Annotated in this window: 51 protein-coding genes and 1 pseudogene (2 of these 52 only partly in view); 23 read left to right on the top strand and 29 right to left on the bottom strand. The window is 61.2% G+C overall.

Annotated elements, in window-relative coordinates; translation table 11 throughout:
• From P0D52_RS07620 to P0D52_RS07605, 4 genes are all read right to left on the bottom strand, one after another.
• Positions 1–866 carry the 5' portion of a peptidylprolyl isomerase gene (locus P0D52_RS07620; RefSeq protein ID WP_394692071.1) on the bottom strand. It extends 409 nt beyond the left edge of the window, so only the first 866 of its 1275 coding nucleotides appear in the window; it begins with the start codon at positions 864–866; its stop codon lies off the left edge, out of view.
• A 40-nt stretch (positions 867–906) separates the two neighbouring features.
• Positions 907–3117 (bottom strand): LPS-assembly protein LptD, encoded by a 2211-nt coding sequence (locus P0D52_RS07615; protein WP_394692070.1) that lies wholly within the window; start codon positions 3115–3117, stop codon positions 907–909.
• A gap of 73 nt (positions 3118–3190) precedes the next feature.
• Entirely contained in the window at positions 3191–4294 is a 1104-nt protein-coding gene (locus tag P0D52_RS07610) for an LptF/LptG family permease (RefSeq protein ID WP_394692069.1), read from the bottom strand.
• Positions 4291–5412, bottom strand: coding sequence for an LptF/LptG family permease (locus P0D52_RS07605; RefSeq protein ID WP_394692068.1), 1122 nt, complete (start codon positions 5410–5412; stop codon positions 4291–4293). Before P0D52_RS07605 ends, P0D52_RS07610 begins: the two co-directional genes overlap by 4 nt.
• Before the next feature lie 119 nt (positions 5413–5531).
• Between P0D52_RS07605 and P0D52_RS07600 the strand changes: the two genes are divergently transcribed.
• From P0D52_RS07600 to P0D52_RS07580, 5 genes are all read left to right on the top strand, one after another.
• Entirely contained in the window at positions 5532–7004 is a 1473-nt protein-coding gene (locus tag P0D52_RS07600) for a leucyl aminopeptidase (protein ID WP_394692067.1), read from the top strand.
• Between the two features lie 4 nt (positions 7005–7008).
• Entirely contained in the window at positions 7009–7461 is a 453-nt protein-coding gene (locus P0D52_RS07595) for a DNA polymerase III subunit chi (RefSeq protein ID WP_394692066.1), read from the top strand.
• Positions 7462–7533: 72 nt separating this feature from the next.
• Positions 7534–8058, top strand: coding sequence for a hypothetical protein (locus tag P0D52_RS07590; protein ID WP_394692065.1), 525 nt, complete (start codon positions 7534–7536; stop codon positions 8056–8058).
• On the top strand, positions 8058–8345 hold the full coding sequence (locus P0D52_RS07585; protein ID WP_394692064.1) for an I78 family peptidase inhibitor: 288 nt from the start codon (positions 8058–8060) through the stop codon (positions 8343–8345). Before P0D52_RS07590 ends, P0D52_RS07585 begins: the two co-directional genes overlap by 1 nt.
• 74 nt (positions 8346–8419) lie before the next feature.
• Positions 8420–8743, top strand: a complete 324-nt coding sequence (locus P0D52_RS07580; protein ID WP_394692063.1) for a hypothetical protein — start codon at positions 8420–8422, stop codon at positions 8741–8743.
• A gap of 42 nt (positions 8744–8785) precedes the next feature.
• Here P0D52_RS07580 and P0D52_RS07575 read toward each other — a convergent pair whose 3' ends face one another.
• From P0D52_RS07575 to P0D52_RS07565, 3 genes are all read right to left on the bottom strand, one after another.
• Complete coding sequence (locus P0D52_RS07575) at positions 8786–9253, bottom strand: hypothetical protein (RefSeq protein ID WP_394692062.1); 468 nt, start codon at positions 9251–9253, stop codon at positions 8786–8788.
• Between the two features lie 39 nt (positions 9254–9292).
• Positions 9293–9751, bottom strand: coding sequence for a hypothetical protein (locus tag P0D52_RS07570; RefSeq protein WP_394692061.1), 459 nt, complete (start codon positions 9749–9751; stop codon positions 9293–9295).
• A 160-nt stretch (positions 9752–9911) separates the two neighbouring features.
• A complete protein-coding gene (locus tag P0D52_RS07565; protein WP_394692060.1) occupies positions 9912–11792 on the bottom strand; it encodes an ABC-F family ATP-binding cassette domain-containing protein in 1881 nt (626 codons plus the stop codon).
• A 98-nt stretch (positions 11793–11890) separates the two neighbouring features.
• Between P0D52_RS07565 and ndk the strand changes: the two genes are divergently transcribed.
• Positions 11891–12313, top strand: coding sequence for a nucleoside-diphosphate kinase (ndk, locus tag P0D52_RS07560; protein WP_394692059.1), 423 nt, complete (start codon positions 11891–11893; stop codon positions 12311–12313).
• 58 nt (positions 12314–12371) lie between these two features.
• Here the strand turns inward: ndk and P0D52_RS07555 are convergent, their stop codons facing one another.
• Positions 12372–12752 carry an endonuclease domain-containing protein gene (locus P0D52_RS07555; protein ID WP_394692058.1) on the bottom strand — a complete coding sequence of 127 codons (381 nt, stop codon included), beginning with the start codon at positions 12750–12752 and terminating at the stop codon, positions 12372–12374.
• Between the two features lie 84 nt (positions 12753–12836).
• Positions 12837–13256 (bottom strand): alternative ribosome rescue aminoacyl-tRNA hydrolase ArfB, encoded by a 420-nt coding sequence (arfB, locus tag P0D52_RS07550; protein ID WP_394692057.1) that lies wholly within the window; start codon positions 13254–13256, stop codon positions 12837–12839.
• An 81-nt stretch (positions 13257–13337) separates the two neighbouring features.
• On the opposite strand from arfB, the gene P0D52_RS07545 reads away from it, so the two are divergent.
• On the top strand, positions 13338–13634 hold the full coding sequence (locus tag P0D52_RS07545) for a YkvA family protein (RefSeq protein ID WP_394692056.1): 297 nt from the start codon (positions 13338–13340) through the stop codon (positions 13632–13634).
• A gap of 13 nt (positions 13635–13647) precedes the next feature.
• Here P0D52_RS07545 and purN read toward each other — a convergent pair whose 3' ends face one another.
• Entirely contained in the window at positions 13648–14175 is a 528-nt protein-coding gene (gene purN / locus P0D52_RS07540) for a phosphoribosylglycinamide formyltransferase (RefSeq protein ID WP_394694777.1), read from the bottom strand.
• 41 nt (positions 14176–14216) lie between these two features.
• Positions 14217–15245 carry a phosphoribosylformylglycinamidine cyclo-ligase gene (gene purM, locus P0D52_RS07535; protein WP_394692055.1) on the bottom strand — a complete coding sequence of 343 codons (1029 nt, stop codon included), beginning with the start codon at positions 15243–15245 and terminating at the stop codon, positions 14217–14219.
• A gap of 132 nt (positions 15246–15377) precedes the next feature.
• On the opposite strand from purM, the gene P0D52_RS07530 reads away from it, so the two are divergent.
• Genes P0D52_RS07530 through P0D52_RS07515 form a run of 4 tightly spaced genes read left to right on the top strand, consistent with a single transcriptional unit; the run spans position 15378 to position 20869 of the window.
• On the top strand, positions 15378–16451 hold the full coding sequence (locus P0D52_RS07530; protein ID WP_394692054.1) for a DUF2066 domain-containing protein: 1074 nt from the start codon (positions 15378–15380) through the stop codon (positions 16449–16451).
• Positions 16452–16464: 13 nt separating this feature from the next.
• Complete coding sequence (locus P0D52_RS07525; RefSeq protein WP_394692053.1) at positions 16465–17142, top strand: hypothetical protein; 678 nt, start codon at positions 16465–16467, stop codon at positions 17140–17142.
• Between the two features lie 44 nt (positions 17143–17186).
• Positions 17187–19355, top strand: coding sequence for an RNA degradosome polyphosphate kinase (locus P0D52_RS07520; RefSeq protein ID WP_394694776.1), 2169 nt, complete (start codon positions 17187–17189; stop codon positions 19353–19355).
• A complete protein-coding gene (locus tag P0D52_RS07515; RefSeq protein WP_394692052.1) occupies positions 19352–20869 on the top strand; it encodes a Ppx/GppA family phosphatase in 1518 nt (505 codons plus the stop codon). The genes P0D52_RS07520 and P0D52_RS07515 overlap by 4 nt, the downstream gene beginning before the upstream one ends.
• Here the strand turns inward: P0D52_RS07515 and rnd are convergent.
• The 4 genes from rnd to P0D52_RS07495 are packed head-to-tail and all read right to left on the bottom strand — an operon-like array spanning position 20866 to position 24737.
• Complete coding sequence (gene rnd, locus P0D52_RS07510; RefSeq protein WP_394692051.1) at positions 20866–22017, bottom strand: ribonuclease D; 1152 nt, start codon at positions 22015–22017, stop codon at positions 20866–20868. The two genes, P0D52_RS07515 and rnd, sit on opposite strands and share 4 nt — an antisense overlap.
• A 25-nt stretch (positions 22018–22042) precedes the next feature.
• Positions 22043–23359, bottom strand: a complete 1317-nt coding sequence (locus tag P0D52_RS07505) for an MFS transporter (protein WP_394692050.1) — start codon at positions 23357–23359, stop codon at positions 22043–22045.
• The gene (locus P0D52_RS07500) at positions 23356–24063 is read right to left on the bottom strand and encodes a lysophospholipid acyltransferase family protein (RefSeq protein WP_394692049.1); all 708 of its coding nucleotides are present in this window, start codon (positions 24061–24063) and stop codon (positions 23356–23358) included. Before P0D52_RS07500 ends, P0D52_RS07505 begins: the two co-directional genes overlap by 4 nt.
• Before the next feature lie 11 nt (positions 24064–24074).
• Positions 24075–24737 carry a TetR family transcriptional regulator gene (locus P0D52_RS07495; RefSeq protein WP_394692048.1) on the bottom strand — a complete coding sequence of 221 codons (663 nt, stop codon included), beginning with the start codon at positions 24735–24737 and terminating at the stop codon, positions 24075–24077.
• Positions 24738–24992: 255 nt separating this feature from the next.
• Between P0D52_RS07495 and P0D52_RS07490 the strand changes: the two genes are divergently transcribed.
• Both P0D52_RS07490 and aspS read left to right on the top strand, forming a co-directional pair.
• Complete coding sequence (locus P0D52_RS07490; protein WP_394692047.1) at positions 24993–25637, top strand: hypothetical protein; 645 nt, start codon at positions 24993–24995, stop codon at positions 25635–25637.
• Between the two features lie 150 nt (positions 25638–25787).
• Complete coding sequence (gene aspS, locus P0D52_RS07485) at positions 25788–27587, top strand: aspartate--tRNA ligase (RefSeq protein WP_394692046.1); 1800 nt, start codon at positions 25788–25790, stop codon at positions 27585–27587.
• On the opposite strand, the gene P0D52_RS07480 is transcribed toward aspS, so the two are convergent.
• Both P0D52_RS07480 and P0D52_RS07475 read right to left on the bottom strand, forming a co-directional pair.
• Positions 27588–28955 (bottom strand): pentapeptide repeat-containing protein, encoded by a 1368-nt coding sequence (locus P0D52_RS07480; RefSeq protein ID WP_394692045.1) that lies wholly within the window; start codon positions 28953–28955, stop codon positions 27588–27590.
• Positions 28956–29026: 71 nt separating this feature from the next.
• On the bottom strand, positions 29027–29512 hold the full coding sequence (locus tag P0D52_RS07475; protein WP_394692044.1) for a pentapeptide repeat-containing protein: 486 nt from the start codon (positions 29510–29512) through the stop codon (positions 29027–29029).
• A 216-nt stretch (positions 29513–29728) separates the two neighbouring features.
• Between P0D52_RS07475 and P0D52_RS07470 the strand changes: the two genes are divergently transcribed.
• Entirely contained in the window at positions 29729–31621 is a 1893-nt protein-coding gene (locus P0D52_RS07470) for a hypothetical protein (protein WP_394692043.1), read from the top strand.
• On the opposite strand, the gene P0D52_RS07465 is transcribed toward P0D52_RS07470, so the two are convergent.
• Positions 31618–33930, bottom strand: coding sequence for a hypothetical protein (locus P0D52_RS07465; protein WP_394692042.1), 2313 nt, complete (start codon positions 33928–33930; stop codon positions 31618–31620). The two genes, P0D52_RS07470 and P0D52_RS07465, sit on opposite strands and share 4 nt — an antisense overlap.
• A gap of 149 nt (positions 33931–34079) precedes the next feature.
• On the opposite strand from P0D52_RS07465, the gene P0D52_RS07460 reads away from it, so the two are divergent.
• Both P0D52_RS07460 and P0D52_RS07455 read left to right on the top strand, forming a co-directional pair.
• Positions 34080–34484, top strand: coding sequence for an NADH:ubiquinone oxidoreductase subunit NDUFA12 (locus P0D52_RS07460; protein WP_394692041.1), 405 nt, complete (start codon positions 34080–34082; stop codon positions 34482–34484).
• Between the two features lie 47 nt (positions 34485–34531).
• Positions 34532–34933 carry a DUF2155 domain-containing protein gene (locus P0D52_RS07455; protein WP_394692040.1) on the top strand — a complete coding sequence of 134 codons (402 nt, stop codon included), beginning with the start codon at positions 34532–34534 and terminating at the stop codon, positions 34931–34933.
• On the opposite strand, the gene aat is transcribed toward P0D52_RS07455, so the two are convergent.
• The 4 genes from aat to aroQ are packed head-to-tail and all read right to left on the bottom strand — an operon-like array spanning position 34900 to position 37885.
• The gene (gene aat / locus P0D52_RS07450) at positions 34900–35550 is read right to left on the bottom strand and encodes a leucyl/phenylalanyl-tRNA--protein transferase (RefSeq protein ID WP_394692039.1); all 651 of its coding nucleotides are present in this window, start codon (positions 35548–35550) and stop codon (positions 34900–34902) included. The two genes, P0D52_RS07455 and aat, sit on opposite strands and share 34 nt — an antisense overlap.
• 3 nt (positions 35551–35553) lie before the next feature.
• A complete protein-coding gene (gene accC, locus P0D52_RS07445) occupies positions 35554–36903 on the bottom strand; it encodes an acetyl-CoA carboxylase biotin carboxylase subunit (protein WP_394692038.1) in 1350 nt (449 codons plus the stop codon).
• A 13-nt stretch (positions 36904–36916) separates the two neighbouring features.
• On the bottom strand, positions 36917–37411 hold the full coding sequence (gene accB / locus P0D52_RS07440) for an acetyl-CoA carboxylase biotin carboxyl carrier protein (RefSeq protein ID WP_394692037.1): 495 nt from the start codon (positions 37409–37411) through the stop codon (positions 36917–36919).
• Positions 37412–37450: 39 nt separating this feature from the next.
• A complete protein-coding gene (gene aroQ, locus P0D52_RS07435; RefSeq protein ID WP_394692036.1) occupies positions 37451–37885 on the bottom strand; it encodes a type II 3-dehydroquinate dehydratase in 435 nt (144 codons plus the stop codon).
• Between the two features lie 80 nt (positions 37886–37965).
• Here aroQ and thiS point away from each other — a divergent pair, with 80 nt between their 5' ends.
• Positions 37966–38166 carry a sulfur carrier protein ThiS gene (thiS, locus tag P0D52_RS07430; RefSeq protein ID WP_394692035.1) on the top strand — a complete coding sequence of 67 codons (201 nt, stop codon included), beginning with the start codon at positions 37966–37968 and terminating at the stop codon, positions 38164–38166.
• Between the two features lie 2 nt (positions 38167–38168).
• On the top strand, positions 38169–38942 hold the full coding sequence (locus P0D52_RS07425; protein ID WP_394692034.1) for a thiazole synthase: 774 nt from the start codon (positions 38169–38171) through the stop codon (positions 38940–38942).
• On the opposite strand, the gene P0D52_RS07420 is transcribed toward P0D52_RS07425, so the two are convergent.
• The 3 genes and pseudogenes from P0D52_RS07420 to P0D52_RS07410 all read right to left on the bottom strand — a co-directional run bounded on the left by P0D52_RS07420 (position 38939) and on the right by P0D52_RS07410 (position 43497).
• A complete protein-coding gene (locus P0D52_RS07420; RefSeq protein ID WP_394692033.1) occupies positions 38939–39706 on the bottom strand; it encodes a DsbA family protein in 768 nt (255 codons plus the stop codon). The two genes, P0D52_RS07425 and P0D52_RS07420, sit on opposite strands and share 4 nt — an antisense overlap.
• Before the next feature lie 69 nt (positions 39707–39775).
• Positions 39776–41146 (bottom strand): M48 family metalloprotease, encoded by a 1371-nt coding sequence (locus P0D52_RS07415; protein WP_394692032.1) that lies wholly within the window; start codon positions 41144–41146, stop codon positions 39776–39778.
• 94 nt (positions 41147–41240) lie between these two features.
• Positions 41241–43497, bottom strand: a pseudogene (locus P0D52_RS07410) (ribonuclease E/G).
• Positions 43498–43890: 393 nt separating this feature from the next.
• Between P0D52_RS07410 and P0D52_RS07405 the strand changes: the two are divergent.
• The 3 genes from P0D52_RS07405 to prfB all read left to right on the top strand — a co-directional run bounded on the left by P0D52_RS07405 (position 43891) and on the right by prfB (position 49022).
• Positions 43891–45165 (top strand): N-acetylmuramoyl-L-alanine amidase, encoded by a 1275-nt coding sequence (locus tag P0D52_RS07405; RefSeq protein WP_394692031.1) that lies wholly within the window; start codon positions 43891–43893, stop codon positions 45163–45165.
• A gap of 119 nt (positions 45166–45284) precedes the next feature.
• Positions 45285–47801 carry a penicillin-binding protein 1A gene (locus P0D52_RS07400; RefSeq protein WP_394694775.1) on the top strand — a complete coding sequence of 839 codons (2517 nt, stop codon included), beginning with the start codon at positions 45285–45287 and terminating at the stop codon, positions 47799–47801.
• An 80-nt stretch (positions 47802–47881) separates the two neighbouring features.
• A protein-coding gene (gene prfB, locus P0D52_RS07395; protein ID WP_394692030.1) for a peptide chain release factor 2 occupies positions 47882–49022 on the top strand; the annotation gives its coding sequence in 2 pieces (ribosomal slippage) (positions 47882–47950 and positions 47952–49022; 1140 coding nt in all).
• Positions 49023–49058: 36 nt separating this feature from the next.
• Here the strand turns inward: prfB and P0D52_RS07390 are convergent.
• The 3 genes from P0D52_RS07390 to bcp form a co-directional block, all read right to left on the bottom strand.
• On the bottom strand, positions 49059–49565 hold the full coding sequence (locus P0D52_RS07390; protein WP_394692029.1) for a polymer-forming cytoskeletal protein: 507 nt from the start codon (positions 49563–49565) through the stop codon (positions 49059–49061).
• Positions 49566–49626: 61 nt separating this feature from the next.
• Entirely contained in the window at positions 49627–50865 is a 1239-nt protein-coding gene (locus P0D52_RS07385; RefSeq protein ID WP_394692028.1) for a M23 family metallopeptidase, read from the bottom strand.
• A 115-nt stretch (positions 50866–50980) separates the two neighbouring features.
• Positions 50981–51454, bottom strand: coding sequence for a thioredoxin-dependent thiol peroxidase (gene bcp / locus P0D52_RS07380; RefSeq protein WP_394692027.1), 474 nt, complete (start codon positions 51452–51454; stop codon positions 50981–50983).
• Between the two features lie 99 nt (positions 51455–51553).
• Between bcp and P0D52_RS07375 the strand changes: the two genes are divergently transcribed.
• Positions 51554–55138, top strand: coding sequence for an AsmA-like C-terminal region-containing protein (locus P0D52_RS07375; protein WP_394692026.1), 3585 nt, complete (start codon positions 51554–51556; stop codon positions 55136–55138).
• Here P0D52_RS07375 and tyrS read toward each other — a convergent pair.
• Entirely contained in the window at positions 55089–56339 is a 1251-nt protein-coding gene (gene tyrS / locus P0D52_RS07370) for a tyrosine--tRNA ligase (protein WP_394692025.1), read from the bottom strand. The two genes, P0D52_RS07375 and tyrS, sit on opposite strands and share 50 nt — an antisense overlap.
• A 68-nt stretch (positions 56340–56407) precedes the next feature.
• On the opposite strand from tyrS, the gene P0D52_RS07365 reads away from it, so the two are divergent.
• Positions 56408–57188, top strand: the 5' portion of a protein-coding gene (locus tag P0D52_RS07365) for an anhydro-N-acetylmuramic acid kinase (protein WP_394692024.1). The gene runs 326 nt beyond the window's last position; the window shows 781 of its 1107 coding nt (coding positions 1–781); the start codon lies at positions 56408–56410; its stop codon lies beyond the right edge, outside the window.

The following is a 57188-nucleotide window of genomic DNA, read 5'->3' as shown; positions in this document are numbered from 1 at the left end:
GACGTCGTGCCTTCGCGCTGATCAATGAGCGCAATGATCATCAGGCCGCCGGGAACCCGGAAAGGCCGGGATAGCTGGCCCGGCTGCAAGGCTTGCGCGACCTGTGCGACTTCCGGGCGCATCTGACCGGTCAGCATCCAGCCGATCTCGCCGCCATTGGCCGCTGAGGGTGCATCGGAAAATTGCTGGGCGACGGACTGAAACGGCGCGCCCTGGCTGAGCTGCGTCATCACGGCGACGGCGCGCTGCTGGGCTTCGGATTCGTCCGATGATACCGGGATTTCCAGGAAAATCTCGGCCAGCCGGTATTGCGGCTCGGACGCGGATTCGGCGACCCGCTCCAGAGTGGCCTCGATCTGCTGGGTCGAAATCCGGATGCGGTTGGAATAGCGGCCACCCACCAGAATCTGCCAGGCGATTTCCGCTTCCAGCTGACGGCGGAGCGTGGAAACGGCAATGCCGCTTTGCGCCAGATCGCGTTCGATCTGCGACGGGTCTGTATCGTTCTGGACGGCGATATTCTGGATGGCGGCATCGACTTCAGCCGGATCGACCGCGACTTCATACTCGCCAGCCGCTTGTAATTGCAGGGTTTCATCGACCAGTGACCGGATCGCCTGATCCTGGATCCGGGCCAGCGCTTCCGGCGTGGGCTGAACGCCGGCCGAGGCAATGATCAGGCGCATGCGGTTGCGCACATCCACCGTCGTGATGGGATAATCATTCACCAGAGCGGCGATGCCTTCAACTTGCTGGGCGTGAGCGCAGGCGCTGCCAAATGCGGAGAGCGCCAGGGCAAGTGAGGCGGTTAGAATTCGTTTCATCATCAAGGCCGATTGTTTCTGGTCCGGTTCGAAAATACTCATACGCGCGCGCGGCGCAACGATGCCACGCTGCTCATGGCAGTTATTCGGAGCCAATACCACCAAGCGTGAACAGCGTAACGCGGAATTGGATCGATTCCGATGGTCCCAGCGTGCCGATATTCAGGTTCTCGCGCTGATAGACGACTTCGAAGTCTGTACAGAAATCACGATAGCGGAAGCCGATCTCCTGACGCCGGTTGACGCCCTGATCCATGTCGCGCTGCAGATTGTAGACAAAGCTCCAGTCATCCGTCAGCCGGGTCTGGGAGACGAGCTGGATTTCCTCGCTCGTGCCGAAGCGGTTGAGAGAGTCATCAAAGCTGAAATAGCGGATCTGTCCGGATACCCGGTCGCCATAATAGGACGCCACCAGATCAATCCGGTTCAGCGTGCCATCATTCGCATCGACGCGCGTGCGGGCCATGATGCCAAAGGAACCCAGATCAATCTCACCGGCGACGATGATGTCGGACTCATCCTCGAACAGGCCGCTATTGGCGGCAAAGACAGGATCGCCGTCGATCCGGCGGCTCTGGCCGATAAAGCCGCGCAACTGGTTGCCATCGCCCCAGAAAGTGGTGGAACGCAGGCCATAGGTCAGCCGCGTGCCGCTTTCCCAGAGATCATATCCGGCTGCGCGGTTGTGATCGAAGAGCAGGGTTTCATCGAGCTCGGCAGTCTGGCTGTCCTCATTGATGATGCGCGCCGACTCGCTGTCATCGGACGCAACGAGGGCCTGCACCATGGGCTCCAGAATCGTATCCGTTGAACCGCTGCTATTGATCAGCGGCCAGCTCAGCTCGGCGCCGGCATAGCCCAGAAACCGGCCAAAGGAATCCTCGGTCACGGTATTGCCCGGCAGAACGCCCGGAACGTCCGAGAAGCTGTAATAATCCGCGCGGGCCGCGGCGAAAGGTTCAAACACCAGTCCGCCGGGCGAAATGAATTGCGCCTGCCAGTCTGCCGAGGCCGAGGCCCGTTGATAATCGACCCCGTCATTTCGTGTCAGGACGGCAGTGGACGCAATCGTGCGCAGACGGCCGAAATTCTCGCCCGTCGCGGTCGTCAGGCGTAATTCACCCAGGGGCGCCATGACCGGGAGCCGGTCATCGATTTCAAACTCCCGCAGGCTCTGGACGCCCGAGGCAATGATCTCGGCATAATAGGTGTCCGTCCGCCCGCTGACATAAAGCTGGTTCATCAAACGCCGCGGGGCCGGTTGGATAATCCCCGGATATTCCTCGTAGTTTTCGGAAATGTCATAGGTGCGCAGATGGAAGTCGTCCGAGGCCAGCTGAACGCCAAAACCCCAGATCCAGTTTTCGTTGATGTCGAATTGTCCGCCGCCAAAGACATGCCAGCGATGCTCGGCATCATTCAGCTTGTTGCCATCGCTATCGAGGTCACGCTCATTCGTATAGCTGGTTTCAAACTCCAGATCGCCGGACCAGAAGCGGCGGCGATATTGCAGTTCCAGAAGCGGGTTGGCATTGGCCATGACGCGCGGCGTCACGGTCAGATCCTGATGCGGCGAGATCACCCAGTAATAGGGCTGGCCGTAGAACGCCCCGAGACGTGAGGACAGGCCGAAATCGGGAAACAGGAAACCTGACCGGCGTTCCGAAGACGGGTCGGCATGGGCGAAAGTCGGGGCATAGGCCACCGGCACGCCCAGCACTTCCAGTCGCACATCGCGGTAATAGATCATCTCCGCATCGGTATCCTGTACCGCGCGCGCTGCGCGCAGACGCCAGGTCGGCGCATCGCCGCCGTCTTCAAAGCGGCAGGCGGTGTAATAGGCGTTGGTCAGCTCCAGCGAGCCATTGGCGCGGCGCACGGCGAAGGCGGCTGCGGCGCGGCCATTATTCTCCAGCAAGGTCGAAAATCCGACGGCCAGGCCTTCGCCCAGCGCATCATCCAGCTCGATTTCATCGGCATATTGCGGTGGTGCGTTGTCGGAGAAAATGGCGACATTGCCGCGCGCGATCACGCGGTTGGACTCCGGGCGGTATTCCAGCTCATCGGCTTCCACAGTGCGGCCGTTCTGGCGGGCCACCACATTGCCGCGCGCGATATAGCTGCCCGCATCCCGGTTCTCGATCAGCGTGTCGGCTTCGATATAGACGGGCTGATCGCCGGTCGCGGACAGAAGTCCGCCATCATTGTCCTGCGTCACCGTGCAAATGGCGGCGTCAGCTATGCCGGGAATGAGAGCGCTGGCACAAACCGCAGCGAGAAGCAGGGACCGCATACAAGACTCCTTCGGGGTGGGCCGGTGTCCAACCCGCATAAACACTTATGCCGCGCGCGTCCACGCCGCGTTGCTAACCATCTTCTGTCGAGGCGATATAGGCAAGGGCCAGCAGCGTGGTGATCAGGGGCGCGGCCCAGGCCGCCGTCAGCGGGGGAAGGGTGCCATTCTCGCCCAGCGTATGCAGGACTTCCTGCACGAAATAGACGAGGAAACCGGCTGCTCCGCCTGTCAGGGCAAAGGCCGCCGCACCACCCAGCCGGTAGAGCCGCAGCGTCGCCGCCGCCGCAATCAGGCTTGCCGCGATCAGGGTCAGCGGCAGGGTCAGAAGGCCCTGCCATCGCAGGACAAAGCGCTCGGCCGCGAGGCCAGAGGCTTCCGCCGAGGAAATAAGCCCCGGCAAATCCCAGAAGGACACGCCGCGCGGCGACCGGATACGTTCAAACAGGGACTGACGGTCGATACTCGTGGGCAGGGAGACTGCCCCGATCTCGACCGGCACAGCGCCCGGTGTCCGCTCGACCGCGTCTTCCAGTGTCCAGAACCCGGCGGTCAGCTGCGCCGCGGTGGCGGAGATGCGCCGATCCAGCACCGGTCGGCCGCTCTCGCTGGTCGTGTAGAAGTGAAAAACCGGCGCTTCCAGCTCGCGGGCATTTTCTTCCAGCTGCCGGGCATTGATGACGATGAAACCGTCATTGGTTGTCTCCCGCAGCCAGACGGGTTGCGCCTGCGGTGTGGCGGCTTGCACCTGCGTCAGCATATCCCGGCGCGCTTCATACTGCGCATTCAGGGCAGAGCCGATGGGATTGAGCAGGGTCGCAGCGAGGACGCCGAACACAAAGGCGATGATGACGGCCGGCGAAACAATGCGCCATGCAGAATAGCCCGACGCCCGCATGACAATCAGCTCGCTGCGCCGGTTGAGCCGGAAGAGCGCAAACAGAACGCCGAACAGGAAAATGAAGGGCAGGGTTTCTTCAACCAGCAAGGGCGCGCGCATCAGCGTCAGGATCAGAAGATCAAAGGCCGAGACATCGACCCGTGTGCCGACCGCGCGCGATTGCTCCACGAAGTCGACCAGGAGAATGATCGTCGTCACGACGCTGGCGGCGACAAAAATCCCGAACAGGATCTGGACCGCCAGATAGCGGGCGAGGCGGGAGCGGAGCGGATTCATGCGGTCGCTCCAACGGGCTCGGCGGGCGGGCGCGGCTGTCCGCGCCGGCGCCAGATCAGCACCATGGCGCCGATCATCACCAGAATGGGTATGGCGTACTGGACGTAGTTATAGACCGGATCATCCGTTGCCGCTGATTGCGCCGCGAAACCGGCCAGCCGCACAGTCAGCGCAATCGCAACCGCGATGATCACCTTGCGGGAATTGCCCAGCCGCGAATGGGTTCCGGCCATGAAGGCGGCGGCGGCGATCAGGGCAAGCGCGATATTATAAAGCGGCGCCGACAGGCGATAATGCGCTTCTGCGAGCAGGCGTTCCGTGCCCCGGGCGCGAGAGAGTGCGGACGAATCCGGATAGAAGAGCTCGTGCAGGAAGAGGTCGGATTCCTTGAAGAAGAAAATCAGCTGCGGATCGACGAAATCGCCCAGATCGAACTCATACCGGTCGAAGGTCAGAAAACTCAGCTCTCCGAGCTCATCGACCTGCTGCACATTGCCGTCAATGAGCACCATGGACGGGCGTTCTTCCCCCCGCACGATAACGCCTTCACGCGCCGCATAGGTCGAGACTTCGTCCGGATCGCGGGCATCATGGATGAAGATATCAGCCATCCGGCCATTGCCGTCGGATTCGCGCGCATAAAGCGTCACGCCGGCGGCCAGATTGGCAAACTCGCCCGGGCGGACCAGACTGGCCGCCACATCCGTGCGCAGCTCGTAAACGCTGCGCCGCATTTCCTGATAGGCGAGGGGCTGGACGAAAAGATTGACGCCCAGATTGAGCATCGCCGCCAATACCGCCAGCCGCACCACCGGCGACAGCACGCCCCAGCGAGACAGGCCCGCAGCCGAGGCCACCGTGGCTTCGGAATCCGAATAGAGCCGCGACAGCCCCGCCAGCACGGCGATAAAGAGCGCAAACGGCGAGAGCAGGGCGACGAGTTGCGGCAGGGCCAGCAAGGTCACCTTGATGAAAGTGAAGGCGGTTTCGCGATAATTCGAAATGAATTCAATGTTCGAGAGACTTTGAGTCAGCAGGGCCAGCGCCGCAAACGCAGACGCGGCGGTAACAAAGGGCATCAGTAATTGCCGGAACATGTAGCGCTGAACGAGAATCATCGGGCCTGCAGACTCATGCGGTTGTGGCCTTCTATATCACCCTGCGATCGGATACCACTTCAGCGACACAGCTTCGCACACCCATTCGGGGTGTGGCGATCCACAACAGAGGGTGAGGCATGAAAATCAAGTTTGCAGACGCTCCCGCCAAGGGTTCGATTGCGGTTCCGGCTTTTGAGAAGGCAGTCCTGTCCGATACGGCCAAGACCGTTGATACCGCCACCGCAGGCGCGCTGACCCGCGCCATCAAATCCTCCCGCTTCAAGGGCGGGGCCGGTGAAGCGCTGGTGATCAATGCGCCGTCCGGCATCGAAGCCGACCGCATCGTGGTGTTTGGCGTTGGCAGCAAGAAAACCGACGGCAATGCGCTGGAACAGGCCGGAGCCGGTCTGGTCAAGGCGCTTCTGACCACGGGTGAAAAAGAGCTTCACGTCCATCTGGAAGGCATTGCCGATGCCGAAGGCGCCTCGCGCTTCGCGCTGGGTGGCATGCTGGCGGCCTACCGCTTCGACAAATTCCGCACCAAGCTGGCGGAAGACAAGAAGCCGTCGCTGAAATCGGTGACGATCTCTGCCGATGACCAGAAAGCGGCCAAGGCCGCCTGGAAAGACTGGTCGGCGGTGGCCGAAGGCGTCTATCTCGCGCGCGATCTCGTCAACGAGCCGTCCAACTTCCTGCGCCCGCCGGATTATGCCCAGCGCATCGAGAAGCTCGCCGATATCGGTCTCGAGATCGAAATCCTTGGCGAAAAGGAAATGACCAAGCTGGGCATGCACTCCCTGCTGGGTGTCGGTCAGGGCTCGGTGGCCGAGAGCAAGATCGCCATCATGAAATGGAATGGCGGCAAGAAGGGCGACAAGCAGCTTTGCTTCGTCGGCAAGGGCGTGACCTTCGATACCGGCGGTATCTCGCTCAAGCCGGGCGCCGGCATGGACGAGATGAAGGGCGATATGGGCGGCTCGGCGGCTGTTGTCGGTCTGATGACCACACTCGCCAACCGCAAGGCCAAGGTGAATGCGGTCGGCCTCGTCGGTCTGGTGGAAAACATGCCCGATGGCGACGCACAGCGCCCGGGCGATGTGGTCACCTCCATGTCCGGCCAGACCATCGAGATCCACAACACCGACGCCGAGGGCCGCCTCGTTCTGGCCGATGTGCTCTGGTATGCGCAGAAAACCTATGATCCGGAATTCATCATTGATCTGGCGACCCTAACCGGGGCGATCCTGATCGCGCTGGGCCATGAGCATGCGGGCATCTTCTCCAACTCCGACAAGCTGTCTGACCAATTGTCCAAGGCCGGTCTGGCCTCGGACGAGAAAGTATGGCGTCTGCCGATCGGTCCGGAATATGACCGCCAGATCGACACCCCGAATGCGGACATGAAAAACGTGGGCGAGGGCCGTCTGGCGGGCTCGATCACCGCGGCGCAATTCCTTCAGCGCTTCGTCAATGAAAAGCCCTGGGTCCATATCGACATTGCCGGTTCCGGCATGTGGTCGGGCGCCAAGGATGCCCGCCTGCCGACCTTCGGCACGGGCTATGGCGTGCGCCTTCTGGACCGCTTCGTGCGGGACAATTACGAGGGCTAGGTAAATGGCCGGCGAGCTGTGGTTCTATCACCTGGAGCGAACCACGCTCGCCGATGCCTTGCCGGAATTGCTTGAAAAGACGCTTGAAAAAGGCTGGCGCGCGCTCGTGCGCACAGGCCACGCCGATCACATAAAGGCGCTGGAATCGACGCTCTGGACGGCGAAGGAGGATAGCTTCCTCGCCCATGGCCGTTTCGACGAGCCGGACCCGGACCGCCAGCCCATCCTGCTTTCGCTTACCGAAGACAATCTGAACAAGGCGCAAATCCTGTTCGCGCTGGATGGTGTGGATGTTGAAAATCCTGACGGGTTCGAGCGTGTCTGCGTGATGTTCGACGCCAGCGACGAGCAGGCAATTGCCGCCTCCCGCGCGCTCTGGAAACAGGCCAAGGCCGACGGCCGCTCTATCGCCTACTGGCAGCAATCCATTGAAGGCCGCTGGGAGAAAAAGGCCTAGGCTTTCTCGCCAAATTGTAAGTTGTAACGATCGCCTGCTTCCGGCAAGCCTTGAGCAGGACCGGGGGCGAAGATGAAACATTTCATTCCAATATTGGCATTGCTGGTCGTCGCCTGCGGGCCCGGCGCGCCGCGCGAAGGCTCCATCGAGTATTTCGCCGAGGAAACGCGTGCGGCGATACTGGCTCGCGACATGGATTTCTTCCGCGCCCACGGTGTCAGCGAGTGGCATTTCGAAGACGACGGCTTTGCCGCACCGGTCGAGGCCTGGCTCTACAGCGATACCTGGCTGGCTGAGCGGGAAGGCGATGATCGCTATCAGTCTGTTGCGGCCATCCTGTCGCGCGAAGAAGGCGGTATTGAATACATTCTCAGTCATCGCGATTTCAACGAGGAGGGCGTACGTACGGCCCTCATTGTGTTCTACACAACGGGCGAGTTCTGGGATCACCATCCCGTCAATGACTACATGCGGGAATGGGCGGCGGTAGAAGTCGTGCAGCTCGATGGCGAATGGGTGTATATTGATCCCTTCTTCGCCTCGCTCCGCGGCCATTGGCTGCGCAGCGATTACGATCAGCCGCTAGGGTCTCCATAATGAAAAAATATCTCGCTCTTGTTCCGATCCTCGCACTCGCCGCTTGTGCAACGCCACAGCCTGCCGATCCGGTGATTGACCGCCCGGTGCTGGGCGAGGGCGGCTGTGATGCCGAAATGCTGGGCTATCTGGTGGGGCAGGATATCAACGAGATCGACGTCGCCACCCTGCCGCAACCGCGCCGCATCATCCCGCCGGGCACGGCCGTCACGATGGATTATCGCGCCGACCGCACGAATATCGAACTCGATGAGGATGACCGCGTCGTGCGCGTCTATTGCGGGTAACCGAATCAGACATTGCGGAACCGGGCCCCTACGCGAGCGTTAATCTTTTTGAAGACGCTCAAAGGAGACGTGCCATGGTCAAGCTCAACATCCCCGCCATTATGGGTTCTACCGCCATTTTCCTGGCCGGATTTGGGCTTGTCGCATCTCCCGGCATGACGCGCGATGACCTGTTTATGGCCGATCTGGATGGAAACCCCGTTCAGCCGGTGACGTGCCCGTCCGAAACGTTCAGCGTGCTTGCCGGACAGCAAGTCACCGAGGTCGACCTCGCGACCCTGCCGCGTCCGTTCGAGGTGCATGGCGAGGAACGGCCGCCGCTGGCGACCGAAACACCGAACCGCCTGCTCATCGCATATGATGCCAATGGGGTCGTCACTGAGGTGAGCTGCGGGTAGGGGCTGCGTGCCGGCGAAGCCATGACGGCTTCTCTTGTCAGCTCAGGCTCCGAGTTCCCGCAACAGGGATTCGTAGAGCGATTTGCGATCGGTGTCGCTATCTGCGCGCTTGCGGAGTTCGGAGACAAGCAGAGCGCGCCAGGCCTTCGTCCGTTTGCCCATCAGGAAGCCCATAAAAACAAACATCAATGACAAGAACGACAAGCCGATAATGACGAGCGTCCATTGGCCCAGTTCGGTTTGCGCCTGCTCGTTATATCTCAGCGCTATCTCGGATGTGTTACCGAGCTTGATCATGAACAGAACGATGACGCCAATCGTGACGGCCAGCAGAATTTTCCACATCAGGCTGTAGGATTTGGCGTTCTTGCCATAGGCGTGGATGAACTTGGTGGCGTCCTCGAGATTTTCGCCTTCCAACGTGGCATTGCCCTTGGAGACGTTTGTGAAAGTCTTGAAAAAATGCGCATTGCGCCGGGATTTGCTCATCGGTTGGGTGCCGGAAGCCATAACTCGCTCCTTTCCGTTAAGTCCGAAGAAAGTTGGAGATCAATCGAGATTGGTCAGGGGTTTTGAAATAACCAGAACCTGGTCGTCGCTCATGCGCCGCAGCCTGAAGTCACCCCTGTCTACCGAGTCACCGGTCTCGATGACGCCGCGAAAATCGCTTTCACTGAAACCGAACCGGTTGAGCATGTTCAGTGTGTCAGCGTCCTCGAGAAAAGAGTGCCGCAAGTAAAGATTGGCCACACCCTGTGTGTCTTCATCGGCGGCCATCAAGACATACCCGATTTCGGGTAGCCCGCCAGAACCGACAGGTTCTTCGCCATATGAGCCGCAGACGAAGACAGTCGGTTCTCTCTCCTCGCATGTCCCATCAAAATGCATTTCGATGGCCGCTTGCATGGTGTCCGAGTCAACCGGGTCCACGAAGGCTCCGCCACCGCCACCACCGCACGCAGCAAGCCCCAGGAGGGCAGAAAAAGGCACAAAGGATTTAATGTTCATTTCACCATCCAGGATTGGAAAACACACCAGATTCTGCCTGTATTATCGTTCCATATTTTTGATGAATCAAACAGATAGTTTGGGGGAATTCAGTCTGTTGGTGAACGTCCCGGATCATCGGGCGGAGGAAAGCACGGTTTGAACCGGAGCGTGGCGGCGGCTACTCCGCCTCCGCGGCTTCCAGCTTTTCCATCGCGTCGAGCCAGTTCGTTTCGGCGGCGTCAATCAACTCGACGGCGCGTGCGCGCTTGACCTGCAACTCGGTCGCGGTCTTGGGGTCTTTTTCATAAAGCCCGGGGGCAGCGAGGCCTTTATCGATGGTCTCCAGAATGCCGCGCAGACGCTCGGTTTCCTTCTCCCATTTGCGCGCTTCCAGCTTCAGGGGCTTGATCGCATCGCGCTGGCTGGCCTTGTCGCGGCGGCGTTCGGATTTCTCGTCCGTGGCGGTGCGCGTCCGCGTGCCACGGCTCTCCTTGGGCGCCTTGCCGGTGACCAGAAGGCGATAATCCTCCATATCGCCCTCATAGGGCTCGATTCCGCCATCGGCACACAGCCAGAGCCGGTCCACACAGCTTTCCACCAGATGCCGGTCGTGCGCGATCAGGATGACCGCGCCCTCATAGGTGTTGATGGCATCAATCAGGGCGGCCCGGGCATCCATATCGAGGTGGTTGGTGGGTTCATCGAGGATGAGCAGGTGCGGCCCGTCAAACACGATCAGATTGAGCAGCAGGCGCGCTTTCTCGCCGCCGGATAATTGCTGCGCCTTGGTTTCCTGCAGATGGATGGGCAGGCCGAACCGCGCCAGTCGCGCCCGGCGCTGGGCCTCGGTGGCATCGGGCATCCGGTCCAGCACATGGTCATAGGCGGATTTTTCCGGCGGCAGGACATCCATCTGGTGCTGGGCAAAGAAGGCGGTCTGGATTTTCTTGTGACGGCGGAAATGGCCCTGCATCGGATCCAGCCGCCCCGCCAGCATTTTGGCAAAGGTCGATTTGCCCGAGCCATTGCGGCCGAGGAGGGCAATCCGGTCATCCGGATCTATACGCAGATTGAGCCCGCGCAGGATGGGCTTGCCCGGCTCATAGCCGAGATCCAGCCCCTCAATCCGCATCAGGGGCGGGGCCATCTGCTTTTGCGGCGCTGGAAATTCAAATGGCGAAACCGGATCATCCACTATGGTGGCCACCGGCTGCATCTTTTCCAGGCGTTTCACCCGGCTTTGCGCCTGTTTCGCCTTGCTGGCCTTGGCCTTGAAGCGATCGACGAAGCTTTGCAGATGCCGGCGCTCATCATCCTGCTTGGCCTTCAGCTTCATCTGCAGGCGCTGGTTCTCCGCCAGTTGCCGCTCGAAGACGTCATATCCGCCTTCATAAATGCCGATCTTCTTCACCCGCAAATGCGCGATCTTGTCCATCGCGTTCAGCAAATCGCGGTCGTGCGAGATCACCAGCGCCGCGCCGGGGAAGGTCTTGAGATAACTTTCCAGCCAGACCGCGCCTTCCAGATCGAGATAGTTTGTCGGTTCATCCAGCAGCAACAGGTCGGGCTGGGCGAACAGGGTCGCCGCCATCGCCACGCGCATGCGCCAGCCGCCGGAAAATTCCGAACAGGGGCGCAATTGCTCGGCCGCGGTAAAGCCCAGCCCGGACAGGATAATGCCGGCGCGGGCCTCGGCCGAATGCGCCTCGATATCGGCCAGCCGCGTCTGGATGTCGGCGATGCGGGTGGGGTCGGTGGCGGTGTCCGCCTCGGCCAGCAGGCTGGCGCGCTCGGTATCGGCGGCGAGTACCACTTCCATCAGGCTTTCCGGCCCGCCGGGCACTTCCTGATCCACCGTGCCCACGCGCGCGCCCTTGCGGATGCGGACATCGCCGCTTTCAGCCGCAAACGTGCCCTTGATCACGCGGAACAGGGTCGACTTGCCCGAACCATTGCGGCCCACCAGCCCCATGCGGCAGCGCGGCGGCAGATGAAACGTCGCCTGATCAATCAGCAGGCGGCCTTCCATCCGGCAGGTGAGGTTGTTGACGTGTAACATGGCGATGCTGCCGCTAGCACGGCTTCACAAGGAGCGAAAGCGCCTCTATAAGCCCGCGCGACTCGTCAAACCTCCCCGAACGCTACGGAGTTTCTCAAATGACCACGCAACGCACATTCTCGATCATCAAGCCCGATGCCACCGCCCGCAATCTGACCGGCAAGATCAACGCCGTCATCGAAGGTGCCGGCCTGCGCATCATCGCGCAAAAGCGGATACACATGACCAAGGAGCAGGCTGAAGGCTTCTACGGCGTTCACAAGGAGCGTCCCTTCTTCAACGACCTCGTCAGCTTCATGATCTCCGGCCCGGTGGTCGTGCAGGTTCTGGAAGGTGAAGACGCCATCGCGAAATATCGCGAAGTCATGGGCGCCACCAACCCGGAAAATGCCGACGAAGGCACGATCCGCAAGATGTTCGCCGAATCCATCGAAGCCAATTCTGTGCACGGTTCCGATGCGCCGGAAACGGCCGCGGAAGAGATCAAATTCTTCTTCTCCGACGACGAGATTGTCGGCTAGTGACGAACGTGCACCCTCTGGGTTCCCTCTCCCTTGAGGGAGAGGGGGAGGATGGCTTTCATTCCTGAAAGCCATCCTCAGGGTGAGGGGGCTGCTGGACGTGCTTCAGCGCCCGCAAGGCGTCCGCCACCCGGTCGTAGACGCCATCCATCGATTCTTGCACGTCGGCATTCCAGAAGCGGATAACCGTCCACCCCGCCGCTTCCAGCTTGCGTGTCCGCGCGTCATCCTCGGCATTCTCGAAATGCTGTGCGCCATCGATCTCGATAATCAGTTTCACCTCGTAGCATGCGAAGTCGGCGATAAATCCTTCGATGGGTTGTTGCCGTCGGAATTTGAACCCCAGCGGCCGCTCGCGCAGCATATTCCATACCTTGCGTTCTGCATGGGTTGCTTCGCGACGTAGTCGTCGGGCGAGCGGTGTTAGACGTTCAGGCACAGGCGAAGGTTATCACAAAGACCCCTCACCCTAACCCTCTCCCTGAAGGGAGAGGGAAATAGTGCGGGGCTTTTGTTTGCGGAATTATTCGTCCCGCGCGGGCTTCTTCCGCAGCGCCTTTTTCTGCCCTTGCCTGGCCTTGGTCTCCTTGACCTTCCGGATCGAGGACAGGGAGGGACGCGACGCCTTCCGCGGCTTGGGCCGGTGTGAGGCCTTGATGATCAGCTCCGCCAGTTTCTGACGGGCTTCCGCGCGGTTGCGCTCCTGCGAGCGGGATCCATCGGCCTCGATCACCAGAACGCCCTCCTTGGTCAGACGGCGTCCAGCGACCCGCTTCAGGCGAAATTTGATCTCGGCAGACAGGCTGGGCGAATTGGCGGCATCAAAGCGCAGCTGCACGGCCGAGGACGTCTTGTTGACATGCTGACCGCCCGGACCGGAGGCGCGCACAAATCGCTCCTCCAGCTCGCTCTCATCGATGAATATGGCGTCGGTGATCTGCATGACGTCTCTGCCGGTTTTCCTATTTCTGCCTCAATTGGGCCTACCCTGTGCCGGGCAAAAGCGATCCGCAAGGAGCCTGTCATGGATCATGCCCGTCATTTCAGTGCCGGTAAATTCACCTCCAAGCTGGAGCATATCAGCGGTGTGGGGCAATTGGTCGACCAGGCCAGCGCGCTCTACGGCCTGCTGCGGGATCCCGAAACCCCGCGCTGGGCGAAAGCAACCTGCCTCAGCGCACTCGGCTATCTCATCCTGCCGACCGATGCTGTGTCCGATTTCATTCCCGTGGCGGGCTATATTGATGATGCCGGCATGATCAGCGCGGCCATCGCGGCGCTGGGCAGTCAGTGGCAGAAAAAGCAGGCGTCGGCGGAATAGGCTGACGCTTTCGCTACGCTTGCGCGACAAGTCTCCGCAAGCACTCCGGATAAAGCGTGTGCTCGGCGTCGCGCACCAGGGCTTCCAGCATTTCCGCCGTATCGCCGGGCCGGATGGGCACGCGCGCCTGACCGATAATCTCGCCCGCATCCATTTCCGGCACCACATAATGCACCGTGCAACCCGCCTCGGCATCACCGGCATCGAGCGCGCGCTGATGCGTTTTCAGGCCGGGATATTTCGGCAGAAGCGAGGGGTGGATATTGGTCAGCTTGCCCGCCCATTTCTCCACAAAGCCGGGGGTCAGCAATCGCATGAATCCCGCAAGGCAGATGAAATCGGGGCGGGCCGCTTCTAGCGCGGCATCCAGCGCTGCATCAAACGCCGCGCGGGCCTCGTATTGCGTATGATCGATGACGGCATGCGGCAGGCCCTCGGCGCGGGCATAGTCCAGCCCCGCCGCATCCGGCTGGTTGGAGAGGATCAGCACAGGTTTTGCCGGAAAATCCGGTGAGGCCATCGCCTCGCACAGTGCGCGCATATTGCTGCCGCGCCCGGAAATCAGGATGGCAACGCGCTGAGTCACTTGGCGACGAGTTGCCCGCAAATGAAGGCGTCTTCGCCCGCATCATTCAATGCCACTGTGATCGCTTCGGCATCATCAGCCGCCACGGCCAGCAGCATGCCGATGCCGCCATTGAAGGCCCGGCGCATTTCGCTTTCCTCGATGCCGCCCGTCTCGGCCAGCCAGTCAAAGACGGCCGGGCGTTTCCATGTCGTATAGTCCAGCTCGAAGTCCAGATGATCCGGCAACATGCGCGGCGGATTCTCGATCAGCCCGCCGCCGGTGATATGGGCGAGACCTTTGACGAGGCCTTCCTTGATCAGCGGCACGACGGATTTGATGTAGAGCCGGGTCGGCGTCAGCAGGGCTTCGCCCACTGACTGACCAGGCGCAAACGGCGCATCATCCGTCCATGACAGTCCGGACATCTCCACCACTTTGCGGATCAGCGAATAGCCATTGGAATGCGGACCCGAGGCGGCCAGCCCGATGAGGACATCCCCGGCCTGCATCTCGTCGAGCCGTGGCAACAGGGAGCCGCGTTCGGCGGCGCCCACCACGAATCCCGCCAGATCGAAGTCATCGCCCGAATACATGCCCGGCATTTCCGCCGTCTCGCCGCCAATCAGCGCGCAGCCGGACTGGCGGCAGCCCTCGGCAATGCCCGCGACGATGGCTTCGCCGCGCGCCGGGTCGAGCTTGCCGGTCGCGAAATAATCAAGGAAAAACAAGGGCTCTGCGCCCTGCGCCAGAACGTCATTGGCGCACATGGCGACGAGATCTATGCCGATCGTGTCAAACCGCCCGGTTTCAATCGCGATGCGCAATTTTGTGCCCACCCCGTCCGTGCCGGAAACCAGGATCGGATCCTCATAGCCTGCTGCTTTCAGATCGAATGCGCCGCCAAATCCGCCCAGAGCGACCTCTGCGCCCGGACGGGCCGTCGACTTGGCGTGCGGCTTGATCCGGTCGACCAGCGCGTCCCCGGCATCAATGTCCACTCCGGCGTCGGCATAGGTCAGGCTGTTGCGGCGTTCATCAGTCATGGCAGGCGCTTTCCTGAGTCGTTTGCGGGGCACTTCTCCCCAAAAGGCAGTTTGCGCGCAAGACACGGGCTTCACCGCGCGCGTAAGGCGGGTATAACGGGGGATATATCCGAATGCGAAGAGGAACGCGCCATGATGCGTCAGATTTTTGCAGCCATTGCCGCGCTAACCGTCTGGACCGGCCTTGCCGCTGCGGACTCACCCTACACCGTTGTGGGCGTCCCGATTGATGCCACGGCGTCAAATGCGCTGGAAGCCCAGACACTTGCCATGCAGAACGGGCAGGTGGCCGCTGTCCGGGCGCTGGTGGAACGCCTGACCCTGCCGGAAGATCGCGCGCTGATACCCGAGATCACCAATGACGAGGCCGCCATGATGATTGGCGGGCTTCAGGTCCGTAATGAACAGCGCAGTGCCACGCGCTATCTGGGCGAATTGACCGTCACTTTTGATCCGCGCGCCGTTCGCAGCTGGCTGAACGGGCTGGGCGTTCCGTTCGTTGAGGCCCAGGCGCGCGAAATTCTGGTGCTGCCCGTCCTGCAAACCGCCAATGGCTATTGGCTGTGGAATTCCACGAACACCGAGACCGGCGAGGTCAACGAGAATCCCTGGCTGATGGAATGGCGCACCGGCGGATATCAGCATGCGCTTTCACCCGTCAGCGCGCCGTCTGGCGATGCGGGCCGGATGCTGATTGATGGCGCGGGGGCGGCGCAAATGAATGAAGATCAGCTGCGGTCTGTTGCACAAGCCTATGGCGTGTCGCGGGTCGCGGTGATGATCGCCAACCGCTCCGAGGGCGGTATTCGCGTCGACGGACGTCTGTTTTCCTTTGATGGCGGCGGTGAGGTCACCAGCCTGTCCATCCCGACCATGGCGGTTCAGACCTACCGGACCGCCGCGCGCCGCTTTGTCGGTGCCCTGGAATCCGACTGGAAGGCGGAAGCCATCGTGCGCGGCGGAATGGCAGAAACCCTCTCCGTGACCGTGCTCTACAATTCGCTTGCCGAGTGGCGGCGCCTGCAAAATGCGCTGACCGGCGCATCGCTGATCAGTTCGGCCCAGCTGGATGCCATCGCCCCGACCGGTGCCATGATGACGCTGCAATACCGTGGCGCGATGAGCCAGCTGCAACGCGAGCTCGATGCCCGCGGCGCGCGTCTGATGGAAGATGCCGAGCTCGGCCTTGTGGTGCGCTCGCGCTAGAAAGTGACTCCCCATGGGTGAACAGCTTGCGCTCGGCCTGCCGCCGCGTGAGGACTACAGCGCGGAGAGCTTCGTCGATGGCGAAGCCAATGCGTCTGCCCGCTGGGCGCTGGCGGGATGGCGCGCATGGCCGGGGCATGTGCTCGTGCTCTATGGACCTCCCGGCACCGGCAAGACGCATCTGACGCATATGTGGGCGCGCGAAAGCGGTGGTCTGGTATTGGGCGGCTCGGAGCTTGAAGCCGCGCTGGAAGGCATGCCGGACGGAAAACCCGTCGCCGTTGAAGATGCCGACCGCTTTGCCGATCGCGCGGCGCTATTTCATCTGATGAACCGGGCGCAGCACGAAACCATTCCTGCACTGCTCCTGACCGCACGTGAGGCCCCGGTGCGCTGGCAGACGGATATTCCCGACCTGCAATCGCGGCTGAAAGCGGTCTCGACCGCGGAATTGCAGGAGCCCGATGATGCCTTGCTGGCGCGATTGTTGAAGAAGCTCTTCAAGGACCGGCAATCACCGCTCGTGGACGGTCTGATAGACTATCTGCTGCCGCGCATGGAGCGTTCGGTTGAAGGCGCGCGCCGCCTGGTGGACGCGCTGGACCGCGAAGCTCTGGCGCGCCGCACCACGATCAATCGCAGCGTCGCGCGTCGCGTGCTGGACGAACTGGACGCGATTGGAGAGGATTGATGCACGGAATTCCGGGCAAGTCCCGGCCCGAATCGAATGAAAGTATGATCATGGATGGCCAGCCGTCAGAATTGTCAGCATCGACCGACCGGTTCCTGAACCGTGAATTGTCGTGGCTGCAATTCAATACGCGGGTTCTTGAAGAGGCCGCCAACAAGGATCATCCGGTCCTGGAACGCCTGCGCTTTCTGTCGATTTCCGCCAGCAATCTGGACGAGTTCTACATGGTGCGAGTCGCCGGTTTGCGGGCGCAGGTCCGCAATGGCGTCAGCACACCATCCATAGATGGCCTGACCCCGGCCGAACAGCTCAAACGGATCAATCAGTTCGCGGGCGAATTGATGGACGAACAGCTGACCCGATGGCGCCAGCTGAAAAACGAACTGGGCCGCTCCGGCGTCAAATTGCTGGGCGAAACGGAAATCTCCAAGCAGGACAAGAACTGGCTGTCCGAGGATTTTCTCCAGCACATATTGCCGGTCATCACGCCGCTGGCCATTGATCCGGCGCACCCGTTTCCCTTTATCCCCAATCTCGGTTTTTCGCTGGTCCTGAAGCTGCGCCGTCAATCGGATCGCAAGCTGATGACGGCATTGGTGCCGATGCCCAACGGGGTGAAGCGTTTCATTGAATTGCCCGACCGCCGCGTCAACAAGGCGGGCAAGCCGATCAAGCGCTATGTGGCGCTGGAAACCGTGCTGACGCTCTTCCTCGACAATCTGTTTCCGGGACATGACCTGGAAGGGAAGGGCACTTTCCGGATCATTCGTGACAGCGACATCGAGATCGAGGAAGAAGCCGAGGATCTGGTTCGGGAGTTCGAGCAGCTTCTGAAAGAGCGCCGTCGCGGTCAGCTTGTCCGCTTGAAGCTCGATGCCGGCATGCCCGATGATCTCAAACGCTTCATTGCCGGGCATCTGAAGGCGGATAGCGCAGACACCATTGAGGTCGATGGCATTCTGGGCATGGCCCAGCTCTCCCAGTTGATCCCCGATGATCGCAATGATCTTGCTTTCGAGCCGTATGAGCCGCGCTTTCCCGAGCGTATCAAGGATCATGGCGGCGATTGCTTTGCGGCCATCCGGGCCAAGGATATTCTGGTTCACCACCCCTATGAGAGTTTCGACGTCGTTGTGCAGTTCCTGCGCCAGGCAGCCGCCGACCCCGACGTCGTGGCGATCAAGCAGACGCTTTACCGCACCTCCAAGAATTCGCCGATTGTCGCCGCCCTGATCGAGGCGGCCGAGAGCGGCAAGAACGTTACCGCATTGGTCGAGCTGAAAGCCCGCTTTGACGAGGAAGCCAATCTCAAATGGGCGCGCGATCTGGAACGCGCCGGCGTGCAGGTTGTCTATGGCTTTATCGAGTATAAAACCCACGCCAAGGTGAGCCTGGTGGTGCGCCGGGAAGCCGGGGAATTGCAGACCTATGCGCATTTCGGCACCGGAAATTACCACCCGATCACGGCCAAGGTGTACACCGACCTGTCGCTCTTCACGGCGGATCCGGCCTTTGGCCGCGATGCCGGGCGGATTTTCAACTACGTCACCGGCTATGCGCGCCCGGAAAATCTGGAGCGTCTGTCGATCTCTCCGATTGGTATGAAGGAATTCCTGCTCCGTCATATCGACCGCGAGATTGAAAATGCCCGCGCTGGCAAACCCTCCGGCATCTGGGCCAAGCTCAATTCCATCACCCATCCGGAAATCATTGATGCGCTCTACCGGGCCAGTCAGGCAGGCGTGCGGTGCGAACTCGTCGTTCGCGGTATTTGCTGCCTGCGTCCCGGCGTGGAAGGCCTGTCTGACAATATCCGGGTCAAGTCCATTGTCGGGCGCTTTCTGGAGCATTCGCGCATTGTCTGTTTTGCCAATGGCGCGGACATGCCCAGCCCGTCGGCAAAAGTCTTCATCTCATCGGCCGACTGGATGCCACGCAATCTTGATCGCCGGGTGGAAGTGCTGACGCCGATCCAGAATCCGACCGTCCATCGCCAGATTCTGGACCAGATCATGGTCGCCAATCTCAATGACGATGACCAGAGCTGGTATATGCAGGCCAATGGCGAATACGAGCGGGTCGATACCGGCGACCTCAACAAGCGGTTCTCGGCGCATGATTATTTCATGACCAATCCGAGCCTTTCAGGTCGCGGGCAGGCGTTGAAAAATGACCAGCCGCTGACCTTGCCCTATTCGGGTCCGCGTCTTTGACCCGACCCGGAACCATGCCCACCGGCGAGAATGCGGTCGAGCATGATCTCGCAGTCATCGATATCGGGTCCAACTCGGTCCGGCTGGTGCATTTTCGCGTGGAGGGACGGGCGCTCTGGCCGGTCTTCAACGAGAAGACCAGTGCAGGCCTTGGCAAGGGCGTTGGTGAGACCGGCAGGCTGAATCCCGAAGGCGTGGAATCCGCCTTGCGCACGCTGCGGCGCTTTTCCATCCTGCTCGATGCCAAGGGCGTCAGCGACCGTATTGTCCTTGCTACGGCTGCAGTGCGCGATGCGAAGGACGGTCCGAAATTCATCAAGCGGGCGAAAAAGGAAGCCGGGGTCGAGATCGGCGTTCTGTCAGGCGCAGAAGAAGCCCATCTGGCAGGCATGGGCGTGATCGCCGGCGCGCCGGACGCGACAGGGGCCGCCGCTGACCTTGGCGGGTCCAGCCTGGAGATCGTGCCGGTCTCACGCAAGACGCCGGGCGAGGGGATTACCCTGCCGCTGGGGCCTCTGGCAGCGCCCGATAATCTCATGACGGACCGCAAGGCGGCAAAGGCCTGGATCGACAAGATTCTCAAACCCGCCACGCCGGTACTGAAACAGTGTGGCGACACGCTCTATGCCGTGGGCGGGTCCTGGCGCGCGCTGGCGCATCTGGCCATTGCCGAAGCGGACTATCCCCTGCGCGTCATCCATCAATTCCAGCTCAGCCGGATGGCGGCGAGGGAGATTGCCGATCTCGCCTCCCGGCTCAGCGTGGTCTCGCTGACCGGCATTCCCGGCATTTCCGCCCGACGTGCGGCCATGCTGCCCTATGCCGGGCTGCTGCTGAAACGCCTGATGAAGAAGGGCAAGTTCAACCGCGTGGTCTTTTCCGCTTTCGGCGTCCGGGAGGGGGCGGTTTTCGATACGCTTCCCGAAGCCGTGCGCGACGTGGACCCGCTTCTGTCGGGCGCTGAGGCCGTCGCGCGTCCCGCCGCGCCCAGCCCCGGTTTTGGCCGGGCGATTGCCAGCTGGCTGGAGCCGGTCTTCGTCGAACGCGATACGGCGTTCGGCAATCGCAGCCCATTGATCCGCGCTGCGGCCGCACGTCTCTGCGATGTCGGGGCGCGCCATCACCCGGATCACCGCGCCGCACTGGCAGAGGAATTGGCCCTTTACGCGCCCTTCGCCGGCATCGCGCATGCCGAGCGGGCCTATATGGGGCTGGCATTGCACCATCGATATGATGGCAAGAAAGCCCCGGCGGATGACCGCGTCTTCCTGCATTTACTGGATGAGGAAACCCGCCAATGGGCGCTGGCCTATGGTTTGGGGCTTCGCTTCTCGGCGGCGCTGTCAGGACGCTCGGAAGCCTTGCTCAGCCGGTTCTCGCTATCCTGCGATAATCGCCATCTCATTCTCAGCGCGCCGGAGGCGGATGCCGATCTGGTGGTGGAGCGCGCCCGCTATCGTTTCGAGCAACTGGCCGAAGCGCTGGATCTGGAGCCGGTGGTCAAGAGCCTCTAGAGCCGCTTTCCGACAACCTTGCCGTTTTCCAGAACCAGTCCGATCTTGCCGTGCTTGAGGGCGAGAGCGGCTTCACCAAACACCTCCCGCCGCCAGCCCCTGAGGGCGGGCACATCGGCAGTATCACTGGTGGCAATGGCTTCAAGGTCTGCGACATTGGCGATCAGGCGCGACGCGACATCGGCCTCTTCGGCGACCAGTTTCAGCAGGACTTTCAGCAATTCCACGATGGCGCTGGCACCTTCCGGCCGCCGCGGCGGTGGCGGAACATCCGGCGCATAGGCCTTGGGATCGGCCAGGGCCGGGGCCATCTTTTCAATCAGGCGCTGGGCCGGGGCCGACCGCTCGAAGCCGCGCGGCAAGGCGCGCATGCCCGCCAGATCTTCCGGCTTGGTCGGGGCCGCATGGGCAATTTCATAGAGGCCTTCATCCTTGACGATGCGCTGGCGCGGAATGTCGCGGGTTTGCGCCTCTTCCTCGCGCCAGGCCGCCGCCGCTTTCAGACCGGCCAGCCATTTCGGGCTGTTCTTGCGGACCTTCAGGCGTTGCCAGGCGTTTTCGGGATGCTGTGCATAGGTATCCGGATTGGTCAGGATCGCCATTTCCTCGGCCACCCAGCTGATCCGTCCGGCCTTTTCCAGCCGGTCGCGCAGAATGGGATACATGTCGCGCAAATGCGTGACATCGGCGAGGGCATAGCCCGATTGCGCCGGGGTCAGCGGTCGGCGCGCCCAGTCGGTAAAGCGCGAACCCTTGTCGATGGGATGCTTCAGCAGCGCCATGACCAGCTTGTCATAGGCAATCGAGTCGCCCAGTCCGAGCGCCATGGCGGCAACCTGGCTGTCGAATATCGGCGCCGGGATCAGCCCGTCAGCCAAATGGTAGAAGATTTCCAGATCCTGCCGCGGCGCATGGAAAACCTTCATGATCCGGTCGTCCGCCAGCACGTCGTAGAAGGGCTCCAGATCAATCCCCTCGGCGAGGGGGTCGATCAGCACTTCGGTGTCGTCGCCCGCCGCCTGTATCAGGCACAGCTGCGGCCAGAACGTGCTCTCGCGTATGAATTCGGTGTCCACCGCAATGAAGTCACATTGCACCAGCGCGTCGCACGCGGCCTCGAGGTCTTTTGTCGTTGTAATCAGTTTCATCGAGACCGCGTTTAAACGCCTTCGCTCAACTTGGCGAGGGGGAGGTGCCGCGAAGTTTCAGCATCCGGATGAATGCCACAATCGCGACAATCAGGCTGATGCCTGCAATGTAAAGAAAGGCGGATTGCAATGGCAGGCCCAGCAAGGCCAGCGCGGCAAGCGTAAACTGTCCGAGTGTCGCCGTTGCTGCATTGATCAGGCCGCCCGCCGCCAATAGGCGTCCACGCATTTCGGCCGGCGCCCGTCTCTGCGCCATGGCTTGAAGCGGAACAACAAATAACCCGGCGGACACAGCGGCCAGCACGAGATCTATCAGCAAACGTCGATTGGCCGGGTCGCTGACAAATTCCATTCCGGGAATGAGAGCGGCATCCGCGGGAATTGGAGGGTGATTCCAGGTGATCAACGCGACATCCAGATTGAACACAACCAGACCAATTGCGCCCGCGACCGAGAACGGCAATGCATCGCCTTTACCTGCCAGCGCGCCGCAAAGGATCGCGCCGGTGGCCGCACCAAAAGTGAAGAGTGCGCTGAACAACAAGACCGCCGTCTCGTCCGTGCCAAGAACGGACCGGGCAAAGTTAGGAATGAGCGTAACCACCGAGGCGGCCAGCATCCAGAACCATGCCGCGCCCAGCAAAGGCCGCAAGACCTCCGGATGGCCAATGGTCGACCGCAAGACCCGGACAATTTCCCAGACGAAGTTGAAGGTCAGCGGCATTTCCGGATTGCTCGCCGGGGCGGGTGGTAATTGACGAATGGCCAGCCAGCCGAGAATGGCCATACCAACCAGTCCGCCGCCGACGATTTCGGGGCCAAATTTCCGGGTGATCATCACGGTACCAAAGCCGATCCCGATCAGGACCGAAATGTTCAGCATGCCGGAAATCATCGCATTGCCGGGCACGAGCTCGTGGGGTTCCAGCAGCGTGGGCAGGGCTGAATTCTTGGCCGGCGCAAAGAAAGCCGACTGAACACCCATGAAGAACAAGGTGATGATCAACAAGAGAGGTTCGCGTAGCACAAAGCCGGCGGCAGCAATCAGCATCAGCCAGATTTCGGCAAACTTTGCGAAGCGCATCATTTTCGTGCGGTCGAACTTGTCAGCAACCCGCCCGGCAATCGCCGAAAACAGGAAGATCGGCAGGGTGAAGGCCGAGGCTGCAATAGGGACCAGTAGGTCGGCATCCAGCCCGAACAGGCTGACGCTCTGGAAAGTGACGATGGTCACCAGCGCATAACGAAAGAAATTGTCATTGAAAGCTCCGAGCGATTGGGCGACGAGCATCGGCCAGTAACGGCGCTGACCGATAAGGGATGCTGCGATCTTGGCGCTCATGACTGAGCCTCCTCTTCGAGTTGGCGCGAGCGCGCTTCAACTGTGGTTTCCAGCGTGGCCATGAATGAGGCCCCGTCAAGTTTGGGTGAAATCGGCTCCATGAATTCGATGATGGCCGTGCCGGGTTTCTTCTCCCACTCCTGCTGCGCCCAGAAGCACCCCAGATTGGTGGCCACGGGTACCACCGGCCGCTCAAGGCTGGTTGCCAGGCGATAGACACCCTTGCGATAGGGTTTTCCGGTACCAACGGGCGTCAGATGTCCTTCCGGATAGATCAGGATGGGGCGGGTTTCGCCTTGTGAGCGCGTGATACCGTCATTCAGGGAGTCGAGCGCTTTGCGGCCGCCCTGATTGTTGACCACGATGGCCCCGGCGCGTTTCAGCACCCAGCCGATCAGCGGGAATTTCAGCATGTGGTCGCCGACCACGAAATTCACATTGCCGGTCTTGGCGATCATCACAATGCCATCGCCCCAGGACTGGTGCTTGGCGGCAATGATGACGGCTTTGTTCTTCGGCCGCTGGCCGCGCACCTCGACCCGGATACCGCAAATGACGCGCATCATCAGGACGACGAGGCGGCAATAGGAGCGCACGCCGTGCATCAGGAAGAATTTCCCGGGGATCAGGGCCAGAAAGGCGCACAGCACGCCATAGAATCCGGAGACCGTCCAGTAGAGGGTGTTGAAGATGGTCGAGCGCATGGGAGGTCTCCTTATGCGGTCTTCAGAACGGCCATGACGCCGTCGGTGAATGTATCGATGAGATCGGTGAGGGGCGTAGTAATCCGGCCATAGAGGCGGTATTCCGCCGCCTGCATGACGACGCCGAGCGCCATCGCCGATTTCAGTTCCGGATCGCCCTTGGGTATATCACCCGCGCCCATGGCCGCTTCGATCCGGCGTGCCATGAGGGTGGAGGGATCGGCGCCGCCATCGCCCGCGCGCGCCAGCACGGTGTTGCGGGCGGTAAGGTGATAGGCGAAGGCGGCCGGGTCCTTTTCCGCCAGTTCGCAATAGGCGGTGACAACAGCGCGAACCGTGGCTTCCAGACCGTCATAGGGCGCGACCTTTTCCTTCAGCATGCCCAGAAGATTGGCGTGAATGGCCTGAAACAGCGTGTGGGCCAGCGATTCCTTGCTGTCGAAATGGCGATACATGGCGCCATCTGAAATCTCGCACGCCTTGGCGATCTCCTTGATCGAGACCCCGTCCACGCCCTGGGCGGCAAACAGTTTCAGCGCGGCGCGTTCGATTCGCGCCTTGGTCGAGCCCGGCTTTCCAGTGATGCCGACGCCGTCCGGACCGCGCTCCAGCAGGGTTTTGTCGAGATAGGTTTCCATCGTTTTCGTCTCCAGAATGAGTATGTAATCGTTCATTCACATTCTGGATAATCCAGAGCAATTCGAATTGCAAGTGAATAATCACTTACAGCATAAAATTTCCAGTCCGGGACTCTTGGGACGGGGGAAGTTGTCGGCGGGACAAGAGATTCAGCAGATCGATATCCGCGCGGAGAAGCGGCGGTATTTTCGTCAGGTGCGATTTGAGTTGCCCGCAGGTCAGGCCTCGGGCAACATTGCGTGTATCGGGGCGTGTCGCCTGATGATTTTCAGAAATTTGCGGAGCCTCGAATGTTTTTCACCCTGCCGGTACGAACGACCCTGATGTCCCTGTCGGCGATGGCGTCCATCGCTATCGCGTCGCCACTTGAGGCTCAGGACATCACGATAATGGCAGCGCCCGAGGTTTCAGCCCTGATGGCAGCCTGCACGCCCATCGACGCACAAGGGCCGGCCATTCGCGATCACATGATGGAGCGCGGATGGATGCCGGTACCTGTCGAAGACCGGGACGCCATTATCCCCGCTTTTGGAGCGGCGCTATTCTGGTCCTTCATGCCGAATCTTCCGCCCGATGCGCGGGACGATAATTTTGATCGTCTGGTGGCTGGCGTGACTGGCGCGGCCAGTTCGGAAAATGCCAGCTTCCTGTCCCATAACGGTGAGTACGTGCTGCTTTTGTGGAACGGTGACAGCCTCTCATGTATCTGGGCCGGACCTCAGACCGACGCGATCGGTACGCTAGCGGTGCAACTGGGCGGGTTTCCGGAGAGCGACGGCGTCGCCACTGCCGGTATCCAACAGCGCGTCGAGGCGGGTGGGCGCGAATGGGCGCGCGGCATGTCCGTCGGGCGCACGCCAGTGGACGATTTGCCGGCAGCCGTGGCCGGAAGCACGATCACCGATTCCGCCCGGCTCGACAGGTCACCGCTCTGACGCGCCGCACGCTGATTCCATTTTCGGACCTGTTCCCGTCTTACGCGCACTTGGACCGGCCCGAAACACACCCCAATTCTTGACAACAGGCGGGCTTCTCCGCCATGTCGCGCCGATCAAATTCACGCGCTTTCCGGAACGGATTTCACCATGCACGCTTACCGCTCGCACACTTGCGCCCAGCTTCGCGCCAGCGACGTTGATACCACCGCCCGGATTTCCGGCTGGATCCATCGCAAACGCGATCATGGCGGTCTGCTCTTCATCGATCTGCGAGACCATTACGGCCTGACCCAGTGCGTGCTGGAGCCGGAAAGCCCGCATTTTGAGCTGCTCGAGCGCGCGCGCGTCGAAAGCGTCATCACCATTACCGGTAAGGTGGTGGCGCGGTCTGCCGAGGCGATCAATCCGAACCTGCCGACCGGCGAAGTCGAATTGCGGGTTGAGGACGTTGCCGTCCAGTCCGCGGCCGAAGAATTGCCCATGCCCGTCTTTGGTGAGCCGGAATGGGCCGAGGAGGTGCGCCTGAAATACCGCTTCCTCGATCTGCGCCGCGAAACGCTGCACTCCAACATCATGAGCCGCGTGGCGATCATTCGCGCCATGCGCGACAAGATGGCGGCAGCCGGCTTCTTCGAGTTTGCCACGCCGATCCTGACGGCCTCCTCCCCGGAAGGCGCGCGCGACTTCCTTGTGCCGAGCCGCATCCATCCTGGTGAGTTTTACGCGCTGCCGCAGGCCCCGCAGCAATACAAGCAATTGCTGATGGTCTCCGGCTTTGATCGCTATTTCCAGATTGCGCCGTGCTTCCGCGATGAAGACCCGCGCGCCGACCGCCTGCCGGGTGAATTCTATCAGCTCGATGTCGAGATGAGCTTTGTCGAGGAAGAGGACGTCTTCACGACCATGGAGCCGGTCATCCGCTCTGTCTTCGAGGACTTTGCCGAGGGCAAGCCGGTCACGGCTGAATTCCCGCGTATTCCCTACGATGTCGCCATGGCCAAATATGGCAGCGACAAGCCGGATCTGCGCAACCCGATCGAGATGCAGAATGTCACCGAACATTTTGCAGGTTCCGGCTTCAAGATTTTCGCCGGCATGATCGAGAAAAACCCGAAAGTGGAAGTCTGGGCGATCCCGGGACCGTCGGGCGGCTCCCGCGCGTTCTGCGACCGGATGAATTCCTGGGCGCAGAAGGAAGGCCAGCCGGGGCTGGGCTATATCTTCTTCCGTGACGGTGAGGGCGCTGGTCCGGTTGCCAAGAATATCGGGGAAGAGCGCACGGCTGCGATCCGCAACCAGCTGGGGCTGGAGGATGGCGATGCCGTCTTCTTCGTGGCCGGCGTTCCAAAAGACTTTGTCAGCTTTGCCGGCAAGGCGCGCGATCGCGTCGGGTCAGAGCTCAACCTGATTGATGAAGACCGGTTTGCGCTGTGCTGGATTGTCGATTTCCCGATGTATGAGTGGGATGAAGAAAACAAGAAGGTTGAATTTTCTCACAATCCATTCTCCATGCCCAAGGGCGGCATGGCGGCTCTGGAAGCTGCCGAAGCCGAAGGCACGGACGCGCTTCTGGCGCTGAAGGCCCAGCAATACGATCTGGTCTGCAACGGATTTGAAATCGCGTCCGGCTCGATCCGGAATCATATTCCGGAAACGATGATCAAGGCTTTCGGCATTACCGGCCTGGGTCCGGATGTGGTGAAGGAACGCTTTGGCGCGCTATATCGGGCGTTCAAGTATGGCGCACCGCCCCACGGCGGCATGGCAGCTGGCGTCGACCGGATTGTCATGTTGCTCGTCGGCGCGAAGAATCTGCGCGAAGTCTGCGTCTTCCCGATGAACCAGCAGGCCGCCGATTTGTTGATGAATGCGCCCGCCAAGGCCGATCCGCAACAACTGAAGGATCTCAGCCTGCGCGTCGTCGTTCAGGAACCGAAAAAGAGCTGATCAGTCCTCGTCTGCGACCTGCGGCAGCGTGCCGGGGCCTTTCGGTCCCAGCGGGTCGGCGGACGATTCCGGCGGCTCAGGTGGGGTCGGCGGTGCGGGCATTTCAAATACCCAGCGATACCGGCCATTCAGCTGATAGCGATTGCCGTCCACGATAACGGAGCCGCTCGTCGCATTGCCTGAGCCAATATCGGCATCCTCGCGATAGACCAGACGCTCGCCGGAATTGCGCACAAGCCGCAGCAGGTCCGGATTATTGCGTAATTGTTCGATCACGATGGCGCGCTGTTGCTGGAGTTCTTCCTCGGCCGCTTCGACTTCTTCCATGCGCCGTTCGGCTTCCTGCAGCATCTCTTCACGGATATCGGCATCCATGTGACGTGAGGCGGCCTGCGCTTCGGCAACCGCTCTGCGGGTGATTTCCAGCGCTTCGCGGGCGGATTCGAATTCGGCAACGGCCCGGGCCTGTTCTTCGCGGATCAGTTCCAGCCGGATGACGCCATCGCCGCGCGGTGCGGCGGGGCTTGCCTCGCTGATCCGCCGTTGTGAAATGGTGAAAGTCACCGTCTGGGGCCGCTCGCCGGATGTGGTTGAACTCACGGGGAATTCGGAACAGTCAGACAATTCCAGACCTTCGGGCAGACGGCTTTCGGCATCTCGGCAGGCGTCCTGCACGGCCTCCGGCGTCAGTCCCCGGACATCAAGCAGAATGGCACCGGCCAGCCGCGCACCATTCAGATTCGCCCCTTCGAAATTCGCTTCGGTCAAGTGTGCGCCCGACAGGTCGGCGCCGCGCATGTCCGCGCCGACAAAAAACACGTTCTGGCCGCGTGAATTGCGCAGAATGGCACCCGGCAATCGCGCATCGGTAAAGTTGGTCTCGTCCAGAATGGCGGCATCAAACCGGGCATTGAACAGCCGCGCCGAGCTGAAATCGACGCGACTGAGATCGGTTTCCACAAAGCTCGCCAGAATCATCAGGGAATGGTTCAGGTCCGCATCGGCCATGTCCGACGCGTCAAAGTGGACCCGCTCACCTCGCGCTTGGGAGAAATCCGCGCCCTGCAGGGAAGAGCCGTGAAAAATCACGCCGGACAATCGGGAGCGGTTGAAATGCGCTTCGTTCAGCTGTGATCCCATGAAGCGGGTTTCAATAATGGCGGACTGGCTGAGATTCGCGCCATCAAAATTGGCGTCAATAAACACGGCGCCCAGGATTTCCGCGCCATACAGATTTTCCCGCGCCAGCTCGCAGCTGCGGCACTCGCCTGAAATCGTGATGGTCCTGTGCGGATGATCGTCGCCTGCAAAGGCAGAGCCCGCCAGAAGGCCAAACAAAGCCAGAAGGGAGAAGGTAAATATTTTCACGGAACAAGGAATTAGAGCAATTCCAGAAAAAATTCGACTTAAATCGCTGTAAGTCGCCCGTTACCTGATCGTTAGCAAACCGGAATGCGCAAACCGGCCGGAAGCCGGGTTTCCTGATCGCCACATGCTGTGTCCAGCTGTGCCTGTGTCAGGCCCCGGACCCGTTCCATCTCAGCGCCGGACAAAATAGCACCGGTGAGGTCGGCTCCGGAAAAATCGGCACTGCCGAAATAGGCCCCGACCAGATTGGCATTCTGCAGATTGGTGTGCGCAAAACTCGCCCCTGTAAAGCGTCCGCCAAACAGGTCGGCCACCGACAGGTCGGCGCGGCTGAAATTGGCACCATTCATGGTCGAAAGACTGAGATTGGCCTGACGCAGCCGCGAGCCCGACAGATTCACATTCGGCAGATCGCGATAGGCCAGATCGGCCTGAAACAGATTGCATCCCGCACAGGACGATCCGGCCTGAACCCGGGCAATTTCCCCCGCATTCTGGCTCATGGCGGGGGCGGTGAGCGCCATGATGGCGGCGGCGATAAGCGCGAGTCGTTTCATTCTGGATCGCTCCCTTCAGGATTCCCCTGATACGTGCAAGCCCGGTGCCGGACTCTCCTCCCGCATTATTACCGGAATTCGTTGAGTTAATTCTTAATCCGTGTCATTTCAGGGAATAGGGGGAATTCCATGGGTCAGCTATTGCGGGAATTGCAACGCCGGACTGTCGGCGGCGTCATGGCGTTTCGCAATTGCCCTGCGAGGGGCATGTAGCTCATGGGTCGATTGCTGCACGAATTGAGACGCCGGAATGTATACCGGTTCGCGGCCGGATATCTGGCCGTGGCGTGGGTGACTTTCGAAGTGGTGCAGGGCGTTGAAGGCGCTGCGGGTCTGCCAAGTTGGGCCGACAGTGTCGCCCTGATCCTTCTGGTCGCTGCATTTCCGGTCGTTTTGTTTGTCGCCTGGACCTTCGAACTGACGCCGGACGGCATCCGCGCCACGCGACCGCTGAATGCCGATGAAGCCGACGACCTGCCAGCCCCGCGTCCGATAGACTATGTGTTGATGGGCGGTATCGTCCTGTTTGCCGGCCTGCTGGCCTGGCAGCCGATCAGCCACACCATCCGCACCGGCGCTCCGCCGCTGGCGCGCAATGACAGCGAAGTGAATATCGTGACACCCGCCGAAGGTGCGGCAGGCCAGGCCAATGAGTTCGTGCCGCCCGAACCGGCAGAGCTTTCCGTGGCCGTCTTGCCTTTCCTGCCTTTCAGCGATGACCGCAATGACGCCTATTTCGCGGATGGATTGACCGAAGAAATCCTGAACTCTCTGGCGACCTTGCCGGATTTGCGCGTGACCTCCCGAACGTCCGCCTTCCAGTTTCGGGGGCGGGACTTGCCGTCTATCCCCGAGATCGCGGAAAGCCTCGGTGTAGCGCACGTCATGGAAGGCTCGGTCCGCCGGTCCGGCGACGATGTCCGCATCACGGTCCAGCTGATCCGGGCCGCCGACGACACGCATCTGTGGTCGCAGACCTATGACCGGACCATGGAAGATGTTTTCGAGATACAGGAAGACATTGCCGAGAATGTTGCCGCTGTCCTGGACGTCGTGCTCAGCGAGGAAAATCGCCGTCAGATGCGCAATTCCGGCACCCGCAATATCGACGCCTTCATCGCCTTTCAACAGGGCCAGGCGCTTTGGAACCGCGCGCATGAAGAGGATGACACCAATCGCTTTCTTGAGCAGGCGGATGCCCACTTTACCCGTGCAACCGAACTCGCCCCGGATTTCTCCGAAGCCTATCTTTTACAAAGCGACTGGTATGCTCACCTGCTGAGCGATGGCACGCTCGCAGATGACGAAGCGGCGCGCGAACAGGCCCGGATTCGTCAGACCGAATTGCTGCAACTCGCCTATGACACCGCCTCCAGCGACACGCGGAGGGCCATTGCATCCGTCAACGATACTCTATTCGCGGAAGACTGGACCTTCGCCCGGCAATCGCTCGAGCTGGCGATTACGTCGGATATGTGCGCGCATGACAACTGGACTCAGGATTTCGCCTATCTGTACAGCAATCTGGACCAGCGTCTGGCCTATGCTGACCGTCTGGTCGCCTGCGATCCGCTGAACCCCTTAACCCGCCTCTACTATGGCAATACGCTTCTGGTGCGCGGTGACTTCAATGCCGCCCGCGAGTGGGCAGAAGACCTGAGAGAGCGGGGCATGGAATACGAGGCGGAAGTCATCGGATTTGATGCGCTTCTGGGTCTTGGCCTGCTGGATGAGGCCGAGGCCCAGCTGCAGCCGCACTGGGAATGGGAATCGCTTCGTCTGGCGGCCCGTCGCGGTGGCGACATCGCCCGGGAGGCGCTGACGCCTTTCCTGAGCGAGGATGCCGACTGGTTCAATCTCATCCTGCTGGCCTGGATGGGCGATACCGAGGCTGCCAACGCGGTCGCCGCAGAAATCGACGCCCGGCCCTATGGCTATCTTGATCTGATAACGGCGATTGATTCCTGCCGTTGCGGCGCGCCATTTGACCGCGATGCCGTGCCGGATTTCTCCCGCCGTCTGGCGCAGGCCGGTTTCGAATGGCCGCCCGAGGGCGATCTGGGCTTCCCGCGCGTCCCGTTCGGACCGGTCGAAGTGATCGAGAACTAGCCGGCGCTTCCGCTTTTCTTGACCCAACCGCAGGCCTGACAATCCAGCGTCCCGTCATTCAGGCGCGCCACGGTGAAATGCCCGCATTCGGGGCAGGGGTCGCCATCATAACTGTCGGGCGGCAGGATGTCGGCAGTTGCGGGCGTTTCGGCCTCTCTTTCGTCCGCCTTGGCCTTGCGCATGTCGGCTGTCAGCATGACGACATTGTCGGGCAGCTGCCCGCGGGAGAAGCCCTTGGAGATATAGCGCAGCGCATCTTCCTGAACGACTTTCTCCTTCGCCACGCCGCGGCCAATTCCGCCCGTCAGATCCGGCTGCACCTCGGCCAGATCATTGCGTCCCAGATAGGACACAGCCAGTTCGCGGAAGAGGTAATCCAGGATGGAGGTCGCATGGCGGATGGAGTCATTGCCTTCCACCTCGCCGGCCGGTTCGAAGCGGGTGAAGACAAAGGCATCGACGAATTCTTCCAGCGGCACGCCATATTGCAGGGCGATGGAAATCGCGATGGCGAAATTGTTCATCAGCGAGCGGAAGGCCGCGCCTTCCTTGTGCATGTCGATGAAGATTTCGCCCAGCTCGCCACTGTCGAACTCGCCGGTGTGCAGATAGACTTTGTGACCGCCAACCGTCGCCTTCTGGATATAGCCCTTGCGGCGATCGGGCATTTTGCGGCGATTGACCGGCTTTTCGACTATCTTCTCGACGATCTTTTCGACAATCCGTTCCTCGCCCGGCTCCAGATCCTCGTCGATCTCGTCCAGAATACCGGCAAGCCCGGAGCCCTGACGGTCAATCTTCAGGCTGGAAAGCCCGGCCTTGCCGGCCTGGCGCATCAGGCGGGCGACCTGATCCGGTCCGGCATCGGCCGGAAGCGTCACAATCGCAGGCGCCGGGCCATTGATGTCCGCCTCCAGAGCAGACGCAAGCGCGATCACCGCATCGGGGGCGGGGCGCGCAAAAGCGGTCATGGCGCCCTTGTCCGTCAGGCCGAGGCCAAGGGTTTTGAGGCCGGCAATCACGCACGGGCGCATCTCCCGGCCGGATACCGTCTGCACCAGCACGTCGTTGAGGGGCGCGAGCCCGCGCGAATCCGCCTCCATCAGGCGCGCGATAACGCCCTCCGGCTCGATGGCGGCAATGGTCACCCGCTCGCCAGCTGCGGTCATGGCGGCCTGTGCGATCTCGGTGGCAAGGCTGCGCGCCTCATCGCTGTCATAGGGCAGGCCCAGCTGCGCAAACAGCGCCGCAAACCCGGTCAGCGAGATGGTACCGGCGGGGGCCGTTTTCTTCGCGCCTTTGCGCAGCGCATCAGCCCAGAGCGAGACGGTCTTGCCGATCGCCTTCGTGTCTGCGCCAAAGAGCGGCAGATTGAGATAAAGCACCGGGCCGGGTGCCGGGCGTTCCTCTGCAAAGCGGAAGTCCGGTGCGCCAAAGCTCCATACCGATTGGGCGATCTGATGCCACCAGTCACGCGCGCCGGCCTCCTTACCATCATGGAAGGTCCAGACGGCATCATCAGCCTCGGCGTCGAGTAGGCTTGCGGGAATCTGCAGCACCGGGGCAGGCGGCGTAACCGATGGCACAAATCCGAGATCCGGCTCGTCAAACTCGCCCTGACGCGCCAGAGCGAGCGCATGCTCGATGGCCTCATCAGGGGCGCCGTCGCGTCTGGCGGCCTGCAGAGCGCGCTTCAGCGCCGGATTTTGCGCCGGATCAAGACAGTCCTCGGCCTCACCGGCGCACTGTGCGACAGCATGACCAATCGCCATCAGCCGGTCACGCAGAACCCGCGCGCCAACATCGCTGACCGCCGCCTTGAGGCGGGCATTGCTGATATCCTGTGGCAGAGACCGGGCTTCGCCGCTATCGGCAGCCACCGGCAAGATATACTCGCATGCGTCCAGCGCCGGAATGGCATCGCCATAGGCGATATCAATGCCTGCATGCCGGATGAGTTCAGAGGCGGGCAGTATGCGGCGCGCCAGAAGATCCGATTTGAGGGCGGCGTGGATGGCCGCGTCTTTCGTCGGTGCGGCAAAATGCACGGCAATCCGGTCAAAAACCGTCTCGGCATCGCGTTCCGGGGCGCGGTCGGTGCCGACAGGGCTGCGCTTGCGCAAGACGTCAGGGCCCTTTGTGCCGGGCTTCATCCGGGTTTCGACAGGCCGGGCAATGGTGCAGAGCTCTGCCAGAGCAGCGGCCGCGCTGACATTCCAGTCCTCCGGCGCCCGCAGGGCATCACCCGTCCCGCCATCCGGGTCTGCAATGTCAAATGTTGAAAAAACCGGTGTCTTTGCCTTGGCCATGGCCGCCCCGCCGCATCAAGAGAATCAGTTACATCAGCTGGAAGCATACGCGCCGGAAGGGAACTGCCCAATGGACACACAGCGCACTGGACCTATCGGGTGTGGATAGGCATATTCCGGCCCGACTCTGACCCTTGAAGGATCGCGGGATGCTCGGCTTTATCGGAAAAATTTTCGCCTGGTGGGATGATGCCACGCCCGGCACCTATCTGACGCTGTTTGCAAAAGGCGCCACGAAGGTGGGCGAGGACGAGTTCGGCAACAAGTATTTCGAGGAAAAGAAGGCGACCGGTTCAGACGGCCGCATCCGCCGCTATGTGGTTTACAACGGTTATGCCGATGCCAGCCGCGTTCCAATGGCCTGGCATGGCTGGCTGCATCACACCTATGAAGATGCGCCGACCGGCGATGAGGCCGCCTATGCCTGGGAAAAAGGCCACGAGCCGAACCTGACCGGCACACTGCATGCCTACAAGCCGGCCGGAGCGCTGTCGCGCGGCGGCAAGCGGCAGGCCAATAGCGCTGATTATGAAAGCTGGTCGCCTGAGGGGTGAGCCGGCTCGACGTGGACGCCGCTTCGCGGCATCATGATGGAATGTCTGTGATCAAACGTCTTCTCCTTTGTGTCCTTCTTGCCCTGCCGCTGGCCTCTGCGGGGGCGCAACAGAACAATCAGCGCTCCAGCCTGCCGGGAAGTGTTCTGGTGATGCGCGGTCTCGACAAGGTCACGGCGCGGACCGTTGATTTCGAAATCCCGATTGGCCAGGAATACCAGTTCGGGTCCCTGACGATCCTGCCGCGCTATTGCCGGGAACGTCCGCCGGAAGAAACGCCGGAAATTTTTGTTTTCGTCGAGATTTTCGAACGCCGCGCCGAAGATGGCAGCCTGTCGGATGACGAAAGACAGCGCATTTTCTCCGGATGGATGTTCGCGTCCAACCCGGCGCTCAATCCGCTCGAACATCCGGTCTACGACGTCTGGCCGATTGACTGCAGGGCATAATCGCCGCTGGCACCTTCCGGCATTCTGAAAAAATCAGCCTCCTGCGACACCGCCTCTGCGAGGCGTTCGCGATAGATTTCGGCGGGCACTTCTTCTGTGCCGAACTGGCTGAGATGATCGGTCATGAATTGGGCATCCAGCAGTTTGAAGCCGCCGGTCTTCAGCCGCGCGATCAGGTGCACAAGCGCAACCTTCGAGGCATCCGTCATATGGGAAAACATGCTTTCACCGAAAAAGGCCGCCCCGAGTGATACGCCATAAAGCCCGCCGGCCAAACGGCCCTCTATTCGGCATTCCACCGAATGAGCATGACCCATCTTGTGAAGCTCGGAATAGAGCCAACGAATGGGGCCGTTGATCCAGGTCTGCCGGCGATCCGGAGCGGGCGCAGCGCAGGCGGCCACGACCGCGTCGAAGTCCTGATTGATCGTGATGGCGAACTTGTCCTGCCGGACGGTGCGCCGTAGCCGCCGGGGCAGATGAAATCCGTCCAGCGGGATATTGGCGCGTTCCGGCGGCTCGATCAGATAGAGGCGCGGGTCGTCGGCGGAATCTGCCATCGGAAACACGCCCGTACGGTAGCAGTCGAGTAATTCGCCCGGTCCGAAGCCCGGCATGGTCTAGCCCTTGGCGCGTTCGGCGAGCCAGTTCTCCAGCCAGCGGATATGATAATCGCCCGAAGCGAAGGCTTCTTCTTCCAGAAGGGCCAGGTGAAGCGGCTTTGTTGTCTTGATGCCGCCGATGACCATTTCTTCCAGAGACCGTTTGAGGCGCAGCAAGGCTTCTTCGCGGGTCTTGCCATGGACGATCAGCTTGCCGATCAGGCTGTCATAATAGGGCGGGATGGAATAACCGGCATACAGCCCGCTATCGAGACGCACACCCAGACCGCCCGGCGCATGAAACTCCGTCACCTTGCCCGGGGACGGCGCAAAGGTTTCCGGGTCTTCCGCATTGATGCGGCATTCAATCGCCCAGCCTTCGAAGGTGATGTCTTCCTGCGTGTAGCCCAGCTTTTCACCCGCTGCGACGCGGATCTGCTCGCGCACGAGGTCCAGACCGGTGATCGCTTCGGTCACAGGGTGCTCCACCTGCAGGCGGGTATTCATCTCGATGAAGTAGAACTCACCATTCTCGTAGAGATATTCGATCGTGCCCGCACCGCGGTATCCGATGGCGGCGACCGCATCGCGCGTGACCTGGCCAATTTTCTCGCGCTGTTCAGGCGTCAGAGCCGGAGAGGGGGCTTCTTCGAGGATTTTCTGGTGACGGCGCTGCAGCGAACAATCCCGTTCGCCCAGATGCACCACATTGCCATGCGTGTCGGCCAGGATCTGGATTTCGATATGGCGTGGCTGACCCAGATATTTTTCCAGATAGACGGCGCCATCGCCAAAGGCGGCCTCTGCTTCACGCGAGGCGGTTTCAACGGCTTCGCGGAAATCCTTGGCCGTATTCGCGACCTTCATGCCGCGCCCGCCACCGCCGGCGGCGGCCTTGACCAGCACGGGATAGCCGATCTCGTCCGCTACTTTTTTGGCCTCATCGATGTCGCTGATACCGCCGTCAGAGCCCGGAACGACGGGAATGCCGGCTTCTTTCACGGCCTTCTTGGCGGCGATCTTGTCGCCCATCAGACGGATGTGATCCGCGGTCGGGCCGATAAAGACCAGATCATGCGCTTCAACGATTTCGGCAAAACGGGCGTTTTCCGACAGGAAGCCATAGCCCGGATGCACGGCCTGCGCGCCGGTGATCTCGCAGGCGGCAATGATCTGTGGAATATTCAGATAGGATTGCGAGGCCGGATTGGGGCCGACACACACGCTTTCATCGGCCAGCCGCACATGCATGGCATCCCGGTCCGCTTCGGAATGGATCGCGACGGTCTTGATACCCATTTCGCGGCAGGCGCGGTGCACCCGGAGCGCGATTTCGCCGCGATTGGCGATGAGGATTTTTTCAAACATCAGTTCTCGCCGATCAATCGATCACAAAGAGGGCTTCGCCGAATTCGACCGGTTGGCCGTCTTCGACCAGCATGGCTGTCAGCTTGCCGGATTTGGGCGCAATAATCGGATTGAAGGTCTTCATCGCTTCCACCAGCAGGACGGTATCGCCCTCTTTCACGGAATCGCCGACATTGAAGAAGGCATCGGCATCCGGATTGGGACGAATATAGACGGTGCCGACCATCGGTGATGGCGTTGCATTGGCAGGCGCGTCGCTGGCGCTGGATGCGGGAGAAGCTGGCGCTGCGGCGGGGGCTGCTGCCGGGGCGGGTGCCGCCGCCGGGGCCGCCATGACCTGTTGAACGGGCGCAGCAGTGAGCGTGCGCGCAACGCGCAGACGCAGATCGCCGCGCTCGACCTCGATTTCGGTCAATTCGGTGTCGCGCAAAATGTCGGCAAGCTCTCGCACCAGTTTCGGATCGAAGGCGGATGCGGATTTCGCACCGGACTTGGAAGACGTGGTCATGCGTTTATCGTCCCTCGGCTCGGATTCGGTAGGCGTGTTCTAGATCAGACTGGCGGCAATCTCCACCGCCTCGACATAACCCGCCGCACCGCGTCCTGCGATTGTTCTGGTCGCGACAAGACCCACGAAGGAATGATGCCGGAATGGCTCCCGCGTGGATGGATCGCTGATGTGCACTTCTATGACGGGTATGGAAACCGCCTTTAAAGCGTCATGTAAAGCAATGGATGTATGCGTATAGGCGGCCGGATTGATGATCAGAGCCGCGAATCCCTCGCGGGATTCCTGAATCCAGTCGACCAGCACGCCTTCATGATTCGATTGCCGGAAATCGGTTTCCAGCCCGTGCGGCAAAGCGGCCCTGGCACACATGGCCTTGATGTCGGCCAAGGTTTCATGGCCATAAATCTCCGGCTCGCGGCTGCCGAGCAGGTTGAGATTCGGACCATTCAGGATCATCAGTCTGGCTGCCATGAATGCGCCTTGCCCCTTGACGTGGAGGCCGCGTTCTACGACCTCCAGACAGACAAGTTCAAGTAGGCGAGGCGGTTGGCGTGAAACTGACCATTAATGGCGAGACACAGGACTTTACCGACGGGCTGACCATTTCCGGTCTGGTCGAGGCGCTCGGCCTGCACCCGAAAAAGGTCGCGGTGGAACGCAATCTGGAAGTCGTGCCGAAATCGCTTCACCCGGAAACCGTGCTCGCCGATGGCGATCGGATCGAAATCGTCCAGTTCGTGGGCGGAGGATAATCATGGAAGATACCCCCCTTGTTGTCGCCGGACGGACGCTGAAATCGCGCCTCATTATCGGCACCGGAAAATACGAGACCTATGAGCAGAATGCCCGGGCGCTGGAAGCCTCGGGCAGCGAGATGATCACGGTCGCGGTGCGGCGGGTGAATCTGACCGATCCGGACCAGCCCATGCTCGTCGATTTCATTGATCCGGAAAAATACATCTTCCTGCCCAATACGGCGGGCTGTTTTACCGGCGAGGATGCGGTGCGCACCCTGCGTCTGGCGCGGGAAGCCGGCGGCTGGGATCTGGTGAAGCTGGAAGTCCTGTCGGATCCCAAACACCTCTACCCGGACATGGAAGAAACTTTGCGGGCCGCGAAACTGCTGATCAAGGACGGCTTCCAGGTGATGGTCTATTGCTCGGATGATCCGGTCTACGCCAGGAAGCTGGAAGACGCCGGCTGTTGCGCCATCATGCCGCTTGGCGCCCCCATCGGTTCGGGGCTGGGCATCCAGAACCCGGTCAATATCCGCCTGATCATCGAGGAAGCGAAGGTTCCCGTCATCGTCGATGCCGGCGTCGGCACCGCCTCGGATGCCGCCGTGGCGATGGAACTGGGCTGTGATGGTGTGCTGATGAATACCGCCATCGCCGAGGCGAAAGACCCGATCCGCATGGCCTCGGCAATGAAGCATGCCGTCATTGCGGGCCGCGAAGCCTATCTGGCCGGCCGCATGCCCAAGAAGCGCTATGCCGACCCGTCCAGCCCGCTCAGCGGCCTGATCTAGCCGCCCTGACGGACCCGGATCAGTTCGGCCGCCAGCAATTCATCCAGCATGTCGCGGTTGGCACCCGGCACGGCACGGCCATTGATGATGAAGAACGGCGTACCTTCCGCACCGATGGCGCGGCCAAGCGCATAGACCTGCTCGATATGCTGCTGGATGGCCGGGTCATCCATATCTTCCTGCATCTGTTCGACATCGACACCCGCGAGGCGGGCGAAATTCTCGATCCGGCCGGCGGGCAGGGGGCCGCTGGACTGGACCATGGCGGTGTGGAAACGCCAGTAGACGTCTTCGCCCTGACGCAGAGCGGCCAGCGCGGCACGCGCGGCCACGCGGGATTCCTCGCCGAGGATCGGATATTCCTTGAAAACGAACCGGATCTGGTCGCCATAGGCCTGGCGGGCTTCGGCCACCCATTCCGATGCAATCCGGCAATAGCCGCATTTGTAATCCATGAATTCGACGATCACGATCGGCGCATCATCCGGGCCAATCGACGGGTCGCGCGCATCGTTATAGATAAGGTCAGCATTGGCGCGGATGGCTGAAAGCATGGCTTCGCTCTCGCGCTGGCGCGCCCGGCGTTGCAGCTCGATCAGCGCTTCCTCGATGATTTCAGGATTTTCGAGGATATAGGTGCCGACCATGTCGCGGATTTCAGCCCGCTCGGCTTCGGAGAATTCGCTGTCGGACTGGGCTGTGGCAGGTGCTGCAAAAACAAGCATCGCAAACAGGCCGGTCAAGGCGGCAAAAAACGCTTTCATGAAACTTCCCCGAATTGAATCCTGAGTGTCATTTAGCGGCAGTGAACGCCCCTGCCAATGACGATGCTGTTACCGGCCGACACTCAGACGCCGCTCGCGGCGTTCACCGGGGGCGGGCAGGCTGGCCTGAGCCACGCCGATCAGCTCGTTGGCGCGATACCAGTCCGGCGTGCCGCGCTCCAGCTGCGGGGCGGCGCGCACGGCAAATTGCAGGGCCCGGCCGCTATTACCGAGCGCATAGGATTGTTCGGCTATGGCCAGTTGCGCCCGCGCTGTATCGCCATTGCGCTCATGGACAATCGACAATTGATACCAGGCAAAGGAATTGTCCGGCTCGATATCCAGTGCAACGCGCAAATGCTGGGCGGCGTCTTCCAGATAGACATCATCATCGGTGGCAATCATCGACATCGCCAGATTGATCCGCAAGAGCGGTGCCTGCGGCATCAGATCGACCGATTGCTGGTGATACTGGATGGATTCCTCGGCATGCCCGCTTTCAAACAGCATCTGGCCGTAGAGCTCATAGAAGAACGGATTGTCCGGCTCTTCCGCAATCAGCGATTCGATCTCCTCGCGGGCGCGATCCATGCGCGCATCATGGTAGTAAGCCACGGAGCGTGCATAGCGGGCCGGCAGGCTGCGATCGGATTCCGGATAGCGATAGAGCACCTGGCTGGGCTCGGCCATGAAGCCGTAGATTTTCGCCTGCAGCCGGGCCAGACGTTCAATTTCTTCTTCGCTTTCGGGCTGATCGGCATAGGGCGAGCGCGCCACCGCTTCGCGAAGCGCGGCCACGCGGGCCGAGGAAAGCGGGTGAGTGCGGAAATAGGGATAGCGGCGGGCCGGGCTGAAGGCCTCCTGATACCGGAAGCGCTCGAAGAACTCCATCAGGCCTTCGGCCGAAGTTCCGGTTTCTTCAAGATAGCGAATGGCGGCCTGATCAGCGGCGGATTCCTGCGTCCGCGTATAGGTAAAGAATTGCAGCGCGCCGAATTGCTGGCTGGACGCCATCAGCGCACCGGCTGCGCCGCCTTCACCGGCAAAAGCCGCCAGAACACCCAGGCCGAGCGTGGCAAACATCGGAATGGCCGCCTGGTTCATGGCTTCGCCCGTGCGGGCCAGGTGCGCCCCGGCGATGTGTCCCGTTTCATGCGCCAGAACGCCCTTGATCTGGAGCGGATCGGTCGCTTCCAGAATGGTGCCGGTATGCATGAAGATATTCTGTCCGCCGGTGACGAAGGCATTGATGGCCGGGTCAGCGATTATGTAGAGGCCAACATCGCTGGGTTCGAGACCGGCCGCGACCAGAAACGGGTCGGTATAATCCCGCAGCATGATCTCGATTTCGGTATCGCGGATGAGGTTCTGGGCCAGAGCCGAGCCGGACAAGGCGGCTGCGGAGACAATTCCGGCGATAAAAGCGATCAGGGCACGCATACAATTATCCTTCGAACAGCCCCCGCTGAACTCGAACTCTAGCACATGCAACGGATGGACCAAGTCCTATCCGTTGCCCCTCATGTGCGATTTGTCAGCCGCCAAAGAGTTTGGCGCCCTTTTGCCACCAGCCGGAACGCTTGGGAGCATTGTCCTTGGCATCCTTTTCGGCAGGTGCCGACTCGGCAGGCGCATCAGCCTTTGTCTCAGCCTTGGCCTCGGCTTTCGGTTCGGCCTTGGCAGCGGGCTTTTTGGCTGCACGGCGCGGCTTTGGCTTGTCCTCGGGCGCTGACTCGTCCGCCGGGGTTTCCGCCTTGGCTTTTGCGGCGGCGGTTTTCCGGGGCGCGCGCTTGCGCTTTGGCTTTTCGTCTTCGGTAGCAGCAGGCGTTTCGGCTGCCGCATCGGGTGCCGACGTATCGGTTTCGGCGTCCGGCTTCTTGCGCGGCTTGCGCGTGCGCTTCGGCTTGGCATCGGCCTGCGGCTCGGTGGCCGCGTCCTCGGCAGGCGCCTCAGAGGCCGCTTCAGCAGGCGCATCCGCCTTCTTCCGGCGTGTCCGGCGCTTCGGCTTGTCCGTGTCGGCCGCTTCCGTCGGCAGCGGCGCAGCTTCGGCTTCCGGATCGATTACAGCCATGCCTGCAGGTGCTTCGGCAATATCCTTGGCTTCGTTTGTATCCGGCTGGCCTTCGGCATTGGCGTTGTTTTCGCCCTGTTCATTTCCGCGGCCCCGGCGACGGCCCCGACCACCGCGGCGGCCCCGGCGGCGGCGCTTGCGCGGCTGGCCATTCTCGTCGAGCTCGGGACGTGCGGCAGACTTCGTCTCGCCGTCCTCATCGCTGTCATTCTCGTCCGTTTCGGTCGTAGCCGCGCTCTGATCGGAAGCCGGCCCGTCTTCATCTTTCCGGCGGCGACGGCGGCCCCGACGACGGCGGCCATCGCCCTCATTGCCGGAATCTTCTGTCGGCGTGTCGTCCCGCTCGGAAGCAGGCGATTCGGCGGGCGTATGCTGGGTCACCGGGGCGGACTCTGTTTCCGGTTCGCCGGAGCGATCACGGGCCTCAATGACCTCGACATTGCAATCCGGCGGAATGAGATCCGGATCCGCACCGATCAGGACACGGAAATCATAGCGCTGTTCGAGCGCCAGCACATGATCGCGTTTCTCATTGAGCAGATAGAGCGCCACATCGGTCGGCAAGGTGATGCGCACCTTGGCGGCGCGCTTGCGGGCACCTTCTTCTTCGAGGGCGCGGAGCGCGACCAGTGCGCTGGAGGACGGCGTCCGCTGATAGCCTTTGCCGCCACAATGCGGGCAGGTCTTCGTCGAGCCTTCCAGAATCGAGGTCCGGCGGCGCTGACGCGAAATTTCCATCAGACCGAACTGGGAAATCCGGCCCATTTGCAGCCGGGCCCGGTCCTTCTTCATCGCATCTTTCATGCGCTTTTCGACGGCCCGGATATTCCGGTTTTCTTCCATATCGATGAAGTCGATGACCACCAGACCGGCCAGATCACGCAATCGCATCTGGCGCGCCGCTTCATCGGCCGCTTCCAGATTTGTTTTCAGCGCAGTGTCCTCGATATTGCGTTCCTTGGTGGAGCGCCCGGAGTTCACATCGATCGCTACCAGGGCTTCCGTCTGGTGGATCACCAGATAGCCGCCCGATTTCAGCTGTGTCTCGGCATTATAGGCCGACTCCAGCTGGTCCTCGACATGGTGACGGACAAAGAGCGGCATTGGCTCCTTGTATTGCTGGACCTTGGAGGCATGGGACGGCATCAGAAGCTTCATGAAGCCCTTGGCGTCCTTATAGCCTTCCTCGCCTTCCCCGGCCGGCCAGCGACAGATAGGTCGTCAGCGCCGCGCCCTTGTTGCCACGCTCTTCCTTGGCGACCTGCACCAGTAGCACCTGACGGCGCTTGATCACTTCCTGGATCTTGTATTTGCGGAAGAAATTCCGGCGCTTGCGGGCAACGGCCTCGACTTCGACATCGGCGTCATCCTCGGCGCCGTCTTCGCCTTCCGTCTCATCGGCCTCATCGGCTTCGGCCATCGCTTCTTCGACGGCTTTCTCTTCCTCGGCTTGCAGGGCGAGGCGATCCTCGTGCGGGATCTGGTAGTAATCCGGATGGATTTCGTTGAAGGCGAGGAAGCCGTGGCGATTTCCGCCATATTCGACAAAGGCCGCTTGCAGAGAGGGCTCTACGCGGGTGACTTTTGCCAGATAGATGTTTCCGCGGATGGGTTTCTTGGCCGCGGATTCGAAATCAAACTCCTCGACGCGGGACCCTTCGACGATGGCGACGCGAGTCTCTTCCGAGTGACTCGCATCGATCAGCATTTTCTTTGACATGCAAATTTGCTCCTGCACGCATCCCAATTGGACGCGGCGGCGCGGCGCAGCAGACAGACCCGTCTGTATCAGATTGTAGGGGCTGGAAAATCGGCGCGACGCGCATGTTAAACTTTCCTGGTGTGAGCCGATCGTATCAGAGCGGCGTCACGGGCGGTTCGGGCGCAGGCCGCAACAGATTTGGCCTGCGGGATGAAGTGCGTTTTGGCGGACATCCGCCTCGGCGCGTTCCGGACCGGGACCTCAGCCAGGCGGCGCAAGCGCTTCACCTTCCGGAACTTTTCACAACATGCCCGAAAGCGTCCGCAATGGAAAGCATTTGATCAGCAAGCCGGAATTGGGGCTGTCGTCAACGAAACGTCAATGCAAACGGGGTAAGACTGGAAAAAAGCCGTGCAACGAATCACGGCGTCATGCGATGGTGTTGTCATGGGCAGAACGTCCTCATTCCTGATTTCGCTCCTGATGTGGAGCTTGGCTGTGAGCGCAACGGCAGACGCGAGAGATGCGTCTGAAATCCGTCAGGTCCGCTTTGGCGGCGATGAGGGCGAGACCCGCGTCGTGGTCGAACTCTCCTCTGAAATGGATTTCCGCGCCTTTACCGTCTCCGATCCGTCCATGCGTCTGGTCGTTGATCTGCCGCGCGCGGCCTGGTCGGTGTCCGGGCTCGAGACCGGCGAGGGACTGGGCTATGGCCTTGTCGAGGATTTCCGCTTCTTTGACCGGTCCGCTGACGCTTCGCGGCTTGTGTTCGAGCTGGAGGGGCCCTCCGTCATTACCGGGCAGTTCGGCATTCCCGCGAATGCCGACAATCCGCATCATCGCCTCGTGATTGATCTGCGCCGTGTCGAAAGCGTCGAGGCAGAAGCCGAATCCGGCTTTCCCGAACCCTCCGACCTCAGCCAGCTGATTGCCGAGCGCGGCGAGGCGACCTTTGCCGAACCCGCCCGCGATCGCCGCGTGATTGTGGTCGATGCCGGGCATGGTGGCCATGATCCGGGCGCGTCCGCCAACAGCGCAGAAGAAGCCGATGTGAATCTGGCCGCTGCACTCGAATTGCGCCGCCGCCTTCTGGCGACCGGCCGTTATGACGTTGTGCTGACCCGTTCGGACGATACCTTCCTGACGCTGGAACAGCGCGTTCAGGTCGCGCGGGACGCCAATGCCGATCTCTTTATCTCATTGCATGCGGACAGCGCCGGCGCCGGTTCCTCGGCGCGCGGGGCGGCGGTGTACACGCTGTCTGATAGCGGTGCGGGCCGGGCGACCCGCCGGGCGGCAAATTCGAATGACTGGTCGCACATCAATGCCTCCGCCCAGCAACCGGTCGTGCGCAATATCCTGTTGTCGCTATCCTTGCGTGAAAAGCGCAATCGTTCGGCCGTCTTTGCCGAAATGGTGCTGGATTCGATGGAATCGGTCGGGCCGGTTCTGACCAATGGCCATCGCCAGCGCGGTTTCTACGTCCTGCTGGATTCTCAGGTGCCGGCCGTTCTCGTGGAGATGGGCTTCCTGACCAATCGTCAGGACGCCGCCAATCTGACCTCTCCGGCTTTCCGGGGCCGTCTGATGCAGTCTGTGGCCGATGCCGTCGATGCCTATTTTGACCGCGACGATGTGCGCGACACTAATCCGGTGCGCGCCGCGCAGCTGACGCCCATCCCCTGATACGCCTGAGACGATAAACGGCTTTCGTTCCATCGCAGGCTTCGCCATAATGTTGACAACAGACGCAGCAATAAAACCGGCCTGACGGGAGCGGCATGAAACTCTTTACCTGGCGAAATATGTTCCGCGCGATTATCTGGGGCGGTGGAGCGGCAGTGGCACTCGGACTGATCGGTCTGGTGGTCGCCGTTGTTTATGTGGCGCGCGTTTCTCAGGATCTGCCTGATTATACGCAGCTTGCCGAATACGAGCCGCCGGTGACCAGCCGCGTTCATGCCGGTGATGGCCGCCTGATTGCCGAATTCGCGCGCGAGCGGCGGATATTCGTGCCCATCGACCGCATTCCACCGACCCTGTCCAATGCTTTTCTGGCCGCAGAGGACGCGCATTTCTATGAGCATGGCGGGCTGGATTTCCTTGGCATTGTCCGCGCGACGATCAACAATATCGGCAATGTGCTCCGGGATGATCGTCTGGAAGGGGCTTCGACCATCACCCAGCAGGTGGCCAAGAACTTCCTGCTGTCCTCCGATCAGCGTCTGGAGCGTAAGGTCCGCGAGATGATTCTCGCGCGCCGGATCGAGCGCGCCTTCGAGAAAGACGAAATCCTCGAGCTTTATCTGAACGAGATTTATTTCGGCCGGCGCTCCTATGGTGTCGCGGCCGCAGCCATGAATTATTTCGGCAAGTCGCTGGATGAACTCACCCTTGCCGAGACGGCATTCCTCGCAGCAGTCGTGAATGGACCGTCGCGCTTCCACCCGATCCGCCACCCCGAGCGCACGCTGGACCGGCGCAACTGGGTGCTGTCGCGCATGGCCGCAGAAGGCTTCATTACGCAGGAAGAGGCCGAAGCAGCCGCTCAGGAGCCGATGCAGGTCATCGAGCGCTTCAGCGGCGAAGAGTATGTCGCGGCGGAATATTTCGTCGAGGAAGCCCGCCGGCAGATGTTCGACACGTATGGCGACGATCAGCTGTATAATGGCGGTCTGTCTATCCGGACCACGCTGGATACAAGGCTGCAGCTGGCCGCGCGCAACGCGCTCCGCAGCGGTCTGGAAGCCTATGACCGCCGTCACGGCTATCGCGGCACCCTTGGTCAGATCGAGGCGGGAGATGGCTGGGCCGAGCGTCTGGATGCATTCGAAGGTACGCCGCCCGATCTCGATGAGGGCTGGATGCCGGCTGTTGTACTGGAAGTCTCCGCCGACAGTGTCCGCATCGGCTATCTGATTCCGCCCGAGGATGACGGCTCCAATTTCATTGATATTGAAAATCAGGAAACCGAGGACGAAACCGGCCCAGAACCGGCCGAGGGGACAATCGCCCTGTCGGAACTGGAGTGGGCGCGGCAATCCCTCGCGGATGGCCTGATGGGCTCGACAATCAACCGGCCGTCAGATGTGCTGTCGGTGGGCAATGTGATCCTGACCGAAGCCCTTCTCGACGAGGAAGGCAATACATCAGGCTTTGGCCTGCGGCAGGTGCCGGCGGTGAATGGCGGCCTTCTGGCGCTTGATCCGCACACGGGCCGTGTGCTGGCCATGGCGGGCGGATATTCCTTCCAGCAGAGCCAGTTCAACCGCACCACGCAGGCGCGGCGTCAGCCCGGCTCTTCCTTCAAGCCCTTCGTGTATGCGGCGGCGCTCGACAATGGCTATACGCCGGTCTCCATGATCCTGGATGCGCCCTTTGTCGCCTCCGGCGGCCCGGATCTGCGCTTCTATCGTCCGCAAAACTATTCCGAACGCTTTTACGGCATGTCGACGCTTCGCCTGGGCCTCGAATTGTCGCGGAATGTCATGACCGTGCGCCTGGCGCAGGAAATGGGCATGGAACCGATTTCCGAGTATGGCGAGCGCTTTGGCATTTATGATGACCTGGAACCGGTGCTGGCCATGTCGCTCGGCGCCGGGGAGACCACCTTGTGGCGGTTGGTAACGGCCTATGGCGCACTGGTGAATGGCGGGGCCCGGATCGAGCCGACCATTATCGACCGCGTGCAGGACCGGGATGGCAACACCATCTACGTCCACGATCCGCGCGCCAGCGACGAATATGACGTCGAGGAGTGGCAACCGAGCATGGACGAACCGGAAGTGCCGGAACTGGGCGAAGAAGTGATCAGCCCGGTCACCGCCTATCAGGTGGTTCATATCCTGGAAGGCGCCGTTCAGCGCGGTACCGGTACGGCATTGCGTTCGCTTGGCCGTCCGCTGGCGGGCAAGACGGGCACGACCAATGATTTCCGCGATGCCTGGTTTGTCGGCTTTGGTCCGGACATCGTCGTTGGCGCTTATGTCGGCTTCGATTCACCCCAGCAAATGGGCTCGGGCGAGGCCGGTGGCCGCGTGGCAACGCCGATCGTGCGCGACTTCCTGGAAGTGGCTCTGCAAAATTATCCCGTTGCGCCTTTCCGCGTGCCGGAAGGTGTCAGCTTGGTGCCGATTGATGCGCGCACCGGCGAACCGTCCGTGCTCGGCCGTCCGGGCACGATTCTGGAGGCTTTCCAGCCGGGCACCGAGCCAAGCCGCAGCGGCGATTCAAGTGAGACGGGCCTGACCTTTACCGGCAGCTCGGTTTCCGGCGACGCCGATGATGAATCGACCGACGAGGATCTCGGCGGAATTTACTGATTTCCTGATATGACGCAGTTGCCCGCTTGATAGAGCGGGGCGCTGCGGCTATCCGGAAAGCTGAAACGAGGAAATGATCCATGCGCGCAGACGTGCAAAAATTGTCAGACGAAATCGAGCGGTCCGTAGGACTGCTGAGGAGGCGTCTTTGACTGGCCTACAGCGGAAAAACGGTTCGACGAATTAAGCGCGCGCGCTGAAAACCCGTCCTTCTGGGACGACCCGGTCAAGGCCCAGTCCCTGATGCGCGAGCGAAACAAGCTGGAATCATCCATGAAGGTGATTCAGGAGCTTGAATCCGAGCTTTCGGACAATGCGGAACTGGCCGAACTGGCCGAAGCCGACGGTGATGACGAGTTGATGGCTGAGGCCATTTCGGCGCTGGAAAAGGCCCGGGAGAGGGCCGCACGCGCAGAGCTGGAAGCCTTGCTTTCCGGCGAAGCCGACGGAAATGACGCCTTTATCGAAATCCATCCCGGCGCCGGTGGCACGGAGGCGACCGACTGGGCCGAGATGTTGCAGCGCATGTATATGCGGTGGGCCAATGCCTCCGGCTACAAGGTCGAGGTGATCGAGGAGCAGGCCGGCGAGGAAGCCGGCATCAAGTCGACCACATTGCTGATCAAGGGCGAGAATGCCTATGGCTGGTTGAAGACCGAAGCGGGCGTGCACCGCCTCGTGCGGATATCGCCGTTTGATTCCAATGCACGCCGCCATACCAGCTTTGCCAGCGTCTGGGCCTATCCGCTGGTGGATGACACAATCGAGGTTGATATTCCCGAGAGCGAGGTTCGTACCGACACTTACCGCGCCTCAGGGGCGGGTGGTCAGCACATCAACAAGACCGATAGTGCTGTGCGGCTGACCTACACGCCGCGCGGCGAAACCGATCCGATCGTGGTGCAATGCCAGAACGACCGGTCCCAGCACAAGAACCGCGCCACGGCGTGGAACATGCTGCGTGCGCGGGTCTATGAGCTGGAGCTGCAAAAGCGCGAAGCGGCCGCGCAGGCGGAGGCCGACTCCAAGACCGAGATCGGTTGGGGGCGGCAGATCCGCTCCTACGTCCTGCAGCCCTATCAGATGGTCAAGGATTTGCGGACCAATGTCGAAACCTCCAACACGCAAGGCGTGCTGGACGGCGATCTGGATCAGTTCATGGCGGCTGCCTTGGCCGCTCCGCTTGGCGAAAGCGCAGACGAAAACGCCGCTGACGATTAGTCAGCGGCGCCTTCAATCATAAAATCAGCTATCGGCTCAGGCCGAGCTTTTGGACTTCGGCAAATCCAGTGACGGATTGCTCGACGAGTCGCTGGCCTTGGGCGGTGAAGACGGTGCGCTGCTGCTCGACGACGAGGCCGGCGGCGTTGACGCGCTGGAGGAGGATGAGGATGCGGCCGCCGCGGGGTCCTTGCCGCTCGAAGCCTTGCCGGCATCGGCCACAGGGTCAGAGGAATGGCGGCAATGGCCGTCAAAGAAGGCACCACTTTCCATCGACAGGGCGGAATGCACGATATCGCCTTCAATGCGCGCGGTCGCAGCGAGCTGGACCTGACGTGCGCGAATTGAGCCTTTCACCTTGCCGCGAACGATCACGGTTTCAGCAACGACTTCGCCGTCAACGGAGGCTTCCTCACCAATGGTCAGCGACCCGGCGCGGATATCACCTTCGACGGAACCGTCCAGCTGAACTTCGCCTTCGGAATTGATGGAGCCTTGAAGCACCATATCGGCGCTGATGATGGAGGGAGCTTTCGATTTCATGGCGGACCTTTTGACGGGGGAAGGTTGGGGGGCGCTGGCAGCGCCGTCTGACGAATTTTCTTTAGTTCTGTTGAACATATTGTCCGGCTCTCAGGAAGCGTTCAGGGTCAAGCGTTTGGCGATTATTCCAGACTTCATAGTGCAAATGCGTGCTCGTGCTACGGCCGGTTGAGCCCATGCGGCCCACCTGCTGCCCGGTACGAACCGTATCGCCACGTCTCACCTCTATCGAGGAAAGATGACCAAAACGCGTCATGAAGCCATAGCCATGGTCAATTTCTACAGTGCGACCATAACCCGAGCGCCAGCCAGCGTAAACGACGCGGCCCGGTCCCGTTGCATAGATGGGAGTGCGATATTCAGCTGAAACGAAGTCCTGCCCGGAATGATAGGCGGGACGACCGGTGAAGGGGTCCATGCGGGGGCCATAGTCGCTGGTCTCCCGGTATTCGCCGCGGATCGGGACTCCGAGCGGCAATGCCATTACCGCGGTTTCAATTTCGCGCGCTTCGATCAGTCGAGTGGCGATGCGGGCCACGCGGGCCGAGAATGCATCGTCCATATCCAGCTCGGCACCAAAGGCGGAGCTGGCAATCGACAGGAAGGGGCCGCCACTTTCTTCACTATCGCGGTTCTCCGACAGCACATCGTCGAGGCGCAATCCGGTCAGCCGCAGGACGGCGCGAAGGTTTTCAAGACGCGCCTCGGCAGCATCCTCGGCTTCTGCGAGCACGACGTCCTGTTGCTCGATCAGGGAGACCACACGGTCTTCCGGCTCATTGGGATCGTCATGCACTGAAAGGGTCAGCTCGTCGCGCGCTCTGCGAGGGGTTGGATCTGCGGGCGTTGCCGCCATCAGAAGGCGGCCGCCGTCCAGAGCAGGCGAAGGGTCGTACTCATCGCCGTCGATGTCCTCTACCAGTTGGATCAGCTGGCTGAGTGTTTCATGGCGGGACTGGAATTCATTGGCGGTCGAACGGAATTCCTCGACCTGGGATTCAAACATGGCTTGCGTTGCGGCTTCATTCGCCATTGCTTCGCTGACCATGCGGGAGGATTCTGTCCGGACACGTTCCATCGCCGCGCTTTGTTGCGACATCTGATAGCCATGAAAGGCGACCGAGATAGTCGTGAAACAAAGCCAGCCTGTCAGTGCCACAACGCTGGCCAGTGCCCCGACCTGCATCGTTGTTGTCAGCTCGAAATACCGAACCTGACCGTCACTGCGATGATAGATCTGGCGTCCCGGAAACCATTGTTCCGCCAGATCCCACGCTTTCTGAAATACGCCAGAAATCATTTAACTGGTCCGCACCTGTGCTTCGCCACCCCGACTTGCCGGGCATAGGACACGATCCCGCCCTACTTATCAATATTTCGTTATGCAATCGGCGCGCCAAATAACACACGCAAATTCAGGCAGAAAGCGTCTGTGCTGCGTCGAGAACTTCGGCGGCATGGCCCTTAACTTTGACCTTCGGCCAGATCTTTTGAATTAATCCTTGCGAATCAATCAGAAAGGTTGCGCGCTGAATGCCCATATATTTGCGGCCATACATGCTCTTCTCGACCCAGACCCCATAGGCTTCGGTCACCGTGCCATCGAGGTCCGCACCGAGGATCACGTCCAGTTCATTCTTGGTCTTGAAATTATCATGCCGTTTAACGCTGTCTCGTGACACGCCGACGACAACGGCATTTGCGGCGTCGAAGTCTTTTTTCAGCGCCGAAAAGTCGATGGCCTCGGTTGTGCATCCCGGCGTGGAGTCTTTCGGATAGAAGTAGAGGACGATGGTTTTGCCCGCGAGTGCCGACAAGCTGACCTCACCGCCACCGTCGGTTGGCATATGGAATTCCGGGGCCTTCATGCCCTCGCTCAACGTACTCATCTATCGTCTCCCTGTTTCCGCCGGGTGCAATGCCCGCCGCACTGTCATACAAGATTTGGAGCCGACGACAGCCCCGCTGACTGCACGAGATGTGTCCTTATGATCAGGCGTTCCTTCCGGTTCCTTGTCATTTACGCGCTGGAAGCGATTGCCGTTCTGTTTGCGCTGACACTGTTTGCCGGCGGAGCGCTGATCTGGCGCTTGTCGCAAGGCCCGATGGAACTCGATTTCCTGTTGGCGGATGCACAATCCCGTCTGGCCGAGGCCTTCGAGGGCGATCTGGTCTCCCTGACGTCACTGGAAGCACGTTTCGATACCGATTCCGGGCTGTTGATCATTGCCGCCCGTGATGTGACCGTCGCGGAGACCGGCGGCAACCTGATCACCCGCGCGCCCCTGATCGAGGCCGGTTTCGGGCTAGATGCCTTGCTCACGGGCCAGATTGCGCCATCCAGCGTCACGATCGACGGCGGGGCGGTGTCCATCGTGCGCCGGGAAGATGGCGCGGTCGGGGCCGGCCTGGGATCCCCCGCGCGGGTCGCGGAAGCGGCACGGCCGGCGGGCAGTGACCGGAATGTCGATGCCGTCCTCGAACTTCTCCGCAATCCTGATGACAATGCGCTGCTCGGACGCCTGACTCGCGTGTCCATCCACTCGGCCTCTGTCCGGGTTGTCGATGAGGTCAATGAACTCGACTGGTATATCGATCAGGCCGAATTGCGGCTCGATCGCGACACCACACGGCTGCAGGCCGAGTTGTCGGGCCGGTTTGCCACGACGGCCGGTTTTGCGCCCGTTGCCATGCGTCTTGAAGCGGGCGCCGATCTCAACACTTTCCTGTTTGAAGCCCGGGCGGAAAACCTGTCTCCGCGCGCCATCGCGCCGCTATCCGGTCCTTTTGCAAGGGCGGGGGATATCAATGCGCCGATCTCCATCGAAATGTTCGCCAGCGCATCGCGCAGCGAGGGTGTACGCGCCGCAAGCCTGAACCTGAATGTCGGCGCAGGGCAGTTGGGGCGGGGGACTTCGGCGCAGGCCATTCGCGGGCTGATCGCCAATATCGAATACGAACCGATCGATGGCGCCATCCGGATTAATGAGCTCAACATTGACGCCGACCGTCTGACGACACGGATCACCGGGCGCATTTTTGACATGCGCGAGTTTGACGATGCCTTCCCCCGGCGCTGGAATTACGATCTGAGCATTGGCGCCGGGCAGCTGGATCTGGGCGGTGTTTTTGAAGCCCCACCCGAATGGGGCGGCATTGAACTCGCGGGGCAGATGAATGCCCGCAATCTCGAAATCGGCTTTGATCGACTGGATGCCGAGATCGGACCCATCACGGCGCGGCTGACGGGCCTGGCCCGCTTGCGTCAGGTCGAGGACGGTCGTTGGCTGCCCGATATCCAGCTGACAGGTCCCGTCGAGGGTGATGTGCCGCCGGATCTGGTCTTGCGCTACTGGCCGGTCGAACTCGCCGATGGAGCGCGCCGCTGGATTGAAGCGTCAATTATATCCGCGCGGATTTTTGACGCGCATCTGGAACTGGACCTGAACGCCGAAGCGCTTGTCGAAAAGCGCCTCGCGAATGAACGGATGACACTGACGTTCGCCTACGAGGATGCGGCTTTCCGCTATATCTCGACGATGACGCCGATGACGCGGGCCAACGGGCGAGCCACGCTGTTCGGCAATGCCTTTACCGCGATCCTGGATCGCGGCTTTATCGGCGAGACGCCGGTCCGAAATGGCTATGTGGACATTCCCTATCTCAATCCGCGCGGCGCGCTGGCCACGTTTGGCGGCGAGGCGACCGCACAGGCACAGGCCGTGCTCGCCCTGATCGACGAGCCGCCGCTGAATCTGGTGTCGAGCTACGGGCTCGATCCGCAATCCATTACCGGTCAGGGCGATGTCCGTTTCGAAATCCAGCGCCCCATGCTGGAAGATGTTCCTGTAGAAGATGTCGGTTTTGATATCCGCGCCGATTTTACCGGCGTTTCGATGGATACCGGCCTTCGCGATCTCGTCCTGTCCAACGGGGATGTGCGGGTCACCGCCACCCCGCAAGCGCTCGAGATTGCAGGAACGGCTGAACTGGCCGGGTCCGAAGCCCGCATCCGCTGGGTCGAAAGCCTGGGCCTGCCGGATGGCGAAGCCTCGACTGCTCTGGAGATGGAGACGCGCCTCGATCCGGTGACGCTCGATCGTCTGGGCATTCCGCTGCGGCGCTATCTCGACGGCGACATTGATGTCCGCCTCCAGACATTGGGCGAGGCGTTTGCCTTTGACACGGTGACGCTGGCCGCTGATTTGCGCGACGCCCGCGTCGAATGGCCCGGCGGATTATTCATCAAGCCGGACGGCGAGCCAGCGCTGGCGGAAGCCGAATTACGCTTTGACGACTCCGGTGAGGTGAATGTCGAGCGCTTCCTGATGGAGGCAGAGGGTTTATCGGCGGCGGCCTCGGCACAATTTGGAAGCGATGGGCGCCTGCTGGCGGCGGATGTCTCGCGCCTCTTTCTGGACGGGTTTATTGATGCCGCGGGCAGTGCCTCCCGCCCGCAAGGCCCGGACGGTCCGCTGGCCTTTACCCTGAACGGCCCGTTTTTCAACGCGACGGATTTATTGCCCGGCCTGACGGATTTCTCTGGAGCCGGCGGGGCACCACCGCCATTGGGCCTGTCAGTGGCCTTTGATGCGGTGCAGGTCACAGACGCGACGCGCTACAGCGATGTCACGCTGGACTGGCAGTCCGACGAAATAGACGGCGAAGCGCTGACCGTAAGAGCCAATACACCGGCCGGGGAATTCGTGCTGGATTTGACCTCCGAAATTGGCGGACGGCGGGAAATCGCCCTCAACACGGCCGATTTTGGCGAATTCCTGCGTCTGCTGGACCTTTACGACAATGTATCCGGGGGCTCGCTCAGCGTGACCGGTTCCACACCGCCACCGGGACAGGAAGGGCGCACCGAGTTTCGCATTGAATCCGACACTTTCAATCTGATCCGAATGCCGGTTCTGGCCCGGATTCTGGCCGCGGGCTCACTGCCCGGGCTGGCCGCGCTGTTAAGCGGGGATGAGGGCATCTCCTTTGATGTCCTGCAGGCGGACATCGTCATTGAAGACGGCAATATCAACATCACCGAAGCGCGCGCCAATGGTCCCTCACTGGGGATCACCACCGAAGGCACGATCAACATGGCCGAGGACCGCCTCGCCCTGGATGGCGTGCTGGCCCCGTCTTATGGTCTGAATTCGTTTGTCGGCAATTTGCCTCTGGTCGGCGAAGCGCTGGTCTCGCGTCCGGGCGAGGGCGTGATCGGTATCACCTTCTCGGCGGAAGGTCCCTTCGACCAGCCCACCGTCATCGCCAATCCGCTCTCGGCATTGGCGCCCGGTCTTCTAAGGCGATTGTTTGAAGGCTCGGCCGCAGACCGGGAAAGGGCGCGGCAGGCGGCAGATGACGAAAACCGGAATGCCGCCCCGGCTGAAACCGTGCCTGAAACCACGCCGGATGCAGAAACCATTATTCAGCCGGACAATGGGGACGAAGAGCCGGAAATGACGCCGGAACCTCAGATCGATCCCGCCGATGACGTGGTAGAAGACGGGCCCGACAACAAGATCAAGCTGGCTTGCCGAGCGCGTGGCGCTTCTTGCCGGCCGAGATCTTGATCGCCCCGTCTTGCAGGTCAGCCTCGGCAACGGTGGCTTGAGGATCGCTCACGACCTCGCCATTCACGCGAACGCCGCCGCCCTTGACCAGACGTTTGGCTTCGCCATTGGACTCGGCAAATCCCGCACCGGTCAAAAGCGCCAGAACCGGATATCCAGCGGCGAGTTCGCCCGACGGAATATCAAATGACGGCAGGGCGCCCCCGCTGCCGCCCGCTGCAAAGGTGGCCCGCGCCGTGTCTTCGGCCTCTTTCGCGGCTTGCGCGCCATGCAGCATCGCGGTGGCTTCATTGGCGAGGCGCACCTTGACCTGATTGAGTTCAGCGCCTTCGGCCTTTTCCAGCTCGGCGATTTCGTCCAGCGGTATATCGGTGAAGAGGCGCAGGAAGCGGCCGACATCGGCATCTTCCGTGTTGCGCCAGAACTGCCAGTACTCATACGGGCTCAGCCGGTCCTCATTCAGCCAGACGGCCCCGGACTCGCTCTTGCCCATCTTTGCGCCAGACGCAGTCGTGATCAGCGGTGTGGTAAAGCCGAAGACCGGTTTCTGATCGATGCGGCGGCAGAGCTCGACGCCATTGATGATATTGCCCCACTGGTCCCCACCGCCCAGCTGCAGCGTGCAGTTATAGCGGCGTGACAATTCGAGGAAATCGACCGCCTGCAGGAGCATGTAGTTGAACTCGAGGAAGGTGAGGGGCTGTTCGCGCTCCAGCCGCAATTTCACGGATTCAAACGTCATCATGCGGTTAATGGTGAAATGCGGACCGTATTCGCGCAGGAATTCCAGATAGCCGAATTTCGACAGCCATTCGTCATTGTCGACCACAATCGCATCGGTCGGCCCGTCGCCAATGGTCAGCAGCTTGCTGAAGGCCTTGAGAATGCCGACCTTGTTCGCGGCGATGTCGGCATCCGTCTGCATCTTGCGCGACTGGTCCTTGCCCGACGGATCGCCGATCTTGGTCGTGCCGGTGCCCACCAGAATGATCGGCTTGTGCCCCGCCTGCTGCAAGCGGCGCAGCATCATGATCTGCACCAGCGAGCCGACATGCAGGGAATCAGCCGTGATATCAAAGCCGATATAGCCGGTGACCTTCTGGCTGGCGGCGGCGTCATCCAGCCCCTCAATGTCAGTGGCCTGATTGAGATATCCGCGGGAGACCAGCGTTTTGATAAGATCGGACTTGTATTCGGTCATGGCTTCGGCCTGATTAGGGGTTGGCCGCGTCTTTTAGCGGCGCTTTATCGAACCCGGAAGGGGGCAGCATGTATCGCGTAATCGGATTGATGAGTGGCACGTCTCTGGACGGCGTTGATGCAGCGCTGATCGAAACCGATGGCGGCATGTGGATAACGCCGGTTGCAGGGGCCGAACAGCCTTACGCCAAGCCAGAGCGCGCGCGTCTGCAGGCCGCGGTCGATGCCGCCCTGAAATGGAAATTCGAAGGCCCGGAGCCGGCCGAATTCGCCGACGCGGAAATTGCCCTGACGGAGGCGCATGCGCGTGCTGTGGAAAGTGTGCTCGCGGCGGCCGGGCTGACGGTAGCGGATATCGATCTGATCGGCTTTCATGGCCAGACCGTCCTGCACCGCGCACCAAGCGCGGGGCGCAAGGGGGCGACCCGCCAGATCGGCGATGGCGAGGCACTGGCCCGCCGGTTGGGGATCGATGTCGTCTATGATTTGCGCAGCGCCGATGTCGCCGCCGGTGGCCACGGCGCGCCTCTGGCCACGCTCTACCACGATGCCCTGTTCAAACGCGACAAGCTGGAGGGACCGGTCGCGGTCCTCAATCTGGGCGGTGTCGCCAATGTGTCCTGGCTGGGTGAGGGCGATCCCGTCGCCTTTGATACCGGCCCGGCCAGCGGCCTGCTGGATGCCTGGTGTGAGGAGACAATCGATCAGTCCTTCGACCAGAATGGCGAACTGGCGGCCAAAGGCGAGGTTGATGACGACGCGCTCGCACGCCTGATGGCGCATCCCTATTTTGCGCTGACCCCGCCCAAATCGCTGGATCGCTGGGATTTCTCGCTGGATCCGGTCCGCG

The sequence above is a fragment of the Hyphobacterium sp. genome (genome assembly GCF_043584775.1).
In the GTDB taxonomy this organism is placed as follows: Bacteria; Pseudomonadota; Alphaproteobacteria; order Caulobacterales; family Maricaulaceae; genus Hyphobacterium.
This window is presented reverse-complemented; position numbering and strand designations above follow the sequence as displayed.

What these genes read in the sequence shown, in the direction of transcription:
- aroQ (WP_394692036.1), bottom strand. Translation starts at nt 37,885, where the DNA reads ATGGCAGCCAGACTGATGATCCTGAATGGTCCGAATCTCAACCTGCTC.
- arfB (WP_394692057.1), bottom strand. Translation starts at nt 13,256, where the DNA reads ATGCAGATCACCGACGCCATATTCATCGATGAGAGCGAGCTGGAGGAG.
- P0D52_RS07425 (WP_394692034.1), top strand. Translation starts at nt 38,169, where the DNA reads ATGGAAGATACCCCCCTTGTTGTCGCCGGACGGACGCTGAAATCGCGC.
- P0D52_RS07525 (WP_394692053.1), top strand. Translation starts at nt 16,465, where the DNA reads ATGGGTGAACAGCTTGCGCTCGGCCTGCCGCCGCGTGAGGACTACAGC.
- purM (WP_394692055.1), bottom strand. Translation starts at nt 15,245, where the DNA reads ATGACTGATGAACGCCGCAACAGCCTGACCTATGCCGACGCCGGAGTG.
- P0D52_RS07590 (WP_394692065.1), top strand. Translation starts at nt 7,534, where the DNA reads ATGAAACATTTCATTCCAATATTGGCATTGCTGGTCGTCGCCTGCGGG.
- P0D52_RS07400 (WP_394694775.1), top strand. Translation starts at nt 45,285, where the DNA reads ATGTTCCGCGCGATTATCTGGGGCGGTGGAGCGGCAGTGGCACTCGGA.
- P0D52_RS07460 (WP_394692041.1), top strand. Translation starts at nt 34,080, where the DNA reads ATGCTCGGCTTTATCGGAAAAATTTTCGCCTGGTGGGATGATGCCACG.
- P0D52_RS07500 (WP_394692049.1), bottom strand. Translation starts at nt 24,063, where the DNA reads ATGCGCTCGACCATCTTCAACACCCTCTACTGGACGGTCTCCGGATTC.
- P0D52_RS07605 (WP_394692068.1), bottom strand. Translation starts at nt 5,412, where the DNA reads ATGATTCTCGTTCAGCGCTACATGTTCCGGCAATTACTGATGCCCTTT.
- P0D52_RS07610 (WP_394692069.1), bottom strand. Translation starts at nt 4,294, where the DNA reads ATGAATCCGCTCCGCTCCCGCCTCGCCCGCTATCTGGCGGTCCAGATC.
- P0D52_RS07385 (WP_394692028.1), bottom strand. Translation starts at nt 50,865, where the DNA reads ATGATTTCTGGCGTATTTCAGAAAGCGTGGGATCTGGCGGAACAATGG.
- P0D52_RS07420 (WP_394692033.1), bottom strand. Translation starts at nt 39,706, where the DNA reads ATGAAAGCGTTTTTTGCCGCCTTGACCGGCCTGTTTGCGATGCTTGTT.
- P0D52_RS07390 (WP_394692029.1), bottom strand. Translation starts at nt 49,565, where the DNA reads ATGAAATCGAAAGCTCCCTCCATCATCAGCGCCGATATGGTGCTTCAA.
- P0D52_RS07415 (WP_394692032.1), bottom strand. Translation starts at nt 41,146, where the DNA reads ATGCGTGCCCTGATCGCTTTTATCGCCGGAATTGTCTCCGCAGCCGCC.
- P0D52_RS07470 (WP_394692043.1), top strand. Translation starts at nt 29,729, where the DNA reads ATGGGTCGATTGCTGCACGAATTGAGACGCCGGAATGTATACCGGTTC.
- P0D52_RS07575 (WP_394692062.1), bottom strand. Translation starts at nt 9,253, where the DNA reads ATGGCTTCCGGCACCCAACCGATGAGCAAATCCCGGCGCAATGCGCAT.
- P0D52_RS07520 (WP_394694776.1), top strand. Translation starts at nt 17,187, where the DNA reads ATGATCATGGATGGCCAGCCGTCAGAATTGTCAGCATCGACCGACCGG.
- P0D52_RS07565 (WP_394692060.1), bottom strand. Translation starts at nt 11,792, where the DNA reads ATGTTACACGTCAACAACCTCACCTGCCGGATGGAAGGCCGCCTGCTG.
- P0D52_RS07465 (WP_394692042.1), bottom strand. Translation starts at nt 33,930, where the DNA reads ATGGCCAAGGCAAAGACACCGGTTTTTTCAACATTTGACATTGCAGAC.
- accB (WP_394692037.1), bottom strand. Translation starts at nt 37,411, where the DNA reads ATGACCACGTCTTCCAAGTCCGGTGCGAAATCCGCATCCGCCTTCGAT.
- P0D52_RS07530 (WP_394692054.1), top strand. Translation starts at nt 15,378, where the DNA reads ATGATGCGTCAGATTTTTGCAGCCATTGCCGCGCTAACCGTCTGGACC.
- P0D52_RS07570 (WP_394692061.1), bottom strand. Translation starts at nt 9,751, where the DNA reads ATGAACATTAAATCCTTTGTGCCTTTTTCTGCCCTCCTGGGGCTTGCT.
- P0D52_RS07580 (WP_394692063.1), top strand. Translation starts at nt 8,420, where the DNA reads ATGGTCAAGCTCAACATCCCCGCCATTATGGGTTCTACCGCCATTTTC.
- tyrS (WP_394692025.1), bottom strand. Translation starts at nt 56,339, where the DNA reads ATGACCGAATACAAGTCCGATCTTATCAAAACGCTGGTCTCCCGCGGA.
- ndk (WP_394692059.1), top strand. Translation starts at nt 11,891, where the DNA reads ATGACCACGCAACGCACATTCTCGATCATCAAGCCCGATGCCACCGCC.
- P0D52_RS07585 (WP_394692064.1), top strand. Translation starts at nt 8,058, where the DNA reads ATGAAAAAATATCTCGCTCTTGTTCCGATCCTCGCACTCGCCGCTTGT.
- aspS (WP_394692046.1), top strand. Translation starts at nt 25,788, where the DNA reads ATGCACGCTTACCGCTCGCACACTTGCGCCCAGCTTCGCGCCAGCGAC.
- P0D52_RS07490 (WP_394692047.1), top strand. Translation starts at nt 24,993, where the DNA reads ATGTTTTTCACCCTGCCGGTACGAACGACCCTGATGTCCCTGTCGGCG.
- P0D52_RS07495 (WP_394692048.1), bottom strand. Translation starts at nt 24,737, where the DNA reads ATGAACGATTACATACTCATTCTGGAGACGAAAACGATGGAAACCTAT.
- purN (WP_394694777.1), bottom strand. Translation starts at nt 14,175, where the DNA reads ATGCGCGCACTGTGCGAGGCGATGGCCTCACCGGATTTTCCGGCAAAA.
- P0D52_RS07600 (WP_394692067.1), top strand. Translation starts at nt 5,532, where the DNA reads ATGAAAATCAAGTTTGCAGACGCTCCCGCCAAGGGTTCGATTGCGGTT.
- P0D52_RS07475 (WP_394692044.1), bottom strand. Translation starts at nt 29,512, where the DNA reads ATGAAACGACTCGCGCTTATCGCCGCCGCCATCATGGCGCTCACCGCC.
- P0D52_RS07375 (WP_394692026.1), top strand. Translation starts at nt 51,554, where the DNA reads ATGATCAGGCGTTCCTTCCGGTTCCTTGTCATTTACGCGCTGGAAGCG.
- rnd (WP_394692051.1), bottom strand. Translation starts at nt 22,017, where the DNA reads ATGAAACTGATTACAACGACAAAAGACCTCGAGGCCGCGTGCGACGCG.
- P0D52_RS07545 (WP_394692056.1), top strand. Translation starts at nt 13,338, where the DNA reads ATGGATCATGCCCGTCATTTCAGTGCCGGTAAATTCACCTCCAAGCTG.
- aat (WP_394692039.1), bottom strand. Translation starts at nt 35,550, where the DNA reads ATGCCGGGCTTCGGACCGGGCGAATTACTCGACTGCTACCGTACGGGC.
- P0D52_RS07615 (WP_394692070.1), bottom strand. Translation starts at nt 3,117, where the DNA reads ATGCGGTCCCTGCTTCTCGCTGCGGTTTGTGCCAGCGCTCTCATTCCC.
- bcp (WP_394692027.1), bottom strand. Translation starts at nt 51,454, where the DNA reads ATGAGTACGTTGAGCGAGGGCATGAAGGCCCCGGAATTCCATATGCCA.
- P0D52_RS07505 (WP_394692050.1), bottom strand. Translation starts at nt 23,359, where the DNA reads ATGAGCGCCAAGATCGCAGCATCCCTTATCGGTCAGCGCCGTTACTGG.
- accC (WP_394692038.1), bottom strand. Translation starts at nt 36,903, where the DNA reads ATGTTTGAAAAAATCCTCATCGCCAATCGCGGCGAAATCGCGCTCCGG.
- P0D52_RS07595 (WP_394692066.1), top strand. Translation starts at nt 7,009, where the DNA reads ATGGCCGGCGAGCTGTGGTTCTATCACCTGGAGCGAACCACGCTCGCC.